Origin of the sequence: Arthrobacter sp. PAMC25284 (assembly GCF_019443425.1) — a bacterium.
Taxonomy (GTDB): Bacteria; Actinomycetota; Actinomycetes; order Actinomycetales; family Micrococcaceae; genus Arthrobacter; species Arthrobacter oryzae_A.
On the sequence record NZ_CP080382.1, the window covers coordinates 2,412,129 to 2,468,143 of the forward strand.

56 protein-coding genes and 3 pseudogenes (2 of these 59 cut by a window edge) are annotated in these 56,015 nt (G+C 64.7%); 22 read left to right on the plus strand and 37 right to left on the minus strand.

What is annotated here, in order from left to right:
• A protein-coding gene (locus KY499_RS11180; RefSeq protein ID WP_123253587.1) for an amidase crosses the window boundary here: on the plus strand, positions 1-498 show its 3' portion. The gene continues 951 nt to the left of window position 1, outside the view; the window shows 498 of its 1,449 coding nt (coding positions 952-1,449); the start codon falls outside the window, past its left edge; the stop codon is at positions 496-498.
• 40 nt (positions 499-538) lie between these two features.
• Here the strand turns inward: KY499_RS11180 and KY499_RS11185 are convergent, their stop codons facing one another.
• Positions 539-2,578, minus strand: a complete 2,040-nt coding sequence (locus KY499_RS11185) for a sialate O-acetylesterase (protein ID WP_219885408.1) — start codon at positions 2,576-2,578, stop codon at positions 539-541.
• A 112-nt stretch (positions 2,579-2,690) separates the two neighbouring features.
• Here KY499_RS11185 and KY499_RS11190 point away from each other — a divergent pair, with 112 nt between their 5' ends.
• Entirely contained in the window at positions 2,691-3,818 is a 1,128-nt protein-coding gene (locus KY499_RS11190; RefSeq protein ID WP_123253585.1) for an alcohol dehydrogenase catalytic domain-containing protein, read from the plus strand.
• A gap of 92 nt (positions 3,819-3,910) precedes the next feature.
• The gene (locus KY499_RS11195; protein ID WP_123253584.1) at positions 3,911-5,380 is read left to right on the plus strand and encodes a peptide MFS transporter; all 1,470 of its coding nucleotides are present in this window, start codon (positions 3,911-3,913) and stop codon (positions 5,378-5,380) included.
• Between the two features lie 82 nt (positions 5,381-5,462).
• Here KY499_RS11195 and KY499_RS11200 read toward each other — a convergent pair whose 3' ends face one another.
• Entirely contained in the window at positions 5,463-5,963 is a 501-nt protein-coding gene (locus tag KY499_RS11200; protein WP_219885409.1) for a DUF4190 domain-containing protein, read from the minus strand.
• Between the two features lie 131 nt (positions 5,964-6,094).
• Here KY499_RS11200 and pgm point away from each other — a divergent pair, with 131 nt between their 5' ends.
• Entirely contained in the window at positions 6,095-7,756 is a 1,662-nt protein-coding gene (pgm, locus tag KY499_RS11205) for a phosphoglucomutase (alpha-D-glucose-1,6-bisphosphate-dependent) (protein WP_219885410.1), read from the plus strand.
• A gap of 130 nt (positions 7,757-7,886) precedes the next feature.
• Here pgm and KY499_RS11210 read toward each other — a convergent pair whose 3' ends face one another.
• The 3 genes from KY499_RS11210 to KY499_RS11220 form a co-directional block, all read right to left on the minus strand.
• Complete coding sequence (locus KY499_RS11210; RefSeq protein ID WP_219885411.1) at positions 7,887-9,050, minus strand: GGDEF domain-containing protein; 1,164 nt, start codon at positions 9,048-9,050, stop codon at positions 7,887-7,889.
• A 155-nt stretch (positions 9,051-9,205) separates the two neighbouring features.
• On the minus strand, positions 9,206-9,673 hold the full coding sequence (locus KY499_RS11215) for a 2'-5' RNA ligase family protein (RefSeq protein ID WP_219885412.1): 468 nt from the start codon (positions 9,671-9,673) through the stop codon (positions 9,206-9,208).
• Between the two features lie 239 nt (positions 9,674-9,912).
• Positions 9,913-10,518 carry a malonic semialdehyde reductase gene (locus KY499_RS11220; protein ID WP_219885413.1) on the minus strand — a complete coding sequence of 202 codons (606 nt, stop codon included), beginning with the start codon at positions 10,516-10,518 and terminating at the stop codon, positions 9,913-9,915.
• 212 nt (positions 10,519-10,730) lie between these two features.
• Between KY499_RS11220 and KY499_RS11225 the strand changes: the two genes are divergently transcribed.
• Complete coding sequence (locus KY499_RS11225) at positions 10,731-12,083, plus strand: uracil-xanthine permease family protein (protein WP_123255899.1); 1,353 nt, start codon at positions 10,731-10,733, stop codon at positions 12,081-12,083.
• Positions 12,084-12,159: 76 nt separating this feature from the next.
• Here KY499_RS11225 and KY499_RS11230 read toward each other — a convergent pair whose 3' ends face one another.
• Positions 12,160-12,561: a hypothetical protein gene (locus KY499_RS11230; RefSeq protein WP_258190729.1), complete on the minus strand. Its 402-nt coding sequence runs from the start codon at positions 12,559-12,561 to the stop codon at positions 12,160-12,162.
• 79 nt (positions 12,562-12,640) lie between these two features.
• Positions 12,641-13,540 (minus strand): SDR family oxidoreductase, encoded by a 900-nt coding sequence (locus KY499_RS11235; protein ID WP_219885414.1) that lies wholly within the window; start codon positions 13,538-13,540, stop codon positions 12,641-12,643.
• A gap of 210 nt (positions 13,541-13,750) precedes the next feature.
• Here KY499_RS11235 and KY499_RS11240 point away from each other — a divergent pair, with 210 nt between their 5' ends.
• Entirely contained in the window at positions 13,751-14,314 is a 564-nt protein-coding gene (locus tag KY499_RS11240; RefSeq protein WP_123255897.1) for a DUF6328 family protein, read from the plus strand.
• Between the two features lie 48 nt (positions 14,315-14,362).
• Here KY499_RS11240 and KY499_RS11245 read toward each other — a convergent pair whose 3' ends face one another.
• The 4 genes from KY499_RS11245 to KY499_RS11260 form a co-directional block, all read right to left on the minus strand.
• Complete coding sequence (locus KY499_RS11245) at positions 14,363-15,487, minus strand: glycerate kinase (protein WP_123255896.1); 1,125 nt, start codon at positions 15,485-15,487, stop codon at positions 14,363-14,365.
• Positions 15,488-15,568: 81 nt separating this feature from the next.
• A complete protein-coding gene (locus KY499_RS11250) occupies positions 15,569-16,312 on the minus strand; it encodes a glycerophosphodiester phosphodiesterase (protein WP_123255895.1) in 744 nt (247 codons plus the stop codon).
• 140 nt (positions 16,313-16,452) lie between these two features.
• A complete protein-coding gene (locus KY499_RS11255; protein ID WP_123255910.1) occupies positions 16,453-16,737 on the minus strand; it encodes a hypothetical protein in 285 nt (94 codons plus the stop codon).
• Between the two features lie 160 nt (positions 16,738-16,897).
• Positions 16,898-17,716: an HAD family hydrolase gene (locus KY499_RS11260; RefSeq protein ID WP_123255894.1), complete on the minus strand. Its 819-nt coding sequence runs from the start codon at positions 17,714-17,716 to the stop codon at positions 16,898-16,900.
• A 444-nt stretch (positions 17,717-18,160) separates the two neighbouring features.
• Here KY499_RS11260 and KY499_RS11265 point away from each other — a divergent pair, with 444 nt between their 5' ends.
• Entirely contained in the window at positions 18,161-18,847 is a 687-nt protein-coding gene (locus KY499_RS11265) for a Pr6Pr family membrane protein (protein ID WP_183164554.1), read from the plus strand.
• Between the two features lie 114 nt (positions 18,848-18,961).
• Here KY499_RS11265 and KY499_RS11270 read toward each other — a convergent pair whose 3' ends face one another.
• The 4 genes from KY499_RS11270 to KY499_RS11285 all read right to left on the minus strand — a co-directional run bounded on the left by KY499_RS11270 (position 18,962) and on the right by KY499_RS11285 (position 21,873).
• Complete coding sequence (locus tag KY499_RS11270; RefSeq protein WP_123255893.1) at positions 18,962-20,071, minus strand: YihY/virulence factor BrkB family protein; 1,110 nt, start codon at positions 20,069-20,071, stop codon at positions 18,962-18,964.
• Between the two features lie 76 nt (positions 20,072-20,147).
• Entirely contained in the window at positions 20,148-20,744 is a 597-nt protein-coding gene (locus KY499_RS11275) for a DUF3618 domain-containing protein (protein WP_123255892.1), read from the minus strand.
• A 17-nt stretch (positions 20,745-20,761) separates the two neighbouring features.
• Complete coding sequence (locus tag KY499_RS11280) at positions 20,762-21,175, minus strand: phage holin family protein (protein ID WP_183164553.1); 414 nt, start codon at positions 21,173-21,175, stop codon at positions 20,762-20,764.
• The gene (locus KY499_RS11285; protein WP_258190730.1) at positions 21,172-21,873 is read right to left on the minus strand and encodes a hypothetical protein; all 702 of its coding nucleotides are present in this window, start codon (positions 21,871-21,873) and stop codon (positions 21,172-21,174) included. The genes KY499_RS11280 and KY499_RS11285 overlap by 4 nt, the downstream gene beginning before the upstream one ends.
• Positions 21,874-22,358: 485 nt before the next feature.
• Between KY499_RS11285 and KY499_RS11290 the strand changes: the two genes are divergently transcribed.
• Positions 22,359-22,859, plus strand: a complete 501-nt coding sequence (locus tag KY499_RS11290) for a MarR family winged helix-turn-helix transcriptional regulator (protein ID WP_123255890.1) — start codon at positions 22,359-22,361, stop codon at positions 22,857-22,859.
• A gap of 183 nt (positions 22,860-23,042) precedes the next feature.
• On the opposite strand, the gene KY499_RS11295 is transcribed toward KY499_RS11290, so the two are convergent.
• Positions 23,043-23,249, minus strand: coding sequence for a hypothetical protein (locus tag KY499_RS11295; protein WP_123255889.1), 207 nt, complete (start codon positions 23,247-23,249; stop codon positions 23,043-23,045).
• A gap of 357 nt (positions 23,250-23,606) precedes the next feature.
• Between KY499_RS11295 and KY499_RS11300 the strand changes: the two genes are divergently transcribed.
• The 3 genes from KY499_RS11300 (at position 23,607) to KY499_RS11310 (ending at position 25,821) form a co-directional block, all read left to right on the plus strand.
• Complete coding sequence (locus KY499_RS11300) at positions 23,607-23,984, plus strand: lipopolysaccharide assembly LapA domain-containing protein (RefSeq protein WP_123255888.1); 378 nt, start codon at positions 23,607-23,609, stop codon at positions 23,982-23,984.
• A gap of 120 nt (positions 23,985-24,104) precedes the next feature.
• Positions 24,105-24,932, plus strand: coding sequence for a phosphatase PAP2 family protein (locus tag KY499_RS11305; RefSeq protein ID WP_123255887.1), 828 nt, complete (start codon positions 24,105-24,107; stop codon positions 24,930-24,932).
• Between the two features lie 124 nt (positions 24,933-25,056).
• Positions 25,057-25,821, plus strand: a complete 765-nt coding sequence (locus tag KY499_RS11310; RefSeq protein ID WP_219885416.1) for an EAL domain-containing protein — start codon at positions 25,057-25,059, stop codon at positions 25,819-25,821.
• Between the two features lie 114 nt (positions 25,822-25,935).
• Here the strand turns inward: KY499_RS11310 and KY499_RS11315 are convergent, their stop codons facing one another.
• The 4 genes from KY499_RS11315 to KY499_RS11330 all read right to left on the minus strand — a co-directional run bounded on the left by KY499_RS11315 (position 25,936) and on the right by KY499_RS11330 (position 29,724).
• Entirely contained in the window at positions 25,936-26,925 is a 990-nt protein-coding gene (locus KY499_RS11315; protein WP_123255908.1) for a carbohydrate kinase, read from the minus strand.
• A gap of 113 nt (positions 26,926-27,038) precedes the next feature.
• Entirely contained in the window at positions 27,039-27,341 is a 303-nt protein-coding gene (locus KY499_RS11320) for a rhodanese-like domain-containing protein (protein WP_123255885.1), read from the minus strand.
• Positions 27,342-27,413: 72 nt separating this feature from the next.
• Entirely contained in the window at positions 27,414-28,787 is a 1,374-nt protein-coding gene (nhaA, locus tag KY499_RS11325; RefSeq protein WP_123255884.1) for a Na+/H+ antiporter NhaA, read from the minus strand.
• A gap of 139 nt (positions 28,788-28,926) precedes the next feature.
• Positions 28,927-29,724, minus strand: a complete 798-nt coding sequence (locus tag KY499_RS11330) for an alpha/beta hydrolase (protein ID WP_123255883.1) — start codon at positions 29,722-29,724, stop codon at positions 28,927-28,929.
• 146 nt (positions 29,725-29,870) lie between these two features.
• On the opposite strand from KY499_RS11330, the gene KY499_RS11335 reads away from it, so the two are divergent.
• On the plus strand, positions 29,871-30,977 hold the full coding sequence (locus KY499_RS11335; protein WP_219885417.1) for a GTP pyrophosphokinase family protein: 1,107 nt from the start codon (positions 29,871-29,873) through the stop codon (positions 30,975-30,977).
• Between the two features lie 110 nt (positions 30,978-31,087).
• Here KY499_RS11335 and KY499_RS11340 read toward each other — a convergent pair.
• Positions 31,088-32,612 (minus strand): annotated as a pseudogene (locus tag KY499_RS11340) (SulP family inorganic anion transporter).
• Positions 32,613-32,856: 244 nt separating this feature from the next.
• Between KY499_RS11340 and KY499_RS11345 the strand changes: the two are divergent.
• Positions 32,857-33,240: a MerR family transcriptional regulator gene (locus KY499_RS11345; protein WP_258190731.1), complete on the plus strand. Its 384-nt coding sequence runs from the start codon at positions 32,857-32,859 to the stop codon at positions 33,238-33,240.
• A 36-nt stretch (positions 33,241-33,276) separates the two neighbouring features.
• Here KY499_RS11345 and KY499_RS11350 read toward each other — a convergent pair whose 3' ends face one another.
• The 3 genes from KY499_RS11350 to KY499_RS11360 form a co-directional block, all read right to left on the minus strand.
• Complete coding sequence (locus KY499_RS11350; RefSeq protein WP_258190732.1) at positions 33,277-33,573, minus strand: antibiotic biosynthesis monooxygenase; 297 nt, start codon at positions 33,571-33,573, stop codon at positions 33,277-33,279.
• A gap of 165 nt (positions 33,574-33,738) precedes the next feature.
• Positions 33,739-34,068 (minus strand): peptidase dimerization domain-containing protein, encoded by a 330-nt coding sequence (locus tag KY499_RS11355; RefSeq protein WP_219885420.1) that lies wholly within the window; start codon positions 34,066-34,068, stop codon positions 33,739-33,741.
• Positions 34,069-34,273: 205 nt separating this feature from the next.
• Positions 34,274-34,945 carry a GntR family transcriptional regulator gene (locus tag KY499_RS11360; RefSeq protein WP_219885421.1) on the minus strand — a complete coding sequence of 224 codons (672 nt, stop codon included), beginning with the start codon at positions 34,943-34,945 and terminating at the stop codon, positions 34,274-34,276.
• A 185-nt stretch (positions 34,946-35,130) separates the two neighbouring features.
• On the opposite strand from KY499_RS11360, the gene KY499_RS11365 reads away from it, so the two are divergent.
• From KY499_RS11365 to KY499_RS11395, 7 genes and pseudogenes are all read left to right on the plus strand, one after another.
• A complete protein-coding gene (locus tag KY499_RS11365) occupies positions 35,131-36,192 on the plus strand; it encodes an aromatic ring-hydroxylating dioxygenase subunit alpha (protein WP_219885422.1) in 1,062 nt (353 codons plus the stop codon).
• Positions 36,193-36,423: 231 nt separating this feature from the next.
• On the plus strand, positions 36,424-36,645 hold the full coding sequence (locus KY499_RS18245; protein WP_258190733.1) for a hypothetical protein: 222 nt from the start codon (positions 36,424-36,426) through the stop codon (positions 36,643-36,645).
• Positions 36,646-36,709: 64 nt separating this feature from the next.
• Complete coding sequence (locus KY499_RS11375) at positions 36,710-37,645, plus strand: ABC transporter substrate-binding protein (RefSeq protein ID WP_123255874.1); 936 nt, start codon at positions 36,710-36,712, stop codon at positions 37,643-37,645.
• Between the two features lie 14 nt (positions 37,646-37,659).
• Positions 37,660-38,610 carry an amino acid ABC transporter permease gene (locus KY499_RS11380; protein ID WP_219885423.1) on the plus strand — a complete coding sequence of 317 codons (951 nt, stop codon included), beginning with the start codon at positions 37,660-37,662 and terminating at the stop codon, positions 38,608-38,610.
• Positions 38,607-39,392 (plus strand): amino acid ABC transporter ATP-binding protein, encoded by a 786-nt coding sequence (locus tag KY499_RS11385; RefSeq protein ID WP_308813036.1) that lies wholly within the window; start codon positions 38,607-38,609, stop codon positions 39,390-39,392. Before KY499_RS11380 ends, KY499_RS11385 begins: the two co-directional genes overlap by 4 nt.
• A gap of 12 nt (positions 39,393-39,404) precedes the next feature.
• Entirely contained in the window at positions 39,405-40,361 is a 957-nt protein-coding gene (locus KY499_RS11390; RefSeq protein WP_219885424.1) for a PDR/VanB family oxidoreductase, read from the plus strand.
• A gap of 34 nt (positions 40,362-40,395) precedes the next feature.
• A pseudogene (locus KY499_RS11395) lies at positions 40,396-40,683 on the plus strand (IclR family transcriptional regulator C-terminal domain-containing protein); the annotation flags it as partial.
• A 205-nt stretch (positions 40,684-40,888) separates the two neighbouring features.
• On the opposite strand, the gene KY499_RS11400 reads toward KY499_RS11395, so the two are convergent.
• From KY499_RS11400 to KY499_RS11415, 4 genes are all read right to left on the minus strand, one after another.
• Positions 40,889-42,094 carry an amidohydrolase family protein gene (locus KY499_RS11400; protein WP_219885425.1) on the minus strand — a complete coding sequence of 402 codons (1,206 nt, stop codon included), beginning with the start codon at positions 42,092-42,094 and terminating at the stop codon, positions 40,889-40,891.
• Positions 42,095-42,166: 72 nt separating this feature from the next.
• Positions 42,167-42,853: a GntR family transcriptional regulator gene (locus tag KY499_RS11405; RefSeq protein ID WP_219885426.1), complete on the minus strand. Its 687-nt coding sequence runs from the start codon at positions 42,851-42,853 to the stop codon at positions 42,167-42,169.
• A gap of 37 nt (positions 42,854-42,890) precedes the next feature.
• A complete protein-coding gene (locus tag KY499_RS11410) occupies positions 42,891-43,877 on the minus strand; it encodes an ornithine cyclodeaminase family protein (RefSeq protein WP_219885427.1) in 987 nt (328 codons plus the stop codon).
• Entirely contained in the window at positions 43,874-45,367 is a 1,494-nt protein-coding gene (locus KY499_RS11415; RefSeq protein ID WP_219885428.1) for a chlorohydrolase family protein, read from the minus strand. Before KY499_RS11415 ends, KY499_RS11410 begins: the two co-directional genes overlap by 4 nt.
• Positions 45,368-45,793: 426 nt before the next feature.
• Between KY499_RS11415 and KY499_RS11420 the strand changes: the two genes are divergently transcribed.
• A complete protein-coding gene (locus tag KY499_RS11420; RefSeq protein WP_219885429.1) occupies positions 45,794-47,014 on the plus strand; it encodes a DUF3100 domain-containing protein in 1,221 nt (406 codons plus the stop codon).
• Positions 47,015-47,183: 169 nt separating this feature from the next.
• On the opposite strand, the gene KY499_RS11425 is transcribed toward KY499_RS11420, so the two are convergent.
• The 6 genes and pseudogenes from KY499_RS11425 to KY499_RS18790 form a co-directional block, all read right to left on the minus strand.
• Complete coding sequence (locus tag KY499_RS11425) at positions 47,184-47,918, minus strand: aspartate/glutamate racemase family protein (RefSeq protein ID WP_123255868.1); 735 nt, start codon at positions 47,916-47,918, stop codon at positions 47,184-47,186.
• A gap of 8 nt (positions 47,919-47,926) precedes the next feature.
• Entirely contained in the window at positions 47,927-49,369 is a 1,443-nt protein-coding gene (locus KY499_RS11430) for an amidohydrolase family protein (protein ID WP_219885430.1), read from the minus strand.
• A gap of 24 nt (positions 49,370-49,393) precedes the next feature.
• Complete coding sequence (locus tag KY499_RS11435) at positions 49,394-50,200, minus strand: aspartate/glutamate racemase family protein (RefSeq protein WP_123255866.1); 807 nt, start codon at positions 50,198-50,200, stop codon at positions 49,394-49,396.
• Positions 50,197-50,880, minus strand: coding sequence for a GntR family transcriptional regulator (locus KY499_RS11440; RefSeq protein ID WP_219885431.1), 684 nt, complete (start codon positions 50,878-50,880; stop codon positions 50,197-50,199). The genes KY499_RS11435 and KY499_RS11440 overlap by 4 nt, the downstream gene beginning before the upstream one ends.
• Before the next feature lie 67 nt (positions 50,881-50,947).
• The gene (locus tag KY499_RS18250) at positions 50,948-51,871 is read right to left on the minus strand and encodes an MFS transporter (protein ID WP_375141087.1); all 924 of its coding nucleotides are present in this window, start codon (positions 51,869-51,871) and stop codon (positions 50,948-50,950) included.
• Positions 51,846-52,790, minus strand: a pseudogene (locus KY499_RS18790) (MFS transporter); the annotation flags it as partial. The gene KY499_RS18250 and the pseudogene KY499_RS18790, both read right to left, overlap by 26 nt.
• On the opposite strand from KY499_RS18790, the gene KY499_RS11450 reads away from it, so the two are divergent.
• Complete coding sequence (locus KY499_RS11450; RefSeq protein WP_219885432.1) at positions 52,741-53,553, plus strand: succinylglutamate desuccinylase/aspartoacylase family protein; 813 nt, start codon at positions 52,741-52,743, stop codon at positions 53,551-53,553. The pseudogene KY499_RS18790 and the gene KY499_RS11450 overlap by 50 nt on opposite strands.
• A gap of 49 nt (positions 53,554-53,602) precedes the next feature.
• Here the strand turns inward: KY499_RS11450 and KY499_RS11455 are convergent, their stop codons facing one another.
• The 3 genes in view from KY499_RS11455 to allB are tightly spaced (at most 48 nt apart) and all read right to left on the minus strand, a layout consistent with a single transcriptional unit that may run on beyond the window.
• On the minus strand, positions 53,603-54,097 hold the full coding sequence (locus tag KY499_RS11455) for a peroxiredoxin (RefSeq protein WP_123255863.1): 495 nt from the start codon (positions 54,095-54,097) through the stop codon (positions 53,603-53,605).
• A gap of 48 nt (positions 54,098-54,145) precedes the next feature.
• On the minus strand, positions 54,146-54,799 hold the full coding sequence (locus KY499_RS11460; RefSeq protein ID WP_219885433.1) for a winged helix-turn-helix domain-containing protein: 654 nt from the start codon (positions 54,797-54,799) through the stop codon (positions 54,146-54,148).
• Between the two features lie 11 nt (positions 54,800-54,810).
• On the minus strand, positions 54,811-56,015 hold the 3' portion of the coding sequence (allB, locus tag KY499_RS11465) for an allantoinase AllB (protein WP_219885434.1). 139 nt of this gene lie beyond the right edge of the window; 1,205 of the gene's 1,344 nt are visible here — the last part of the coding sequence; its start codon lies beyond the right edge, outside the window — the gene reads right to left on this strand; its stop codon occupies positions 54,811-54,813.

Here is a 56,015-nt window from a genome sequence, read left to right on the forward strand (position 1 = left end):
GCGTTCACGACGGCCTGGACTGCCGGCGTCGGGTCCGCCCGCATCGCACCCCAGCGCGAAGCACTCCTGACACCCCTGACACGCACCTTCCGGCGCCGCGCACAGCAGCGCAGCGCCTCGAAACTGAACGAGTCCCTCGCTTTCCTGCGGCAGTTCCAACGCGACACGGCCGCCCAGTACGCCGCGTGGGACCTCATGCTGATGCCGGCCCTGGCGCAGACCCCCCGGCCCGTCGGCTGGTTCACGGGGACTGGTCACGGCGACGGGTACTGGCCTGCCACCGAATGGGGCAAAGACGCCGACGGCGATTACCGGCGGCAGTGTGAGTTTGCGCCGTGGTCTTCCATGGTCAATGTGTGCGGGCTCCCTGCCGTGAGCATTCCGGTGCACTGGACCGGCGGCGCACCGGGTTCGGGCCTGCCGATGGGAATCCAGCTCATCGGGCCGATGGGATCTGAGGCGCTCTTACTGCAAGTGGCGGCGCAGCTGGGCTTCTGAACGACGGGCCGGGCCTGCCGCACCACCGGACCGGGCCTCACTACTTCATGATGTAGCCGGAGACGTCGGCGACAAGTTGCACGCTCCCGCCGGAGCTATTGGCGATCCGGATCCTGCCGTCCGGGCCGACCGGTACCACGGCCAGGTTGGGGACCGTCTGTCCGGGCGCGAAATTCACATTCGACGCATTCGGCCTGGCCGCCCCCGAGGCGAAGGCTGTCAGGAAGCCGGCGGACCTCGCCTCGGTGACGGTGAGGTTCACCACGACGGCGGACAGTGTGGCCGGCAGGCCGTTCACCCCTGCGACCTGGAGCGCCACCGAGCCACCGGCGGGGACCCGGCCGGAAGAAACCCGCGTATCCAGGAACCTCGTCGGCACCGCCAGCGCGTCCAGGGAGCCGGCCCGGGCCGGCTCCCCGGCGAGAAAATACCCTGACACGTCGGCAACGACCTGCGCGGAGCCCGACGAGGTGTTGGAGATCGTCACTTTCCCGCTGCGCCCGATCGGAACTACGACGAGATTCGGAATCGTCTGACCCGCCCCATAGTTCACGTTTGACGCGTTCGGCCTGCCCGTGCCGGTCGCATGCGCCGTCAGGAAGCCGGACGCTTTGGTCTCAGTCGCCGTGAGGTTCAGGACGACAGCGGCAGCGTTGGCTGGAACGCCCCGTGTGCCGGCCACAGTGAAAGACACTGCCCGGCCCCCGATCACTTTCCCGGACGACGTTCGCGTGTCCAGGAACCGGGTCGGGGCAATGGACTTAAACGCCCCGGGGACAGACGGTGTCCCAGCGCGAAAATACGCCGAGACGTCGGCGACCAGCTGGACGGAACCGGTCGAAGTATTGGAAAGAATCACCTTCCCGTCCGCACCCACGGGCACGACTGCCAGGTTGGGGACGGTCTGCCCGGCGGCGTAATTGACATTGGAGGCGTTGGGCTTTCCCGTTCCCGAGGCATGGGCCGTGATGAAGCCAAACGACGCCGCTTCCGTCACGGTCAGGTTGATAGCCACCGCGGCGATATCCACCGGCAGACCGTTCACTCCGGCGACTTTGAACGTGACCGACCCCCCGCCCGGAACCCGGCCGGATGACAATCTGGTATCCAGGATCCGGGTCGCCGGCACGGCCACCGTCTGTCCGGGATAGCCCGCTTGAGTGGAACCAGCACCAGCGTTACCAGTGGCTCGCCAGTAGCCGGAAAGATAGGTTTTGCCCAGATATTCGACGCCCGTCCGGGAAAAGTGTGTGATGTCGCCGGCATTCAGGCCGCCCCGCATAGCATCGGCGAATCCGGTATGGACGACCCGCGACGGGGTCTCGCGGTGGCTCCGGTCGACGTTTTTCCTGCCCGGGATGGCGTCGATTCCTTCTGGCGTCATGCCCCCCACCACAAACGGCAGCGCCGGCGCCTGCAGCCGGGACCGGAAGTGTCCGATGAGCTCATCCAGGTGCGCACTGTAGGCAGCTGTCGACATCCGAGCGTTGCCTTCGCCCTGGTGCCAGAGAATGCCTTCCAGGCTGACCGCGTAACCGGCCGCCCGGGCCGCCGCAATCCCCTCCAGGGTCTGCGCGATGGCCAGCTCCGGCAGGTCATACTCCGGAGCGGAAGCCTTTCCCACCGACCACGTCAGGGTGCCCGCGGCCGAGGCGAACACGGTGCCGCCGTGGGCGGCCGGGATGATGAGCACGCCGACGTTTTCGGGCTGGGCCTTAAGGTACTCGCGTGCAAAGGTCGTCGCAGGCGAAATGCCGCTCGGGCTGTCGTGCATGTCCAAATGGATTCTGCCCGGCCGGAGGGTGCGGTTCTTCGCGCCGAACTGGAAAATGCGCGGATCCACTTTGTCCTCGGGACCCCCGATTGGCAGGCCCCGTCCGGACATGTTCGACTGTCCCACCGCCAGGAACACGCGCAGCGCCGCGACCGGTTCCCGGGCCTGCGCTGGCATGACACCGGCGAGCAGCAGGGCGCAAACTGTCATGCTGGCCAGCAGGCCGCGCATGGCCACCCGGCGGAGCGCCTCCGCCGATCGCCGGCCCCTGCCGGGGGCGCGCCATGACCTTCCCGAACCAGCCATGTTCTCAAGTCTTAACCCGGGACCTAGGATTTTCCTTGGTGCAGCCGATTGGACCCCAATTTGGCGGGACGGCTATCGTCAGTCACAACCCAATGCTCGAAGAGAGGGATCAATGAAGATCACCGGCGCAGTTCTTGAGGAAATCGGCCGTCCGCGTCCGTTCGCGGAGTCCCGGCCCCTCAGCCTCTGCGAACTGGAGTTGGATAGTCCCGGGCCGACCGAAATCCTGGTCCGGTTGGAGGCCGCCGGAGTCTGTCATTCGGATTTGAGCGTTGTCGACGGCAACCGGCGTCGACCGGTGCCGATGCTGCTGGGCCATGAGGCGGCGGGACGCGTCGTCGAGGTCGGAGCCGAAGTTACGGATTTGCAGGCAGGGCAGCGCGTGGTCATGTCCTTCCTGCCTCGCTGTGAAGACTGCCCCAACTGTGCGGAGGACGGCCGGCTGCCCTGCACGGCCGGCACGAAGAGCAACGGGGACGGGACCTTGCTTCACGGGTCGATGCATTTGCGCCGGGACGGCGGGACGGTCTTCCACCATCTGGGAGTCTCCGGCTTTGCCACCCACGCCGTCGTGGACCGGGCCTCGGCCGTGCCGGTCGGGGACGACATTCCGGCGGACGTCGCTGCAGTGCTTGGCTGCGCCGTGCTCACCGGGGGCGGCGCCGTCCTGAACGCCGCCCGGCCCCGGCCCGAAGACAGCCTCATGGTCGTTGGCCTCGGCGGCGTCGGGATGGCGGCGCTCATCACCGCGGTCTCGCAAGGCTTGGTACGGATCATTGCGGTGGACACCGTGGCGGAAAAACTTGAGCATGCCCGCCGCTTGGGCGCCCATGAAACGTACACCCCGCAGCAACTCCTCGAGGAAGGCGTGAAGGCGAAATATGTGATCGAATGCGCCGGCAATCCCCGAGCTTTCGAAACGGCGTTCGCCGCCACCGCCGTCGGCGGCACCACCATCACGGCCGGTCTGCCGTCGCCTGATGCCCGGGCACAGATCTCACCGCTGACGATGACGGCGGAGGCCCGGACCGTCATCGGCAGCTATCTTGGCTCCGCCGTCCCCTCCCGCGACATCCCCAGGTACGCCCAGCTTTGGCGGGACGGCAAATTGCCAGTTGAGGAACTCATCACCGCGCGGATCGGGTTGGCAGACATTAACCAGGCGATGGACCATTTGGCTGACGGAAAAGCGGTCCGGCAAGTCATCATGTTCGACGACGGCGCCGGGCTGGCACCCTAACCCGGCCTGGCGGCACGGCGGGCATGCCACCGGGCCCCAACGGCGCCGCCGCCAATGTGACATTCTTTCGTCACACTGTCAGCATTAAGTAAATGAGCACAACTCATTTATCCGATCCCCCCGCGACAAAGCCGGGCGATACATCCTTTTTTGGCCACCCGAAGATGCTGGCCAGCCTGTTCTCCGTCGAGATGTGGGAACGCTTCTCGTTCTACGGAATGCAAGGCATCCTCCTGTACTACATGTACTTCTCGGCCACCAAGGGCGGTCTGGAGATCGAGCAGGGCCTCGCAGCCAGCCTCGTCGGCGCCTACGGCGGCGGCGTCTACCTCTCCACCATCCTCGGCGCCTGGCTCGCGGACCGGCTCCTCGGTTCGGAGCGGGTGCTGTTCGGCTCCGCAATCCTGATCATGGCGGGCCACATCGCACTGGCACTTGTACCCGGAGTCCCGGGCCTGATCGCCGGGCTCGTGCTGGTCGGCGTGGGCTCCGGCGGCCTCAAGGCCAACGCCACGGCCCTGGTCGGCAGTCTCTACGGCGAAAAGGACGAACGGCGCGACGCCGGATTCTCCATCTTCTATATGGGCATCAACGTCGGTGGCCTGATGGGGCCGCTGGTGACCGGCTGGCTGCAGGAGAGCCAGGGCTTCCACTGGGGCTTCGGCGCCGCCGCCGTCGGCATGGCGCTGGGCCTCGTCATCTACACGCTCGGCCGCAGGAAACTCCCCGTCGAAACCCTCCACGTTCCAAACCCGCTCCCGGCTACGGAGCGCAAGAAGTACGGCTTCATCTTCGCCGGCGTCGCCGCGGTCATCGCGCTGCTGCTCGCCACTGGAACGGTCAACGCCGGAAACCTCGCCATGGCCATGGCGTACACGGCGATCGGCGCGTCGGTCCTGTACTTCGTCCTCATTTTCAGGAGCAAGAAGGTCAACGCCACTGAGCGGGGCCGGGTCACCGCGTTCATCCCGCTTTACTTGGCCTCGGCCGCCTTCTGGGCGTTATTCCAGCAGCAGTTCACCTTCATTGCCGTCTACTCCGAAGAAAAGCTGGACCGAAACCTGTTCGGTTGGGAAATGCCGGCCGCTTGGGTCCAGTCCATCAACCCCGTCTTCATCATCATCTTCGCCGGAGTCATGGCCGCACTGTGGACCCGGCTCGGCCGCAAGCAGCCCGGCTCGGCACTGAAGTTCTCGATCGGACTTTTTGTCATGGGTCTGGCCTTCCTGGCCTTTATCCCGCTGGCCGGGGAAGGAAAGACACCGCTGCTGGCGATCGTCGGGATCCTGTTCCTGTTCACTCTCGCGGAACTGTTCCTCTCCCCCATCGGTTTGTCGGTGACCACCAAATTGGCCCCCAAGGCCTTCCACACGCAAATGGTGGCCCTGTTCTTCCTGTCCGTATCCCTGGGCACCACACTGGCAGGCATCCTCGCCGGTCTCTACAACCCTGCCGACGAACTGCCGTACTTCATCGGGATCGGCGGCACGGCGATGTTCCTGGCCGCGGGTCTGGCAGCCGCCTCACCGGCGATCAGCAAGCGCATGGGCGGCGTCCGCTAGCTGGCCTGCCCAAGGCTAACGAGCCGGGGCCGGTGCAGGCGGCAAGGCGCCGCCTGCACCGGCCCCGGCGGCGCGGAGAACCTTAGACCCTGTAGCCGCCGTATGATGCCGCAGTCATACCGAGCGCGACCAGAAGCCCGATGACCAGGACGGTGATCGCGATGCCGACGTACCCCAGTACCAGTCCGGCAATCGCCATGCCCCGTCCGGCAGGCTCCCGCCGGAGGGCCAGGTGGCCCAGGAAGACGGCGGCGAGTTGCGGGAGGATAAAGACACCGAAGCCGAGGTACACGGTGATCCCGCAGCACAGGCTGGCGATGCTCAGGCCCTTCGGCTCCGGCGGTAAAGGGTAGTAGACCGGCTGGCCATAAGCGTTGTAGGGGCTGCCCCGTTGCCCGTAGGGCGGCTGCCCGTAATCCGGCGCCCCGTAGGACTGCCCGGGTGCAGCCGGCGGCGTACCGTACGGCCACGGCGGCTGGCCGTAATCCGGCGCATCTGACTGCCGGTGCGGCGGTGGCTGGTAGGACGGCGGCTGCTGGCCCTTCGGCGCCCCGTCGTTGCCCGGCGTCGGTTGATCTGTCATGAAATCCCCTCTGGTGTCCCTGCCTCAAGACTACCGCCGGACGGATCCGCTGGTCAGGACTTTGTTACGCGCTGACGAGCGGATTCGACCAAAGCGTAGGGCGGTCTGTCGTCGTCTGGCATGCTGGAGCAATGGCTAGCCGCGCGGGCACAGTTGCCCAACCCCAAGACCTTGTTGACCTCACTGCGCTTCTGGACGCGTACTACGACGTTTCGCCCGATTTGGGTGACCCCGGCCAGAGGGTTGCCTTCGGCACCTCGGGCCACCGGGGCTCGAGCCTGAAGGCGTCCTTCAACGAACCCCATATCCTGGCTATCACGCAGGCGATCGTCGAATACCGTGCAGGCCAGGGCATCACCGGCCCCCTCTACCTCGCCAAGGATACCCACGCACTGAGCGAACCGGCGCAGAATTCCGCGCTCGAGGTCCTCGCAGCGAACGGCGTGCACGTGCTCATCGATGCCCGTCACGGTTACACGCCCACTCCGTCACTGAGCCACGCTATCCTCACCCACAACCGCAACGCACCGGCCGGGGCGCCGCAGGCCGACGGCATCGTGGTCACCCCAAGCCACAACCCCCCTGGCGACGGCGGCTTCAAGTACAACCCCCCGCACGGCGGCCCCGCCGATTCCGATGCCACCGGCTGGATCGCCAACCGCGCCAACGAACTGCTCGAAAACGGCATGCGTGGCGTCAAGCGGATCCCCCTGGCCGAGGCCAACAATGCTGCGACTACCGGGAAGTTCGATTTCCTGAGCAGCTACGTCGATGACCTGCCCTCGGTCCTGGATCTGAACGCCATCCGCGACGCCGGAGTCCGGATCGGGGCCGACCCCATGGGCGGGGCTTCCGTGGACTATTGGGGCGAGATTGGCGAACGCCACCATCTCGACCTCACCGTCGTGAACCCCACCGTCGACCCGCAGTGGGCATTCATGACCCTCGACTGGGACGAGAAGATCCGGATGGACTGCTCCTCGCCGTCGGCGATGGCATCCTTGATTAACCGGATGTCAGAGGGTGCCAGCTTCGATATAGCCACCGGAAACGACGCCGACGCCGACCGTCACGGCATCGTCACACCGTTTGTTGATGGACAGGGTGGCCTGATGAACCCGAACCACTACCTCGCCGTCGCGATCGACTATCTCTACCGGAACCGCACCGGCTGGAACCCGCAGTCCGTGATCGGCAAGACCCTCGTGTCCTCCTCGATCATTGACCGCGTGGCGGAGAGCCTCGGCCGCAAACTCGTGGAAGTTCCAGTCGGTTTCAAGTGGTTCGTTCCGGGTCTGCTGTCCGGCGACGGCGCCTTCGGCGGCGAGGAGTCCGCCGGCGCCTCCTTCAACAGGATGGACGGCAGCGTCTGGACCACCGACAAGGACGGCATCCTGCTGGCCCTGCTGGCTTCGGAGATCACCGCCGTGACCGGAAAGTCGCCGTCGCAGCTGTATAAGGGGCTCACAGACCAGTTCGGCGACCCGGTTTATGCCCGGATCGATGCCGCGGCCTCCCGCGAGCAGAAGGCCGCCCTGGGCAAGCTCTCGCCTGCGGACGTCACCGCGACCGAACTGGCCGGCGAAACCATCACGGCCAAGCTGACGGAGGCGCCCGGAAACGGCGCGTCCATCGGCGGCCTCAAGGTGGTCACGGAAAACGCCTGGTTTGCGGCCAGGCCGTCCGGAACCGAGGACGTCTACAAGATCTACGCCGAGTCCTTCAAGGGCGCGGAGCACCTCAAGCAGGTCCAGGCTGAGGCCAAAGCTCTCGTGGACGGCGTTATCTCCTAGCCGGCGGTCGACTGGACCCGGGCAGATCAGGGCGTACTACGTCCCCGCGTTCGCCCTGATCTGTCCGAACACCCGGACTCCCCCGGCACTTCCGGGTGATGGACCCACCGCTCAGGCTGTTCGTTTGCCGTCAGGCGGATTTGTCTTCCAGGCTCGTGGCCAGCACGGAGCGGTTCCGGCCTAGCGACTTGGCCCGGTAGAGGGCCTCATCGGCAGAGGTAACCAGCTCTTGCAGATCAACGCGCCCGGCTGGAACTGCCGCGATCCCGTAGCTCACTGTAGGCAGGCGGGGAATCACGCCGGATTTTTCCATCATCATCCGTCGGCTGATGTCTGCGGCGATGCCGCTGGCTGTTTCCGGGGTCACCCCGGGGAGCAGAATGATGAATTCCTCTCCGCCGTAGCGCCCCACAAGGTCGGTGGAGCGAACAACCGAAGTGCAGGCCGCCGCGAAGGCCTGCAGGGCCGTGTCACCGGCTGCGTGGCCAAATTCGTCGTTGATCGATTTGAAGTGGTCGAGGTCCGCGAGGATCAGGGAGGAACTGGTTCGGGTCCACTTCAGACGGCGAAGTTCATCCTCGGCGAGGCTCACGAATGCGGTGCGGTTCAGCAGTCCCGTCAGTCCGTCGACGGTGGCGCGGGCGCGGAGGTCCTGGGTTTGCTGTTCATGGCTCAAGTCCGTCATGGCGAAGGAGGCCATGACCAGCAGAAGGGTGGACAGGAGGGTTGTGGGCACCGAGCCAAAGACGGCCAGGAACACCGGACCTTCGGGGCCGTCAGCGAGGAAGGCGATGACCCGTCCAATGTAGAAGAGTGACAGCACTCCCGCTGACAGTGCCAATACGCGGTGCACACGCGAGTAATCCCGGTCCAGCACGAGCAGTTCCCGGCAGCCCAGACCGATCAGCGCCCCCATGAAAAACAGGTAGGCGGGACCGCCGGACCAGATATTGGTGGCCGGATTATCCAGCACCGACGCTACGGCCGTAATGGCCGGGCCCACAGCCAGTTGCCAGGCCTTCGGCACGGGGGCCCGTAGCGACCGCGCACCGGCCCAGACGCTGGCTGCCCCGCCCACGAGGGCGACATTTCCGAAGGGGTTCGCCCACACTTGGTAAACGGTGCCGTCCAGAAGATACGCTGCGTTTCCGACGAAGAACAGCAGCAGCGCGCTGCTCCACCAGCCGCTGTAAGCGGACCGGGTCCGCCGGTAAGTGATGAAGTAGAACAGCAGCAGCAGAGTCACGTCGACGACGGCCAACGCGACCCGCAGTGTCAAAGTGTCCAACAGCATGAGCTGGCTCCCGGTCCTCGATCAGGGGCTCACATGGATCGACCCGGATTCGTATTCCCAAGTATCACACCCGCCCCACGAAAAGATGATCAGCGCTGTGGATATGTCGGTCTGGGATCCGTCCGCTGCGTGGGGTGCTGCTGTCTTCGGGCGGGTCAGGCAGTCCAGAGACGGAGGATCCGCCGCGTGGCGTGGGTGCCGCCGGGCGCCATGTCCACCAGGGCGATCCGGTCCAGCGCAACGACGTCACCCTGCCGGGGCCGCTTCCCGCCGTGGTGTGAAATGTGCGGGCGGTATCCGGCCAGGGTGTATCCGGGGGTGGAAATTCTTCCCGGCAGCTCCGTCACGATCCGGACCAGGTCGTTGTGCAGGGCCTGCAGCTGCGGGTTACGGTCAATCAGGCTGACCAGAATGGACCCGGCCCTGCCGAAGCGGGCATCGCCGCCAACGGTAACCCGGACGCCCAGCGCAGCCGCAACCGGTTCCGCCATCAGCCCCGCGACGTTGTCGGCGGCGGCGACGTCGAATTTCACCACGGTGATATGCAGCGGCCAGTTCTCACGCGGGAACTCAAGCCCCTCGGCGACGGGCTCGACGAACACCACCACAATCAGGTTCCGCATGCGCCCAGTCTGGCACGGACCGGCTGGCACGGACTGGCGCCAATGGCCAACGGCCCTGTCTCAACAGTGCGGGTGCGGACTAAAATGGGAAGTGGCCCCGGATGCAGGCCATGCGCTGAACCGCAGAAATGCGTCCCGCGTGCCTCCGGCCTGTCCCCCATGGTGCTGGAGGCACCTCCGCGTCATTTCGCCGGAGAACGCGGCCAACGACGGCATGGTCGATCAAACGGCGCTGCCGGTCAGATCGTACGGACGACGTCCTCGTAGGCGAACTTCGGCTTGGTCTCGCCCCAGGCATCCGGCCCGGGCTGTCCAATGTTGACTACGAGGAAGCTCTTCTGGCTGCCGTCGGGGAAGAACGCGGCGTCAATGGCGGAGAAATCCGCGCCCGTCATGGGCCCTGCGGCGAACCCGAGGGACCGCACCGCGAGGATAAAGTAACCGGCCTGCAAGTGCGCGTTGTTATTTCCGGTGCTCGCGGCAAGGTCCGGCGCAGCGTCATACATGGCCTTAGGCGCGTTGTAGCCCGGAAGGAACCGATCCCACTGCTCCTGCCAGGAGGTGTCGTAGCTGAGGACGGCAACCAGCGGGGCCGATTCCGTCTTCGCACGGTTTCCGGCCGCGAGGGCGCCCACCAGCGTGGTCCGGGCTTCCTCGGAGCGCACGTAGGTCACGCGCAGGGGCTGTGAGTTGAACGCGGTGGGACCAAACTTCGTCAGCTCGTAAATGGCGCGGGCCTGGTCGTCCGTGACCTCGCCGGTGAAGGCGTTGGCGGTCCGGGCCTCGGCAAAAATGGCGTCGACGGCTGCGGCGTCGATTACTGCTTCGTCGTGGGCGATAGTCATGGGAGTCCCTTTCGCTGGGCCTGCCGGCGGCGGGCCTTCTGGTCTGTCTATAGTTGCAACTTCAACTTGTGGCGCCTGCTTCCCGTTTCGCCCCGTGACGTTTGGCACAGGCCGCCCGGGCGACCGGAGTGGCAGCAAATCCCGCACGGTAAAGTTGCTCCGGAAGATTCCTTCCGCGCCCCGCCCCCACATTCTCTGAAAGGCTCCCGGCAATGAGCATGCTCGGCACCAAATGGAAGCTCCACGGCAACGGCAAGTCCATCCGCCCCGGCGAGGTCGTCCGGCCGGACGAGCGGCTCACCTGGCCCCTGACTATCGGGGTCGGAATGCAGCACGTGGTCGCCATGTTTGGCGCCACCTTCCTGGTCCCGATTATCACGGGCATGCCGCCGGCCACCACACTGTTCTTTTCGGGGATCGGAACGCTGCTCTTCCTGGTGATCACCCGGGGCAAGGTGCCGAGCTACCTTGGCTCGAGTTTCGCCTTTATCGCGCCCATCATGGCGTCCCAGCAGCAGTACGGGGTCGCGGGGGCACTCGGAGGCGTGGTGCTGGCCGGCGTCGCACTGGCGCTCATCGGCGCCGTCGTGCAGAAATTCGGGGCAGGCTGGATCAACCGGTTGATGCCGCCAATCGTCACCGGGGCGATCGTCGCGCTGATTGGCCTGAACCTGGCGCCGGCGGCCAAGAATAACTTCGATGCGGCCCCCATCACCGCCCTGGCCACCCTCGTGACGATCATCCTCGTGAGCGTGTTTTTCCGCGGTATCCTGGGCCGCCTCAGCATCCTGGTCGGCGTGGTGGTTGGCTATTTCGTGGCGACGGTCCGCGGCGAGGTTGACTTCGCCAAGATGGACAGCGCCGCCTGGATCGGCCTTCCGCACTTCCAGGCCCCCGAATTCCACTTCGGCGTTGTGGGTTTGTTCGTTCCGGTCGTACTCGTGCTGGTTGCCGAGAACATTGGCCACGTGAAGTCGGTGGCCGCCATGACAGGGCAAAACCTCGACGGCGTGTCCGGGCGTGCGTTGATGGCCGACGGCGCCGCGACGGCCCTGGCCGGCCTCGGCGGCGGCTCCGGCACCACGACGTACGCGGAAAACATCGGCGTTATGGCCGCGACCAAAGTGTATTCCACGGCGGCTTATTGGGTTGCGGGCATCTTTGCCGTGGTCCTGAGCTTCTCACCGAAGTTTGGCGAACTCATCGCCACCGTCCCTGCCGGAGTGTTGGGCGGAGCGGCCACTATGCTCTACGGCATGATCGGCATTCTGGGCGTAAAGATCTGGGTCCAGAACAAGGTGAACTTCTCCAACCCGATCAACCTGACCACCGCGGCCGTCGCACTTATCATCGGCATCGCCGACTACACCTGGACCATCGGCGACCTAAAATTCACCGGCATCGCACTGGGATCGGCCGCGGCGCTGTTGATCTATCACGGCATGAAAGCCCTCGCGACGGCGCGCGGCACCGTCGCGGAACCGGAAACCGAGCTTGTCGGAACGCCAGCGCCCGCGGCCAAGGCTTCGGGCGGCACGAAGCGGACCTCCAAGAAGCGGCGTTAGGGTACGCCGCGCTAGGGTACGCCGTCCGGCCTCGCCCGCGTTTTGGCCGCGGGCGGGGCCGGACGCACGGCCCGGCTCAGCCGGCGTCGGGGTCTTTCGTGTTGAACTCATCCATCTCAGCGTCCGCGGAGGGCACGGCCACGTCGGATTCGCCGTCATCGACGCCGTCGAACCCCGGCTCTGAGATGGCGTTCTCTGTGTTCAGCTGTTCTTCGGTGCCGCCGAAGCGGCCCGCGCCCGGCTCCCCCGCACTGTCCTGGTCCTCGGACCCGAACTGGCTCAGGTCCGGCGCGCCCGCCGGGTACGTTTCACCGTCCGGACTGTCCTGGCTGAGTCCTGCGGCGTCAAAGGCCTCTTCCTCCCGGGGCTGGGCCGACTGCCGGCCGTCGCCGCCCGGCATTTCCTGCTCAACCGTCGGCGTTCCGTAGCCTCCGGCCTCTTCTTCGACGGGGTTTCCCTGCTGGTTTTCCTGGGCCATTTCATTCCTCCTGCATTGTGGGATTAATTGCCATTGGTGGGTCTTCAGGTCTGTGTTGGTGCCGGGATGAGGCTGGGCCTCAGAGTCCCCGCCCGCCGGTCACCGGCAGCACCGCGCCGGAAATGTACGAGCCATGGTCGGACGCAAGCAGCACGTAGGCGGACGCCAGCTCGGCGGGCTGGCCGGCACGCTGCAGCGGCGTGTCCTGTCCGAACGATGGCAGCTTGTCCGGCCAGGCGGTCGCTGGAATCAGGGGCGTCCAGATGGGGCCCGGAGCCACGGCGTTGACACGGATCCCCTTGGGGCCGAGTTCCTGCGCGAGGGCCTTGGTGAAGGCGACCTGGGCAGCTTTGGTCATGGCGTAGTCGATGAGTGCCGGCGACGGGTCAAACGCCTGAATTGAGGCTGTGGTGATGATTGATGCGCCCGCCTTCAAATGGGGAACGGCCGCCCGCGCTGTCCAGAGCAGCGAGTAAAGATTTGTCTGGAAGACCCGGTCGAATTCCTCCGTAGGGAGCGACTCGAAGCTGTCGCGGTTCTTCTGGTAGGCCGCGTTGAGCACTAGGACGTCCAAGCGCCCGAAGGCGGCAAGGGTGTCCTCAATAACGCCTGTCGCGAAGTTCTCGCTGCGTCCGTCACCGGGCAGGAGCAGCACCTCGCGGCCTGCTTTCCGGATCCACGCGGCGGTGTCCTGGGCGTCCGCTTCCTCTTCCGGAAGATAAGAGATTGCGACGTCGGCCCCCTCCCGGGCGAAGGCAATGGCCACGGCCTTGCCGATGCCTGAGTCCCCGCCCGTGATCAGGGCCGCCTTGCCGGTGAGCGCCCCACTCCCCCGGTAGCTCTCCTCGCCGTGGTCCGGGGCCGGATCCATAGGCGCGGTAAGACCCGGCTGTTCCTGCACCTGTTCCGGGAATGACCCTGAGAAATAGCCGCCTCGGGGGTCCGTCGGCTGGTCCTTCGCCCTGTTTGCATCGCTCATAGTCCACCTACCCAATGTGTCGGTTTTCCAAGGATTGACTACAGCCGCAGGCTCTCGGCCCGCGGTTTCGGCAACCCCTCCGAAGTAACATTTCCACCCTATACGAAAATACTCAGCACGCTTAGTACTTACTTGAAATTGCGTCTTCCCGGGCCTAAGTTGAGTGTGCGCTGCAACCGCAGCCAGCCAGCAGACTCCTCAGGAGCGCCGATGCCAGGCCTTCAACATCCCCTCGGCGACGGACGGAATGAAACCGTCGAAGAGCAAATGGACCGCAACTGGGGAGAGTTGCTGCAGGAATTGCGGGTCCTCCAGACGGGCGTGCAGATTCTCGCTGGATTTCTGCTGACACTGCCGTTCCAGTCAAGGTTTGAAACGTTGGACGAATTCCAGATCGGCCTCTACCTCACCAACGTGGCGCTGGCGGCACTGACGACGGCGACAATTCTGCTTCCGGTGAGCGTGCACCGCAGGCTCTTCCGGAAGCGGTTGAAAGCCACCTTAGTGGCAAGCGCCAGCAGCATCGCTAAGGTCTCACTGGCCGGCATCGGGCTTCTCAGCGTGGGATCGACAGCCCTGATCTTCGACGTCACGGCCGGACGGACGGCAGGACTCCTGGCCGGCGCCACGTTGCTCGTCGTCCTGCTGGTCCTGCTGGTTTTCGTCCCGGCACGACTGCTTCGCCGCGCCGGATCGTCAATGCAGCCCCCATCAACACCCAGCACCGGGACGCAGCCCCCAGTTTCTGGACCGGATCCAAAAACCGGCGTCTGATTTACGGGGTATGGGCCTGGACCGCCTTATGGTGTGGCCAGAGCCAGCTCAGGCTCCTTCGAGGACCTGGCTGGTTGCCCAGGCGAGGTATTTCGCGGCGTTGGCGACGGCGTCCTCCGGGCTTCCGGCTACATCCAGCAGTTGGGCAGCCGCCACCACACCATGGCGGGCGAGGTCCTCCGGGGTGACAAGGATTCGGCCGGCAACCGCGATCACCGGGATTCCGAGCGCCTGGGCTGCGTCAGCCAGCGCAATCGGCGCCTTGCCGCTGAGGGACTGGGCATCCAGTGACCCTTCGCCGGTGATAACAAGGTCCGACGCGGCCAGCTTTCCGGCCAGGCCCGTGAGTCCTGCAACGAGCTCGAATCCGCTCTCCAGGCCCGCGTTGCCAAAGGCCAGGAAGGACGCGGGGAACCCGCCGGCTGCTCCGGCGCCGGGAACGTTGACGTCCCTGCCCGTGGCCCCGCGGAGGACCGAGGACCAGTTGCGCAGTCCGGCGTCGAGCAGTTCGACGGCGTCCTCGTCGGCGCCTTTCTGCGGACCGAACACGTGGGCCGCACCGTCGCTGCCGTACAGCGGGTTCTGCACGTCCACGGCGATCCGGAACTTCACCGCTGACAGCCTCGGGTCGAGTCCGCTGGCGTCGACAGACACGACGTCGGCCAGCGCGCCGCCGCCGAGTGGCACCACATTACCGGCCGCATCCAGCGGCTTGAGACCCAGGGCGCGGAGCGCGCCGCTGCCGCCGTCGCTCATCGCCGAGCCCCCGAGTCCGAGCACGATTTCGGTTGCTCCGGCCTCCAGCGCGGCGGCGATCAGCTGGCCACAGCCGTAGCTGTGGGCCCGCAATGCGTTCGCCGGCGTCGGTTCCATGTGCGCCAGTCCGGACGCCTGCGCGGTCTCGATCACGGCTGTTGCGCCGCCGAACGCGTCTTTACGGATCGCCCAGGCTGCTCCGATCGGGGCCAGAATGGGCCCGACGACGGCATTCAGCCGTTCCTCGAACCCGGCCGCCACCGCAGCTTCCAAGGTGCCTTCGCCGCCGTCGGCCACCGGGAACTGAATGGTCTCCGCGTCCGGATAGACGCGCAGGGCGCCTTCGGCGATGGCGGCGGCGGCTTCGGCCGCAGTCAGGGAACCTTTGAACTTGTCCGGGGCGATGAGGATGCGCATGGTCCCATCCTGCCAGCAGGAGCGGACAGCGGAATCAGACAGCGGGACTGATCGCGGCAGCCGGACGGAAGCGCCCCCGCGTCAGCGGGTCCAGCGGCCGCGGTCCTGCAGGACCGCTTTGAGCGTATCGGCCCGGTCCGTGACGATGCCGTCTACGCCGAGGTCCAGCAGCCGGTGCATCTCAGCGGCTTCATTGATGGTCCAGACGTGCACCTGGAGACCGTTCCGATGGGCGCGCCGGATGAACCCGGACGTCACAACGGTCACAGCACCGTAGCGGGCCGGGACCTGGAGCGCGTGGACGCCGCGGAGCATCCGCGCGGCGGCAAGACGCAGCAGCACCGCCGGGAGCACAGGACCCAGCAGGACGAACAAGGCAACGGAGGCCATGCCGGCGGAGCCGGCTGCGGGCCGGCTCAGCTGTTTCAGGACCGCGCGGCGGCGGCGGTCGGAGAAACTGGCGATCAGGACCCGGTCATGTAAACCGTGCCGTTCGATGGCGGCGGCCAGGGTGGCCACGGAGTTCCAGTCCTTGACGTCGAGATTGAGCCGGACGTCGGGGAACTCCCTGACGAGGTCCTCAAACAGCGGGATCGGCTCCGTGCCGCCGATGCGCGCCCGCGCCACCGCCTCGGCGGACAGCCGCGAGATCCGGCCGCGGCCGTCAGTGACCCGGTCCAGGCTCTCATCGTGGAAGAGCAGCAGCACCCCGTCGGCCGTGGTGTGGACGTCCGTCTCCAGAAAGGTAAATCCCAGGTCGACGGCATCCCGGAATGCGGCCATGGAGTTTTCCAACCCGCCGAGGGAGAACCCCCGGTGCGCCATAGCTACGACCTCCCTCGGGGGCGACTCCCCCGGGGAGGCGCCGCTGGTGCTGTCGGGGGCGTCGTCGTGAAACCCGCGCCGGCCCGTGCCTGGCCCGTCGCCATGATCGCCCGCCGGGTCGAAAAACGGGTGGGAATTCCTCACACCTGAAGCGTACCGGAGCCCGGCGCCGGCTGGCCGTGGACCGGGCGTATCTCCACGCCGTCGCTGCAGTGCAGCAGCGTACGGCCCCGGCCGCCGTCGAGGTCCACCCAGATCGCTGTGTGATCCTCTGTCACGGCGTCCACCAGACCGCCGGTTTCATAGCCCGGCGCCAGCCCGACACTCACGCGGTCGCCGCGGCGCAGGCTTCGCCATTGCGGTCCTGGATCCACGCGGAAGACGGGAAGCTCGGAAACGTCGTTAATGCTGCGGTACTTGGCCATGTTGCCCACCCTCACTCACATTGTCGGTGAGACTTCATCGTGCGGGACGAACATGAACGCCAGTTGACCGCCGGCTGGGAGTCCGGTGACAGGGCGGCGTGCAACGGGCCGGCCACGCGGTGGCTTTCAGTGGTCCGGGACAGCCGGCCCTGGCCCCGTGTCAGGGCAGACGGACCCCCAAGGCGGCGAGCCTGGACTCCAGGATCTGAGCCACGCCGTCGTCGTCGAAGTGCGGCGCCTGCTGGCCTGCGGCGCGGATCGCGTCAGGGTGGCCGCTGGCCATGGCGAAGCCGTTGCCCGCCCAGCGGAGCATTTCGATGTCGTTGGGCATGTCCCCGAACGCCACCACGCCGTTGGGCCCAATACCGAGCGAGGCCGCATATTCAGCGAGGGTGACTGCCTTGTTGACCCCGGGCAGGGACATTTCCAAGAGTGCCATGTGCGGCGCCGAATGTGTGGTCGCGGCCAGGTGGGCGACGGCGGGGGCCACTTCGGCAAGGAACTCGTCGGCGCTTCCCCGCCGGACAATTGCCATGAACTTCACCACAGGGTCGGCTGCGGTGAGCGTCGTGTGCAGAGGTGCCGGCGTAAACTCGGCGAGCAGTTCGGTGGAACCATGCTCGATGAATCCCGGCTCCAGGTGGAATCCGGCCAGGGTCTCGGCGGCAAACACGGCCGAGGGCTGCAGCTGCTGGATGATGTGACGGGCTTCGAAGACGGCATCGAGCCCCATGGCTTTGGCTGAAACGATCCGGTCCGCCTCGAGATCCCAGACAACGGCGCCGTTGGAGCAAATAACGGTCCCCGTGTGGTTCAGCTGATCCCGCAGGGGGTGCAGCCAGCGCGGCGGCCGGCCGGTGACAAAAACAACCTCGATGCCGGCATCCCGGCAGGCTTGGAAGGCGCGGATAGTCCGACCGCTGATCTTGCCGTCATGGCCCAGGATCGTTCCGTCAATATCGCTTGCTACCAGCCGCATGTTGCCAGTCTACGTTGAGGGGATGTTGGCCCGACGACGCCGGAGCGGTGGGTGATGACGGGCCTGCCGCAGCGTGTGGCGATGCTGCGCGTTGCTTGAAAGAAGTTGAGGGACTGCTCGCCGGCGCTCCAGTGGTGACGCTCCGGCCGGGACCGGCTCCCACACTCTGCCCTGGGGGTACCGGCGCCACGGGCGTCCCACTTTCTGGCTCCCCTCGGAATGAGGGACTTTTTGGGTTCCGCCGGGCTGAAGTTCTCTTGTCACCGGGCTGCCAACTTTTGCGACGGCCATCTGGCACCATGGGATCATGGCCTGCCGGGACCGGCGAAGCCATCGAGGCCCGAGCACCGGTCACAGAAAGCAGCCATTACCCATCGTCCCCGCAGTCACAATGCTGAAAACGGACTGCACACGCGACCGGGCTCCACTACCGAGGAAGACACTATGAACATCCCCAATCGCGGACTTGCCCTCTTCAGGTTCTGGTTCGCCGCCCTCGGACTCCTGGCCGTGGCATTTCAGCTCAGCCACCTGCTCAGGTTCGTTCCCGGAGCCTCTGCGGCGAACTACTTCAGCTACTTCACCATCGAATCCAATGTCATTGCTTTTACCACTCTGGCAGTCGCCGGTACCTTCGCGTGGAAGGGTCAAAACCCGCGGTGGCTCGACCTCCTGCGCGGGGCCGCGACGATTTACATGACCATCACCGGGATCGTTTACAACCTGCTCCTGAGCGACATTGACGTCAACACCCCAATCCCATGGATCAATGTCGTCCTGCACTACACAATCCCCACAATCATGGTGATCGACTGGCTCGTTGACCTCCCCAAGACCCGGATCGCCCTGCGGACTTCCCTGATTTGGCTGGGCTTTCCCCTGCTTTACCTTGTCTATAGCCTCCTCCGGGGCCCCATCGTGGGCTGGTATCCCTACCCCTTCCTCGACCCGCGGATCAGCGGCTACGGAACCGTGGCAGCAGTCTCCCTGGCTATCGCTCTCGGTGCTTGCGTCTTTGCCGCGATCGCAGCGCTGTCCACCAGACTCCACATCCCCACCACCGTGTCCAATCCTGCAGTCCCGCGCCCTGACGTACTCGTCAGCTCCCCCGGGGAGGCCGGCGCGCCATAGCGCCGTAGCGCAGACCGCACGCAGCAGTCCCCCGATCCTGTGCAGGCGGGTGGCGGGCACGACGTCGTGAAGCCCATGCCGCTGGCACTGGCGGGAGCGGTTCACTCGATGCCGTCAGGAGTCACGAGCCCGGGCGCTGTCGTCCTGTTTTTCGGTGTCATTGCTGTACTGCTCCCGCAATTCGCGGCCGCGGCGGATGTCTTCTTCCTCGCGGGCCTGGAGCTTCTCGCTCTGCTTGGTGTCGCGCGGCGGCAGCTGGATGGTTTCCTCGGCCTTGATACCGGCCTGGAGCTGGCGCCCCCGCTCGGCTTCGGCGTCGAATTCGGCGCCGAAGAGCAGGGACATATTCAGGATCCACAACCAGAGCAGCGCGACGATCACACCGCCGATCGCGCCGTAGGTCTTGTTGTAGCTGCTGAAGTTGGCCACGTAAAGGCCGAACGCCAGGGATGCCAGCAGGAACACCACCAGGGCGATCGCCGAGCCCATGCTCATCCAGCGGAATTTGGGCTGCTCAACGTTGGGAGTGGCGTAGTAGAGAACGGCAATTGCCACAATGACCAGCACCAGCATGACCGGCCATTTGGCGATGTTCCACACAGCCAGGAACGCCCCGCCGAGTCCGATAATGTCGCCGACGGACTCAGCCACCGGCCCGCTGAGCACGAGCATCGCGGCCAGCACCACGACAATCAGCAGATTCACGACGGTGACCCCAAGCATGGTGCCGCGGAGCTTGAGGAAGGGCCTGCCCTCATCGACCTCATACACCCGGTTCAGGGCCCGGCCGAAGGCACCCACGTAGCCGGAAGCGGACCAGAGGGCGGTGAGAAGGCCCAGGACCAGGGTGAGGCCGGCGCTCGAGGAACCGGCGAGCTCCTCGACGACCGGGCGGATGGTGTCCACGGTCTGGCCCGGCGCGATGCCCTGGACGATGTCAATCAGGGCGGAGGTGGTCTTCTGGGCGTCCCCGAAGATGCCCAGCAGGGACACAAGAGCCAGCAGCGCCGGAAAAATTGAGAGGACCGAGTAGTAGGTCAGTGCAGCGGCGAGGTCCGGGCATTGGTCCTTGGTGAACTCCCGCAGCGTCTTCTTCGCGATGTACTTCCAGGACGGTTTGGTCACGTCCGTGGGGCTGTCCGGTTTGCGCGCATCGTCAGGGGCAGGGGCCGTGCGCGCCTTGGCGGTGCTGCTCTCGTCCGTTTCAGGGTCGTTCTGTGCCATGGGGTTCATCCTTCGGGGTTAAGAACAGTAGCCGGCCGTCCCGCGGCGCTGCGGGGCGGCCGGCTGGCTGCGGTGTTCAGGCCTGTTGGACGTTCTCCTGCGCGTCGGAGGCCCGGTCCTTGACGTCGGCGACAGCGCCCTGGCCTTCAGCCTTGACGTGTTCGGTGGCGTCGGACGCCGTTGCCTTCACGTTGTCCATGGCTTCCTGGGCTGGTTCCTTAAGCCCTTCGGCCACGTGCTTGGCGGCCTCGGTCAGTTCCGTGGTGAGCGGTTCGGCCGCGGTCTTGAGGGCATCGGCGGCTTCGCGTTCCTTTTGGCTGGCCGGGATCAGTGAAGACACGAGGAGCCCTGCGCCGAAGGCGATCAATCCGGCGGCAAGGGGATTTCCCTGCGTTTTGGTCTTGACCTGGGATGGTGCATCCCCGATCGCAGAACCCGCGTCACTCAAGTGCCCGCCGGCGTGGCCGGTGGCGGAGTGCAGGTTCCCGGCGGTGTGGTCAGCTGCGCCCATGACTTTATCCTTCACTCCGAAAACGGCGTCTTTGACTTTGTCGGTCTGCCTTTGCACGATGTGCGACGGGGTAACTTTGTCCGCGACGGCGTCGACATTAGTGCTGAGGCGCGCGCGGGTTGCTTCGATATCTGCTCTGATGGCATCCGGATTTTCACTCATCGTGGTTCCTCGCTGATCTAAGAGTTGGGCTTGAAGGTGGGCGGAATCTCCTGCAGGGTTTCGCTGGTTTGCGGCAATCCCTTGATGGCCTTCAGTTCCTTCCGGCCCATGGCGGCCAGGACAGCGGCAACGAGTCCCCAGACCACCGCGACGACGACGCCGGACCAGCCCAGTCCCAGCAGGGTTCCGAGGGCCCACCAGAGGGCCAGGGACAGGAACAAGAGTACGAAGTGGCCAGCCACACCGGCCCCGGCGAGCATTCCAGTTCCCTTACCGGCCCGGGCGGCCGAGTCCTTGAGTTCGACCTTGGCCAGTTCGACTTCCTGGCGCATCAGGGTGGACATGTCCCGGGTGACCTCTCCCAGGAGATCACCAAGGGAGACGGACTCCGCTTTGGCGTGGGCGGTGGTGGGCGGCATTTCGCTGCTCATCGACGACCACCCTCAAAGGGATCATGCCGCAGCGGATCAACGGGCTGCAGCGGATCGGTCACGACCGGCTCGGAGTCCCAACGGTCCTGGCCGCCGGTGCCTGTCTGCGCCTCGGTCCCGTGTGGGTTAGGCGGGTACGTGCTCCCGGCGCTGGCCATCGTCATTTCCGGCGCCGGAAGTTCTACCGGCGGCGGCGGGACCGCCATTCCGGTATCAGGAACCCTCGTCACCGGTGCCGCCGTGCCGACCGCTGGCGCCGCGTTTCTTGCAGGGTCGGGGGCGCCGGCACTGAGGCTGCGGCTTAGCCTGCCGGCCAGAATTCCTGCCCCGGCCGCGAGCAAAAGGAACGTGCCGGGCTTTTGCCGGGCAAAGGACGTCACTTCGGTCAGCAGCGACCCGGGATCCCGGCCGTCCAGCCACGACGCCACGGCCGAGGACCGCTCGGCGGCCTGACGCACGAGGTCGGTGGCCACCCCGGGCTGATCAGAGGCAGAGACCATAGAATGCAGTTCGGTCGAGACCGAACGCAATCCCTCGGCGACCTTTTGCTGCTGGGTTCCGGCCTGGTCGGTGAGGTCTGACTTCGCCTGCGCCATCAGGTCACGGGCACTGGTTTTTACCTCGGCCGCGACGTTGGCTGCCTCGGATTTAGCCGTGTCCGTAACATTTTGGACGGCGTCAGTGGCCTGACGGGCCACATCCGCGGCTTCGTCCTTCGCCGCATCCGACCTGGAACCCGCGTGAGGGTGAGGTGTTGCCGGCGCCCCTGCATTTTGAGCCGGCGGGAACGTCGAGGGCTGCCGGCTGGGGACCTGCTGGGCAGTTGCCGGGGTTTCGAGGCTCCCGTCCTGGGGCCATGAGTTCTGTGTCATCGTCGCTCGCTTTCAGGAAGGGTTCACTGGAAATCTTCAGGAAGGGTCCACTGGAAATCATGGATCACGGACCGAATGAAAATAGTAAGCATGGTTAGCATCTAAATGATAAGCATACTTATCGGTGGCTCCGCAAGACCTGTCGGTTAGGGTCGGGCGGCCGGGTCCGGGTCCGGGTCCGGGTCCGGGAATACAGTAAGCTTGCTTGCCAAAAGGTGGCAGGGCCTGCTTATGGTGGAGGCCCTGCAGTTGCATCGCCTTGGCTGACTGCCTGCACAGTTCCGTACACCGCTCTCAGAAAGGCCCGTTTTATGGTCCCCGCTCCCGAGCCCCACGCCCGGGACGGCTCCCGCCTGCTCTTCTCAGCCGCCCGCCTTGTCCAGCGTCTTCAGGACGATGCGCTGGCGCCGCTCGGCCTGACACGCGCCGCCGTCATCGCCCTCGAGGCAGTGGCACCGCGCCCAATGAATCAGGAACAGCTCGCGGCGAAAGTGCATGTCCGAAGCCAGTCGCTCGGGCGTGTTCTGGGCCGGCTGGAGGAAGAGGGCCTTGTCACGAGAACCCGCAACCCGGCCGACCGGCGCCAGTTTCAGGTCCAGATAACGGCAGCCGGGAACGCGGCCCTGGAAACAGCCTCCCACGCCCGGAGTGCTGCCGTGCCGACGGACTTCGAGGGGTGGGACAGCCTGCTCGAACAACTGGCCCGGTTTCTGGAGTTCTTCGAGACCTCTCAGGGACAAACGGCACGCGCCAGCGAAGCCCCCCAGCACCTGAAATCCTTCAATCCGGACGTCAACCCACCAGCAGCGTAATCACCCTGCCGCTCCGGCTCTGGTCCCAGAAAGGCCAGTTCGACCGGACAAACCGCGAGGACCATGACCCCAGGGACGTCCTGCTCTGACCAGACCTGCCCCAGTGAACAACTACTTCAAAGGTGAGGACCTGGCCGCCCTTCGCAGTTTTTAAGGACCGGGCATCGAAACCTGAGTGCACGGCTACCGCGGGTCGCGGTCCCCGAACTCCTCGTCCAGCTCCCCGTGACGGAACTCCGTCTCGGGGTTCGGTTCGCCGTCGGCCACGATCTCGTGATCGAGCTGGCGCTGCACCTGGCTGTCCAGGACCTGCAGTGTCCGGTCGTTGACTTCCGCCAAGTCTTCCGGGAATGGATCCTCCGGTGTGAGATGCAGCTTCTCCGATGCCACGGTCTCTCCGATCCGCTTGGTTTAGGCCCCTCAAGGCCTCAATTCTACCGCCGCTACGGCCGCAGAGCCCGGATGGTCGGTGCATCCTTGAAACACTGCGCGCAGCCTCTGCGCGGACGAAGGGTTCCGGCAGTCGTCCGGGCCGGCCCTGCTTGCGCAAAAATACCCCTCAGGGTATTGTGGGTTAAGGAAAACCCCGGAGACATACCCCCAAGTGCCTGCGGGGTTTTCCCATGCCGGCATACTGGCATTATCAGTGAGCGGGAAGATCCCAAGGATGCTTACTATAGGGTGGATCCACACGGCAGACGGCATTGATTTCCGTCTCGCCCGGAATCAACCGAAGGGACGACCGCCATGACGCAGGAGCCTACCAACCACGGTCCACGAACGGAGCCTGATGCCCAGCCGGCCGCGCCCGACGAGGCCGGCAGCAGCCGGGCGCCGACCGTGGATCCGGCCGAGCGGTCCAAGGCGACCCGGGCCGGGATGGTCTGGACGGCCGTCGTCGCGGCCCTGGCGGTTTTGGTGTTCCTGATCGTGTTTTTCCTGCAGAACCAGGACACCGTCCGGGTGCAGTTTCTGGGCCTGAACGGTCTGGTTCCCCTGGGTCTGGCACTCGTGATCGCCGCCGTCGCCGGTGGCATTCTCGTCGCCATCGCCGGAGCGGTCCGGATTATCCAGCTCCGCGCCGCAGCCCACCGCCAGCGCATGCACGGAACCCGGACCCGCTAGGCCGGCAGCCGTATCCTCACCGCGCCGGCCCTTCCGCCCGCACGGACACCGGAACCACAGCCGGCAAGGGCACACCCCGACACGGATACCCCAGCGGCACACAGGGCAGCGAAGGATCAAATGGCAACCGACAATCACAGCACGCAGGCAGGGGTCCAGGGAGAACTGCGCCAGGACCGGTACCTCGGCGGCCAGGACCTCACCCGCTGGAACAATCCTCTGGGCCGGCTGCTGGCCCGGACCGCCGAAAAACTCAGCACCCTCCTGGGACCTCACGGAACACTGATTCTGACCCTGGCGGTGGGAGCCATCATAGCCATCGCCCTGACGGCAGTGTTCGCCCAGGTGTATGAAGCAGTCGTCCAGGCCGACGGCGTCGCCGGACTGGACCACCCCGTGCTGGACACCGCCAAGACCCTTCGCTCACCGGCAGCGGACCTTATTGTCACCGCGTTTACGGACGTCGGCGGCACCATCGGCATGCCCCTTCTTGCGTCCGCCACCACCGTTTCACTCTCGCTCAAACGGCGGTCCTGGACCCCGGCCATCCTGATTGTCACCGCCGCCGCCGGGTCCCTCCTGATGACCATCGCGGGCAAACAGCTCATCGGCCGCACGCGTCCGCCACTGACGGACGCCGTGCCGCCCTTTGAATCATCGGCATCGTTCCCCAGCGGTCACTCGCTGAATTCCGTCGTCATTGCCGGCGTCGTCGCGTACCTGATAATCCTCCGGCTAAAGTCCCTTCGAAGCAGAGTGCTGACTGCCGCCGCCGCCGCAGTCTTCGCCGCCGCCATAGGCCTGAGCAGGGTCTACCTCGGACACCACTGGCTCACCGACGTCCTGGCAGCCTGGGCGCTCGGCGCGGCTTGGCTCACCCTCGTCATCACTGCCCACCGGATGTATCTGACCACCCGCAAAAAACACCATCACGGCGCACTCCCATAAGCAGCAGCCACTCCCCCATCGGATCTTGACGAATCTCAACACATCCGTAAAGGGGGCAGCATCACCGGAAAATCTTCCCCGGACCCCCCGTTGTGTCAGGATGATCAATCAAAAGGAACAGCCCATGCCGATGGATCCGCCCTCCACACCCCCGGCGGCAACGCCAGCCCTGAAGATCGGGGAAATCCCGACGGGAGGGATGCTGCTGACAGCTTTCCAGCCCATCGTCGACCTGACCACGGGAGCCACTACCGGCGTGGAAGCCTTCACGCGGTTTGCCGGCGACGGAACCGAGGACGCGGATCATTGGTTCGCCGCAGCCGCCGTTGCCAGTCTGGGGCGTGAGCTGGAATTCGCGGCGCTGGAATCGGCTCTCGGCGCCGCCGTGCACCTGCCGCCGCAACTGTACGTGGCGCTGAAAGTCTCTCCCGCCGTCTGCCTGGACCCGCTGCTGCCGGGGCTGCTCCAAGGGTCGGCACTGACTCCTGGCCGCACGGTGCTTCAACTCACCGAGGCGCTGACAGACGCCCAGCTCACAGCCATCGCCACCGTCCTGGCCCCGCTCCGCCGGCAAGGAGTCCTTCTCGGGGTTGACCATGCGGGTTCGTACGTCGACTCGATCCGCCACATCCGGCAACTGCGTCCCGACATCATCAAGATCGACCGCGGTCTGATCGCCGGTATCGACACGGACTACCTCCGCCATGCCTTCGGCGACGCCATGGCCGGGTTCGCCGGCAAACTCGGGGCCACGCTCGTCGCAGAAGGCATCGAAACTGGGGCAGAACTCGCAGCCGTCCGATCGCTCGGCATTACGGCGGGGCAGGGCTACCTTCTCGGCCGGCCCACCACCAGCCCCGAGGACTGGGCCCACTGGCACGAACTTTAATCCCGGGCATGTCCCGGCGGGATCCCACTCCTCTGACAAGGTGGAACGACGAAACATCGCGATGTGTTCCGGCTGGGCTTGATCGGCGACCGGAACCGGGAGCCTGACCGGATCCTACTCTGCCGCGCTGGTTCCCTCGGAGCGGCCCGCCACCGCGGACGCCTGGTCCCAGGGATCCACACCGGCGAACTCGCTGCGGGTGGGGGGATTGGCCCCGGCGCGCGACACCGTCACCGCGGCAGCCCGTGCGGCGTGTTCCAGGAGGTCCCGCAGTGAGCCTGCGGAGAGTTGGCGGAGGCCCTGCCGGTTCTGCGCGCCGTCGAGCCCCAGGTCCACAACACCGGAGAGCAGCGCGGCCATAAACGAATCCCCGGCCCCGACCGTATCCGCTACGGCTACCTTGGGGGCCGCAATCTGCGCTGCTCCGGCGGCGTTGACGCCCCATGGCCCTTCGCCCCCGCGCGTCACCACGACCATCGCGGGACCTTCAGAGCCGCCCAAAGACAGCCAACGCCGCGCGGATTCCATCGGATCCACCCCGGGGTACAGCCATTCGAGGTCCTCATCAGACGCCTTGACGACGTCGGCCAAAGTGACAAACTTTTCCGCCTGCCGCCGGGCAAAGTCCACATCCGTGATGATGCTGGGACGGCAATTCGGATCGAAGCTGATGGTTGCGGAGGGGTGGGCGTATTCGACGGCGGCCAGCACCGCGGCGGCCCCCGGTTCAAGCATCGTGGCAATCGAGCCGGTGTGCACCAACGTTGTGCCCTGCAGCATAAACGGCAGACGGTCCGCGAGACCGGGCAGCTCCCACGCGAGGTCGAACGTGTAGGTGGCGGCGCCGTCGTCGTCGATCACGGCGGCCGCGACACTCGTTGGCAGATCATCCGGGCCTTGCGGGAGCAGGACGGAACTGGACTTCAGGTGCGCCGCCACCGATTCGCCATACGCGTCTCGGCCATAGCGGCCGATGAACTGCACGGGATGGTCCAACCTGGCCAGTCCGACGGCGACGTTGAGGGGACTGCCTCCGACGTGGGCCTGGACGCCGGAGGAACGCTTGACAACATCAACCAGGCCTTCGCCGATTACTGTGAGCATGCTCATACTCTGCCAGAGAATGCGCCCCATTTCCCCCTGTTGCGGCGCCCGGCCGTGGGTCACGGCGCCCCCTACGGACCTCTCAGGCAGCTGAGGACCCCGCCCTGATCGACTCAGCCGCGATTAACCGGGTGGCCGCCACGGTGCCACTCGGTGATGCCGCCGGTGACATTAACGGCGTCGTATCCGTGCTCTTCGAGGTAGGCGGTGGCTTGGGAGCTGCGTCCGCCGGCGGCGCACATCACGTAGATTGTTCCGCTGGCCGGGACCTCCGCGAGGGACTGCACAAAGCGCGAGAGCGGTATGCTCTGGGCGCCCGGAACCCGGATCTCGGCGAACTCGGCGTCCTCACGGACATCCACGATGGGGGCGACATCTCCGAGGGCGGCGAGATCGTTGACGGAAATGCTCTTCATGCTGGTCCTTTCGACATGACCGGGAACGTCCCGGGCTCCCCCAACCGCCATGATTTTACCCCCGGGAACGCCTCAGGACTGGCGGCCCGCGGCGTCCTCCTGCTCGTAGACGTCCGGGATACCGTCGTGGTCGGAGTCGATGGTTTCTTCTTCCTCCGCCTGGCGGTACTGAACGTTTCGGGTCCTCAGCACGATCGTGGCCAAAATGGCCGCCAGCAGGGACGCGGCGAGGATGCCCACCTTGGCATGGTCATCGGCCTCGGTGCCGTGACCAAAGCTCAATTCGGCCACCAAGAGGGAGACCGTGAACCCAATTCCGGCCAGCAGCGCGACGCCGAAGACGTCAATCCACTTGAAGGAATCGTCCAGCCGCGCCTTTGTGGTCTTGGTCAGCAGCCATGTGGTGCCCAGGATGCCTATCGGTTTGCCCAACACGAGGGCCGTGATGATGCCAACCGCCACGGGGTCCGTCAGCGCGGAGCCCAGCCCCTCCCAGCCGCCCACAGCAACACCGGCGGAGAAGAAGGCGAAGATCGGCACGGCCACGCCCGCGGAAATGGGCCGGAACCTGTGCTCGAAAATTTCCGCCAGCCCGGGGCCGGCGTCCGGACCGCCGCTGGCCTGGGAACGGATCACCGGAACGGCGAATCCAAGCAACACGCCGGCCACGGTGGCATGGATCCCGGAAGCGTGCACCAAGGCCCAAGTGATCATTCCGAGGGGCAACAGGATGGCCCAGGCGGCCATGGCGTGAAGACCGAAAAAGCGCCGGAACTTCTGGGCCAGAAAAGCGTAGAGGCCCAGCGGCAGCAGCGCGAACATCAGCGGGACGGGGTTGAGTTCGCTCGTGTAGAAAACAGCGATGATGGTGATCGCGAGGAGGTCATCAACAACGGCCAGCGTCAGCAGGAAGATCCGCAGGGCGCTGGGAAGATGCGAGCCGATGATCGCAAGCACCGCGACCGCGAAGGCGATATCGGTAGCAGTCGGAATGGCCCAACCACGCAGGGTATCCGGGCTCCCGAGGTTGACCGCCGCGTAGATGAGCGCGGGAATCGCCACGCCGCCAACGGCAGCGGTGATGGGAACGATGGATTTGTTAAGTTGCCGCAGGTCACCAGCCACGAATTCGCGTTTGAGCTCGAGTCCAACCAGGAAGAAGAAGATGGCCAGCAGGCCGTCCGCAGCCCAGGCACCGAGACTCAATTTGAGGTGCCACGGCTCGTAGCCGAACTCGACGTCGCGGAGCGCGAAGTAGCTCTCTGAAGCCGGTGAATTGGCCCAGATGATCGCGACCACAGCCGCCGCAACAAGGAGTGCGCCGCCGACCGTTTCCTTGCGGAGGATGCCGGCGATGCGCTTGGCTTCCGTGTAACTGCCGCGGCCCAGGATGGTGAGGAAGGGACGGCCGTTCGGCGGGATGGGGGTGGGAGGCGTCTCGCTCATGGGGTCCTTAAAATTGGGGTCTACAGAACTATTGCCGACCAGACTTCCCGGCGCACCTGCACCCCAGTCTATTCGAAACCACGCGGGATTCGGCGTGCCGTCCGCAACCGGCGCCTAAACCGCCGGTCGCCGTAAAGGTTCAGGCCAGCAGTCCGCGCACCAGCTCACGGCACTTCCGGTACGCGACGGCTTTGGGATCAATCAAGTCAAAGTGGTCGCCGGGGACCTTCAGGAACTGCACCGCGGCGCCGGTCAACTGGGCTGCTCCGGAGTACGCCTCGGACTGGCTTGAGGGGACCGTATCGTCGTCAGTCCCGTGGACGGCATATATCGGAACCTTGAGCGGGACGGCACTCATGGGATCGGCATACTTATGCCTCTTAGGGTATCTTTCCGGTGTTCCGCCCAGCAGGTTGATGACCGCACCGTTACTGAGGTTCAGCCTTTCGGCGGCTGCCAGGTCCAGGAGTCCGGACTGGCTTACGACGCCAGTGATCTGCACGGCACCATCGTCGTCTCCCCTGCGGAACAGCTGCCGGTCAGCATCCGGGGTGCCGAGTTGCGCGAGCCTGTTGCGGCCGGCAGCCCAGACGGCAAGGTGCCCGCCCGCGGAATGGCCCAGCGCGACGACCCGGTCCAGTTCCAGCGCATGTTCGCCGGCAATGTCGCCCAGCTTGTCGATGCCGGCCAGCACATCCTCGAACGTATGCGGCCAGCCGCCGCCGTTGCCTGCCCGCCGGTACTCGAGGTTCCAGGCCACCATGCCATGTGCGGCGAGGTCCTTGGCAATCGGCTCGCCGAGCTCTGCTCCGTACTGGGAGCGCCAGTAGCCGCCGTGAATAACCACCACAACTCCCCTGCGCGGTGCACTGTCAGGCAGGAAAAGTTCGCCCCACTGGCTGGGATGGTCACCGTAGTGGTATTTGTGCCGTTTCACGTCGTCCTCCTTGGGGCCCGGGGAACACCCGGCGGAGACTGCCCCCAATATCCCCGCCGCTGCGGCCGCGACCAGATCGCGACGCCGCAGACCAGACATGGGTTGAGCCTACCGTGACAGTCGGACCTGCGTCGTAAGCTGGACGCATGGCGAGCAACTGGGACGGTCTGGACTCTGACCTGCGCAAATCCGTGCAGGAAAGCGTGGAACTTTACGAGCGGATCCGCCCGGCGCTGAAACTGGTCACCCGGGAGGTTTTGCTCACCCTGCGGACCATGCTCAAGGGCACGGAGGTCACGCCCCTGTTCGTCACCGGACGCACTAAGACAGTGGAATCGTTCCGGGAGAAAATATCCCGGACGGAGGAGCCCCTGGAACCGGGCGGGCCGCGGATCCTGAAGTTCCCGGACCCGTTCCGCACGCTCAATGACATGGTGGGAATCCGCGTCATCACGAAGCTGCCGGCGGAAAACGCAGCTGTGGCCAACCTCATCAAGCGCCAGCGCCAGCTCTTCGACTGCCGCGGCGACCGTGAGAAGGACATTGGGTCAATCGAGTCCGGAACCTATGGCTATTCGAGCCGGCATCTGATTTTGCGGACGATCCAGAACGGCGCGGTCAAGGAATATCAGCAGTCCTTCAACCCGGAGGTGCCGGCGAACGGCTCCTACTTCTTCGAGTGCCAGATCCGCACGGTGTTTGCCCATGCCTGGAGCGAGATCGAGCACGATATCCGTTTCAAGGCCGAGGATCCACGCGCCTGGACCCCGCACTTCGACCGCCAGTTCACCGCCACCGCAGCCATGTTGGAAACGGTGGAGAGCGCCTTCTCGGACCTTCACGACCGGTACGAGGAGGTCCGCAGTTTCTGGGACATGGACGGCGAGGGCGCCGCGCCGCTGACGCCCAACCGGATCCGGGACGTCTGGCGGGCGCTGCTCCCCCATGTGGACCGCAAGGTGGACGATGACTGGGGCTGGGCGGCCGAACTCATGGCCGCCCACGGGCTTAACCAGACAGTCCAGCTTGCCGGGCTGCTGGGCGCAACCCGGATCACCGAGGTCCGGAAGGCCCTGGACCACCGCTACTCCCCCGGTCCGGACCGGTTGCTCGATGATTTGCTGCTTTGGCAGTACGGCACCACCCACATCGACCTCACCGCAGAGCCGGCCGAGACTGTCCCGCACCCCCGCCGGGACAGCCTTCAGCGCCGGCTCAAGCAGATCGAGCGGTACCGGCTGACACAGGGCTGACGGCCGGCACGCGTATTCCGCCCGCCCACAACGCGCAAATTCCCTGCCGCGGCCGGTATTCCGGCGGCGGCAGGGCATTTGCACAGCATGGGGCAGCTTGTGCCTCGCGGTCAGTGTCCGGCGCCGAGCTTTCCGGCAAGGCGCTGGTGCATGAGGACGCTGGCGTCGTTCAGGCCGATGATCTCCACGCTCTTGCCGTGGTGCTTGTACTTCTCGGTGATGGCATCCAGGGTCGCAATGGTTGAGGCGTCCCAGAGGTGGGAGGCGTGCATGTCGATCACGATGTGCTCCGGGTCCAAAGCGTATTCAAACTGCGTGTAGAGGTCGTTCGAGGAGGCGAAGAACAGTTCGCCGTCGACGACATAAGTCGCCTTCTGCCCGCCCTCGGGCCCGGTCACGGTACGGTCCACCGTGACGAAGTGCGCCACACGGCGGGCGAACATGATCATCGCGACCAGGACACCGACGCCGACGCCGATTGCCAGGTTGTGGGTGGCGACGGTAACGATCACGGTGGCCACCATAACCATGGTCTCGCTCTTGGGCATGGCCTTCAGCGTGGAGGGCCGGATGCTGTGCCAATCGAAGGTGGCCACGGCCACGAAGATCATCACGGCCACCAGCGCTGCCATCGGAATCAGGGACACGATGCCGCCGAGCGCCACGACGAGGATGAGCAGGAACACTCCGGCGAGGAAAGTGGAGATCCGGGTGCGGGCCCCCGGAGGCTTTGACGTTGATCATGGTCTGCCCGATCATCGCGCAGCCGCCCATGCCGCCGAAGAAACCGGTGACGACGTTGGCCACGCCCTGGCCCCAGGCCTCGCGGGTCTTGGGCGAGCGGGTGTCCGTGATGTCGTCCACGAGCTTCGCCGTCATCAGTGATTCGAGAAGCCCGACGAACGCCATGGCAAGGGCGAACGGGAAGATGACCTGCAGCGTTTCGAGTGTGAACGGCACGTTCGGGATGAAGAACGCCGGAAGCGAATCCGGCAGTTGGCCCTTGTCACCTACATTGGGGATCGCGACGGCGGCCACCACGGCGATGACGGTCAGGACGACGATGGCCACGAGCGGCGCAGGCACGGCTTTGGTGAGCTTGGGCAGGCCGAAGACGATCAGCAAACCGACGGCAGCAAACGGATAGACCAGCCATGGGACACCGATCAGCTCCGGGACCTGGGACATGAAGATCAGGATGGCCAGTGCATTAACGAAACCCACCATGACCGAGCGCGGAATGAAGCGCATCAGCTTCGCCACCCCGGACAGGCCCAGGACAATCTGGAAGATGCCGCCGAGGATCACCGCGGCGATGAGGTAGTCGAGCCCGTGGGACTTCACGAGCGGTGCGATGACCAGGGCGATCGCACCCGTGGCTGCGGAAATCATGGCGGGACGGCCGCCGACAAATGCGATGGTCACGGCCATGGTGAAGGACGCAAAGAGCCCGATCCGCGGGTCCACGCCGGCGATGATCGAGAAGGCGATGGCCTCTGGAATGAGCGCCAGCGCGACGACGAGGCCCGCGAGGACCTCGGTCTTGAGCCGGCGCGGGGACATCAGGGTGCCCCGGACGGATTGCAGCTGCTCCGGCGTGAGCGCCGGTTCAGCTTCTGCGGTCTTGGTGGCCATTACTGGCTCCATTCAGGCTCGGGAAGACGCGCGTCGGCGGCCTCGGTGTTCGGTGGCCACTGAGTGTTCTGCGGCTCAAAGAGTTAGGGGGGCGCGACGATGCGCCGGGGAGAAAATCAGGCGGCAGGGGCATGGGCCGGAGACGGCCACAACTCACCCTGCGCCTTTAACCCTACCCTAACGTGATGGTAGGGTTTAAATCGCCGTCGACGATCTCGTGGCCGAACAGACAGGAGGCAGTACCTTGCATATTGGCGAACTCGCTGACAAGACCGGGCTGTCCCTGCGGACCATCCGTCACTACGACGACGTCGGGCTGCTCCCGGCGACTTCCCGGACGGAAGGTGGCTTCCGGCTCTACTCGGACGCCGACGTCGAAAGTCTGCTGCTGATCAAGCAGATGAAACCCCTGGGATTCTCCTTGGAGGAGATGGCTGAGATCCTGGCGCTGATAGCCGCCGAAGCCGGACGTGAAGGCGTAGGCGCCGACGCATCACCGAATTCGGCCCGACTCGGTGACTTCCTGGAGCAGGCGGTACAGCAACGGGCAAAAATGGCCCGGAATCTTGCCCAAGCCGACGATTTCATCGACATGCTGGGCGTGCGGGCGCGCGGGACGGCCGCCTGACGGGAGTCCGGCCACGCCCGAATGCGGTGTTGAACCTCAGTCGATCCGGGCGGCCTCATCCAGCGTGTGCGGCTCGAAGTGTTCGAGCAGTTCCTTGATCGCCTCCATGTGCTGCCGGACGCCCTCCGTGGCCCGCCACTGTTCGACCTCTTCAATCGACTGCCACGGACCGGTGCTGATGAACCGGTTGGGGACATCCCTGTCGTGCATCAGGACGCCCTTCGCATTGGGGAAATCCTCCTGGGTTTTTCGCGCCATATCCCGCCACGCCTGCGCAAAATCGTTCTCGCGGCCGGGGTGAACCGTCCAGATTCCGAGCGTATAAACCGACACGTCGACCGCCTCCAATTTTTGCACGGGTTTGATACACCCGATTATCTGCCTCTCCGATGGCGGGCGGTAGGGCCAAGGAGCCCGCAGGTCCCCCGGCAACATCGGCGGCGAAAGCCTTGGTAAGGACGTCCGCGGCGTAGCGGTGTTCCCTCGGGTCATTGACTGTCACGGGATAGTCCGGGGCCTGGGAGAGCCCACTGTCAGCCCATGGGCGTCCGCGACGCCCCGCAGGAACCGCCGGACGTCGGATACAAGCTTGTCCCGGCTCTCCGGGGAAAAAATCCGAAGCGTCAGGTCGAAGCTTGCCGTGTCCGGGATGATGTTACCCAGGGTGCCGCCCTCGATCCGTCCGACCGTAGCCTCAACCGGGTCGAAAACATCGAAGCCGCGGGTGACCAGGGCCTGAAGGCCAACTACCATCTCGCACGCTACAGGAACAGGGTCCTTGGCCAGATGGGGTTGGGAGCCATGACCGCCCTCGCCTCGAACAGTCACGAAAAACTCCTCGCAACCAGCCATCAAAGTGCCCGGTCGGGAGTGGAACACGCCGTTTTCGAACTTGCCGGAGAACACGTGAAGCCCCAAAAGCGGCATCGACCCGCCGTCCCGCAGCATCCAGGACCCCGTCCCATAGTCGTATACGCAGTATTCGGGACTCCGTCGTGAGGCAAGGCCTCTTTGGGGCGGGACCCTACGCGGTTCAGTCGCGGGCTGGCTCGGACGGCGGATCGGCTCGGTTCGGATCGCTGACGTCGTGGCAATGACGCAGGAACTCGACGGCCCGGTCCGGGTCATTGTCCTTGAGTGCCGTCAGAATGCCCCGATGATCGTGAACAACCTTCGACTGGTAGTCCGCGCCGTGGCGGTAGGTCATGGTGATCCGTTTCTGGATGGGATGGTTCCAGATGGAGGTCAGGACGCCGAGCAGGAAATTGTTGCCGGCCGGCTCCACGAGGGCCAGGTGGAAGTCCTGTCCAAGCCGGAAGAGTTCCAGGCCGTCCGCCGGATCGATGATGGCGGTCTCCTCATTGAGGCCGTTCATCCGGATCAACTGTTGCGGCGTGTAGCGACCGCACGCCTGCCGCACAGCCAAGGCTTCAAGGGCGTAGCGGACGTCATAGACGTCGGCAATTTCACGTTCATCCAGTTCGTTGACGATGTAGCCCCGGCCCGGAACAAGAGTGGTCAATCCTTCAATGTTCAAACGGGTCAAGGCATCGCGGACCGGAGTCCGGGATACCCCGTACTGGGCAGCCACCTGCTCCTGGACGAGTGCAGTGCCCGCGGAGATCGCACCCGAGACGACGTCGGCGCTGATGAGTTCATAAACACGCTCGGCCAGCGGCCGGAGGTCGTTTGAATGTGCGGCCATGGCAGCCCCCCGCTTTCTGTAGTGCTCAATTCTGTCATTAAGTCCCATGCCCCGCCGCCGCGCCGGCACCTGCCCGCGCAGATGCGGCCGGACTGGATGCGGGCAGCCCGCCTACGGAAATAATCCAGAAACCATTGACCCCTAACATGATTCTGAATACATTGTATACAGTCGATCGAGGAGAGATGAAGATGTACGTTTTGAATACTTGGTATGTGGCCGGGTGGTCCACCGATGTCACCCGCAAACCCGTGCGCCGGATCATCTGTGAGCAGCCGATCGTGCTGTTCCGCACCCAGGACAACCAGGCAGTTGCACTGGCAGACCGCTGCGCGCATAGGGCGTTCCCGCTCTCGGAGGGCCGGACCATCGGAGACTCGATCGAGTGCGGTTATCACGGCTTCACCTACGGCGCCGACGGCGTTTGCACCCGGGTGCCGGCACAATCCTCAATTCCGGAGCGGGCCCGGGTACGGAAATATCCCGTCGTGGAGAAGGACGGCTGGATTTGGGTCTGGACCGGAGACGCTGACCTGGCGGATCCCGCCGATGTGCCGGACACGCATTGGATGGTCGATCCGGAGTGGGCAACCGTGACCCACTCCTACCACTTCCAGTGCCGGGCCGATCTGATCCACGACAACCTGCTGGACTTGACCCATGAATCATTCCTCCACAAGACCACTGTGGGCGATGACTACATCTACGAACACGGAATTACCGTTGAAGTTGATGGAAATGTCGTGAGCGTGGACCGGCTCATGCCGTCTGTTGAAGCGCCGCCGCTATACGCGGAGACCATGGACGCCCGCGGCTTGTTCGACCGCTTCCATTGCACCGAGTTCTTCGTCCCGAACCTGCACGTGCTGCACTCCGGGATCACAGGCGAAGGACGTCCACGGGAAGAAGGCTTCCTGATCAAGGTCCTCAACGGCATCACGCCGATTGACGAGCACAATTCCTGGTATTACTACGCCTTTAGCCGGAATTTCGCCGTCGACAATGCCCAGGCCACGGAAGAGCTCCGGATCGGTCTGGCCACGGTGCTTGATGAAGACGCCGCCGCGCTCGAAGCCCAGGAAGTGGGCATGCGCACCCGTCCCGAAGGCGAACACGACGTACTTATCGCCCAGGACGGCGGAGTGGCCAAAGCCCGGCGCATCCTGGCCTCGCTGCTCAGGAAAGAGCAGCAGGCCGCTGCGGCCGCTGTCCCGAGCCGCGAGCCGGCCGCCTCACGAAGGGCCTGACCATGTGGATGTTAATCAGGGCCAACGCCCTGGGCACTGAAACCTCCGCCAGGTCCGGCGCCCGCATCCTGGCCGCCTGCCCGGATTCAGCCGACCGCGGGGACCCGTGGCGCTGGACCATCGAGCTGGATGAGACCACAGAGGAGCCGTTTGTGGCCGTCGAAGCCGACGACAGTTACATCGCTTCGAGCATCCGCCGTTACGACAACGGCTATACCGGAGTCCTCCAGCGTGGTGCCGGCGAGCAACTGGTGGTCGCAGGCCCTCTCGGGCGAAGCCCTGGTGGCCGCCGACAACGGACCCTGGCAACGCTGGCTCCGGCCCGGCGACACCTTCATCGTCGAAGGTGAAGATCCCGAAGCCATCCGGTTATCCCTGACCGCCGGCGGATCCGTGGTGCAGGTCATCACGTTGGCACCCCGGCAGGCCAAGGTGCTGCGGTGGGTTCCCTAACCGCACCCCGCCCCACCACCGTCAGTTACCTCACCTCCCGAATAACCGTTGAAAGGTACTAACTATGCGCCCCTCCCCCAAGCATGCCCTCCTGACCGGTTCGATCCTCCTTGCTCTCTCCCTCACTGCCTGCAGCACCGTTTCAGAACCCGCATCCAAGGGTTCCGGAACGGTGGAGAGCGCGGATGCTGCCGGCTCCCTGAGCGAAATCAAGCTCAATCAGAAGGCCCGGGATCTGCTCCCGGAGAGCATCCGCGCAGCCGGTGTGCTGCGTGTCGCGTCGGACCCGACGTATGCCCCGTTCGAGTATTTCGACACCGACAACAAAACGATGATCGGCTGGGATATTGACTTCTCCGACGCCGTCGCCGCTGCACTGGGGCTCAAGGCCGATCACGTCGCAGGTACCTTCGATACAATCCTGCCCGGCCTGGCCTCGGGAAAATATGATCTGGCTTTCTCGTCCTTCACCATCACGGAGGAACGCGCAAAGATCGTCGACTTCATCCAGTACATGAACGCCGGTTCCGGCATCGCCATCTCGCCCGGAAACCCACAAAACATCACCATGGATGCCCTGTCTATGTGCGGGAAGAAAATTGCCGGCCAGAAGGGGTCCGTCCAGTCCATGGAACTGATCCCGTCCTTCTCCACGCAGTGCACGGAGGCCGGACAGCCGGCCATTGATATTCAGCATTTTCCGGCCCAGTCGGATGCCAACCTCGCCCTGACGTCAGGGCGCGTCGATGGCGTCGTCGCGGACAGCGTGTCGTTGTCGTACCAAGGCCAGCTGGCCAACAAGAAATTCGAACTGGCCGCCGGCGCCGACTATGAGCCGTCCCCCTTAGGCCTGGCCCTCGGCAAGGAGTCCGGTTTGAAGGCAGCAGTCACGGAGGCCGTCCGCGACGTGCTCGACAGCAAGTACTACCACGACATCAGCGCCAAGTGGGGCGTCCCCGAGAGTACCCTGGTGACCTCCGCCGTGCTGACGACGAAGTAGTACCGGAACATTCCATGACCACTACTACACCTTCTCTGCTGACGCGGACTCCGGGGGCCCAGTACACCGTGGTGAAGGCCAGGCATCCTGGCCGCTGGGTCTCCGCCGCCGTCATCCTGACCTTCGGCGGGCTGATACTCAACTCGGTCCTGACCAACCCCAACTTCGGCTGGGACGTCGTCGTGCGGTATCTGACCGAGGTTTCCATCGGTCAGGGCATCCTGGTGACCCTGGGACTGACCGCAATCAGCATGATCATCGGTACTGTGCTGGGCGTCATCTTCGCCGTGATGCGCCTGTCGAAGAATCCGGTGGTGCGTACCGCGGCCTTTGCCTATATCAATTTCTTCCGCGGCACTCCGGTTCTCGTGCAGCTGCTGTTCTGGTTCAACCTTGCGGCGCTGTACCCGGTAATCACGCTGGGAATTCCCGGGATTAATCTGGATGCCAACCAGTTGATCACCCCACTGACGGCTGCCATCCTGGGGCTGGGCCTGAACCAGGGCGCCTACATGTCCGAGATTGTCCGGGCCGGTATCCTCTCCGTGGACAACGGGCAGGTCGAGGCCGCCGAAGCACTCGGTATTACCCGGATGCAGACCATGCGCCGGATTGTGTTGCCCCAGGCCATGAGGGTCATCATTCCGCCAACCGGCAATGAGACGATCGGCATGCTCAAGTCAACGTCACTGGTCAGCGTCATTGCCGTCCCCGAGCTCCTGTACTCGTCCCAGGTTATCTATGCCCGAACCTTCGAGACGGTCCCTATGCTCATCGTCGCCAGCCTGTGGTACCTGCTCATCACGTCCATCCTGACCATCGGGCAGTACTACCTGGAACGGCGCTTTGCCCGTGGAACGCAGCGAAACCTGCCGCCCACGCCGTTGCAGCAGCTGAAGAAATTCTTCAGCACCCATGACGCCCTGTCCCTCAAGAGTCTCTCTCCGAAAGGCGGACCGCGATGACGGAACATGCAACCCTGGAGCCCATGGTCAGCGCGGAATCGGTCTGCAAGAACTACGGGCCCAACCAGGTCCTCAAAGGAATCGACCTCACAGTTGCTCCGGGCGAAGTGGTCTGCCTGATCGGACCCTCCGGCTCCGGGAAGAGCACCTTCCTGCGCTGCATCAACCATCTGGAGACGGTGGACGGCGGCCTGATGTGGGTTGACGGGAAGATCGTCGGCTATGACCTCAAGGGCCAGAAGCTCCATGAACAAAGCCACCGGGATGTCTGCCGGCAACGCACGGATACCGGCATGGTTTTCCAGCATTTCAACCTCTTCCCGCACATGACGGTCCTGGAAAATCTGATCGAGGCTCCCCGGCTGGTCCGCAAGGAAAAGAAGTCCACCGCCACCGCCCGTGCCCTGCAGCTCCTGGACAAAGTAGGGCTCAACGACAAAGCCGATGCCTACCCGCGCCAGCTCTCCGGCGGGCAGCAGCAAAGGGTGGCCATCGCCCGGGCGCTGTGCATGGAACCGAAACTGATGTTGTTCGACGAACCAACGTCCGCCCTGGACCCCGAACTGGTGGGCGAAGTCCTCAAGGTCATGAAGGACCTCGCCCAATCCGGCATGACCATGATCGTGGTCACCCATGAAATGAACTTCGCCCGCGATGTGGCGGACCGGGTCGTTTTTATGGATGGCGGCCGCGTCGTCGAGCAGGGCCCGGCACATGCGGTGATCAACAGTCCCCAGAACGAGCGCACCAGGTCCTTCCTGGCCTCCGTGCTCTCCGAATAGAGCGATGAGTACATGAGTAACGAATTTTTTGATGTCGAGGTCCGTGCCATGAGGACTGAATCCGACTGCGTGGTCTCCGTCCATCTTGAGCACCCGCTCGGTGAGGACCTGCCGGATTGGGATCCGGGGTCGCACATCGACGTGCTGCTCCCCAACGGAATCCTGCGGCAGTATTCGCTGTGTTCAGGGCCGGACGAAGCCCGCAATTGGCGTCTGGGCGTCCTCCGCGAACCCCAGGGGCGCGGCGGATCGGCCTTCGTCCATAGCGAACTGGTGCCGGGCACAAAGCTTCAGGTCCGCGGACCGCGGAACAACTTCCCGCTTTTGTCCGCGGAAAAGTACCTGTTCATCGCCGGCGGCATCGGGATCACGGCGATCCTTCCGATGGTCCGCGACGCCGCCCGCAAGGGAATCCCGTGGCGACTCCTCTATTTGGGACGCAGCCGCAGTTCCATGGCCTTCCTTGAGGAAGTCCAAGCCCTGGGCGGGAATGCGACGGTCCATGCCCACGATGAGTCCGGTCTATACCCGCTGGCCGGATTGGTTGCCCGGCCGGAATCCGGGACCCGGGTCTACGCCTGTGGTCCGCAGGGACTCCTGGACATGATCGAGCAGGCCTCGGAAGACTGGAGCGATCCGTCCGCCTACCACTTCGAACGGTTCGTCGCCGCAGTTGACGCCGAACCCGTGGACAAATCAGGGGGCTCATCCTTCGTCGTCGAGCTTGCCGACGGAACTGAAGTCGAGGTGGGCTCCGAGGTTTCGATCCTGCGGGCGCTGGAAGATGCCGGCATCAACCAGTTGAATTCCTGCCGCGAAGGTATCTGTGGCACCTGCGAAACCGGTGTGATCAGCGGGGACATTGATCACCGCGACAGTCTTCTGTCGGCGGAGGAGCGGGCGGCGGGAGACACCATGATGATCTGCGTTTCGCGCTGCAAAGGCCTCCGCCTGATCCTGGATCTCTGACCTGCGCATTCTTTGGTGACGCGGTACGTCCGGCGTCGGCGTCCGGCTGCCCAGCCACCTCACCGCCAGCGGCCGGGCAATCCTCGCCGCGCTGCCGAAGTCCCAGGTCCGGGCGCTGTACCCGAACACCGCCGCCTTCACCGCCCGGCACGAGACCGAACCGCCGATCATGAAGTACTCGGTGCTCTCCTCACACCTGGACCGGGTCCGGCAGCGCGAGGACAAGCTGCCCGCAGATCAATGGCCGGCCCTGGCCGCACGGGTCCAAAAGGCCGCCGACGAACTCTCGCTCCGGATCCACGGCGGACCGGGATTGCGGTAGCCGTGTTCCGATGTGCTGCACCCTGAAGCCAAGAATCCTGTCAACTGAAGGAAATCATGATGCAACTATCTGCCCGCGGCACCTTGCCCGCCCTATCTGCTCCGGCCTTCCCCACCGAGGAAGATGGCCCCACAAGTTGGTCCAAAGCACCTGTTCAATTCGAGTGCGCCCCCGACTGCCATTACTGCACCGGCGCCGAAACGGACTAGATCAGCTCCAGCTGGTCTGCGACGACGCGGCCCCGGTGGATCACGGTCCGGTCCGGCGAACGGTCCATGACCGTCGACGCGACAGTTTCACCATCGACCAGCAGCAGGTCAGCGACGTGGCCGGCAGCCACTCCGGGGCGATCTGCCACCCCTTTCAGGCGAACGTCACCGTTCAAGATTGACGCACCTCCAATGCTGGCCAGGGCCATGCAATGTTCGATGAGTTCATCGGCCCTGAATCCGTTCGTGAACGCCAGCTGCCACGTGCGGTCGAGCATGTCGGCGTTGCCGTAAGGGGACCAATAGTCACGCTGCCCGTCTTCCCCGAGTCCAACCCGCACACCCGCCTCCGCCAGGGCAGTAAGCGGCAACGTCGTGGTGATGGCTGGCGCCACCGTGGCCATCGAGATATCCAGTTCAGCAAAAGCCTCAACCAGCCGCCGGGTCGTGGCTTCCGAGACGCTCCCCAGGGAGTACCCGTGCGAGATGGTCACGTTGCCCTGCATGCCCAGCGACCGGACGCGCTCAAGGATGAGGTCCACGCTGAAGACGCCGAGCTCACCGGGCTCATGAAGGTGGATGTCGACGGGAACCTGGTACTTTTCGGCCAAGCCGAAGACGATGTCGAGGTGGCGGACAGGGTCACGGTCCAACTGGCAGGGGTCAATTCCCCCGATAACGCCGGCGCCCTGCCGCAGCGACTCCTCCAGCAGCGGGACCACTCCGTTTTCGAGCAGCAGACCGGCCTGCGGGAAGGCTATGACCTCAAGGTCGCACCTGTCGCGGTGGGCCGCTCCTGCCGCCATGACTGCCTCGAACCGCTCAAGCCCGCAATCGACGTCGATCTGGGCATAGCTGCGGACACGCGTGGTCCCGCGCGCAATCATCATCCCCAGTGTGTGGGTCGCCCGTTCCTCCACTGTGCGCTCGGCATCGCGCCAGTTGCGACGGTCGTTCATGACCATCGGCCAGACGCCGGGGCTTCCGGTATGGGGCCGGAAAGGCAATCCCAGCCTCGTTGAATCCAGGTGCACGTGGACATCTGAAAACGACGGCAGCAGGAGCCGGCCGCGTCCCTGGATTACTGTGCCGGCAGGGACCCGGTCCGGATCATGTCTGTCAACGGCGATGATCCTGTCCCCACTCAGTGTGACGTCGCTCAGTGGACCGCCCCATGGCCGCACCGCTTGCAGAAGTGTCATTGCGTTTTTCACTTTCTCTGTGGACCGAAGAAGCTGAGGGATACTGCCTGCACGGTCTCCTGATTCTGCGGCTCAGGCGTCGGGAAGTATCCCGGCCAGGCTTTTCAAGGAGGGCTCGCGCCCGAGTTCGACGTGGGCATACGCCAGGGACCCGGCCAGGTCCGGCTTACCGTCATAAATTGCTTTACACAGTCCCATGTGTTCGACGCACTGCCCGTGCGGGTCTCTGGAATCGGTCAAGGTGAAGAGCCACTGCATCCGGCCCAGCAGCGGTTTCATGGATGCTTCCAGCAGGGAATTGCCGGTCATGGCCACAATTTCCGCGTGGAGGGCCGTGTTCAGGACCGGAATCGTGTCGTGTTCGCGGCGGGCCGTAGCATCTTCCGCGGCGTCCATAAGCTCCTGCAAACCTGAAGAACCGTTCCCCGCGGCCACCACCTGCGCGGCCAACCGCGCGGCCAGAACTTCCAGACTCAGCCTCACGTCAAAGAGTTCATTAACATCCTTCAAGGTGATTTGTTTGACTGCGGCGCCCCGCCGCGGGGAGGTGACAACGAAGCCCTCACCTTCCAACTGTTGAAGGGCTTCGCGAACCGGGACGCGCGAGACGCCCAGTTCGGCTGAAAGCTCCCGTTCCCTGAGCCGGACGCCGGGCGCGTAGTGCCCGGCGATGATGAGCTCCCGGATTCTGGAATGGGCGTTTTCGGCTATGGACGCCTCGACGTCGCCATCGCCGGCATGAGGTACGTGGGCAGTCATGTGTCTCTCCGTCATGTAGGCGGGCGCGGTTCGTGAGTCAGCCGTTCATATCCAGATGGGTGCCCAACCCCTGCCGGAGCGCCTCGTCGTAGAGGAGACGGCCAATGGCCAGGTCCTGGATGCCGATGCCCACTGAATTGAACAAGGTTATGTCATTGGCATCCTTTCGACCGGGGATGATGCCGGCGGCGACATCGCCAATCTCGCCAACAACATCATCGAAGGACATGGCGCCTTCACTGACGGGGATGACCAGGTCACCTGACTTTTCCTTCGCGGTGGCCATGCTGTCCACAAAGACCCTGGCCCGGGCCATTCCGTCCGAGTCAATTTCCCGGTGCTCCGGCCGCGGCCTGGATCCCACGGCGTTGACGTGCAGCCCGGGAGTGAACCATTGGCCCTGGATCAGTGGCTCCACCGCCGGGGTCAGGGTGCAAAGCACATCTACGGACTGGACGACCTCCTGGACCGTGACTGCCCGGGTGACGTTCAGACCATGGTGCTCGATCTGGCGGCAGAAACTGGACAAGGTTTCCTGTGTGCGGGACCAGACCACAACGTTTTTGAACGGCAGAACCGAAAGCATGGCTTCGACATGTGCCACAGCGAGAGCACCTGCGCCCACGAGTCCGAGCGTTGTGGTGTCAGGGCGGGCCAGCAGCTTTGTCGCGACTGCGCTTGCCGCGGCCGTCCGCACCCGCGTCGGGACCCGACCGTCGAGGATGGCGAGGGTTTCCCCCGTAACCTGGGAAACCAGCATGATGGTGGACCGTTGGGTGGGAAGCCCGGCGTCCCTGTTGCCGGGAATATCCGACAGCAGTTTCACGGATGCCAGCTGCCCGGAATCAGACAGAGCACTCATGGGCAGGAATCGGGAGTCTGACGAGGCCAGATGCAGCGAGGTGGGAGCCGGCTGGCAGGCTGTGCCACGGCTGACATCGCCGAAGGCCCGCTCGACGGCGGCAATGGTCCCCGGCATGTCGGCCAAGGCATCGAGCTCGGAGGCTGTCAGGATAAGTGTCATTTTCCGGTCTTCGCTGATGGGAGGCGCTGAGCGCCTGGAGTTGGAAAGCTGGACGGAAATAGCTCGTCTGCAGAACGGCCTTGGACGTCCCGCTCCGAATAGGCTTCGCGCATCCGGGCGAACAAGTGCTGCGCCTCGGCGCGCAGTTGCTGCAGGTCAACGCCCGGGATCATTCCGTCACGCATAATCATGCGCCCGGCAACTACCGAGTGTGTGGCCTGCCGGGCCGTTCCGTTGAGCAGGAGGGTGCGGATCGGATCGTCCAGGACGCCGTCCCTTATGTCGTCCAGGGAGAAGGCGACCAGGTCAGCCTGGGCCCCGGCTTCCAGCCGTCCAAGATCGGTGCGGCCCAGTGCGCGCGCTCCGCCCAAAGTTGCGGCCTCGAAGTAGTGCTCCGCCGGGGCGGCGTCCGGCGTGCCGGCCAGCTTTGCCAAGTGAACCCCGGTATCCATGCCCCGAATGAGATCCGGTGGAAACGAATCCGTACCCAGGCAGAGATTGATGCCGGCTTCACGGAACGCGGCGAATGAATCCAGGACCATGCCGTATCTGAATGTGGTGAGCGGGCAGTGGATGATCGATACGTTGGCGGTTGCCAAGGACTGCAGATCTCCCAGGTCCGCCCCTGCCACCTGCCGGTTGCGGTCCACGAAGATTCCGTGCGGGATGAGGAGACGCCGCTCCAGCAGTCCGGTCCGTTTCAGCAGCTGCAAAGGCGTGGCTCCGTACCAGCGCTCCAGCAGCTCCCGCTCAAGGAGCCCCTGGAGGCAATGGAGGCGGATAAGTGCGTCCCGCTCGCGCGAGACCTCGGCCGTCGCCCGAAGGATTTCTTCGGTCACGGTTTCGATGCGGCACGGCAGGAGAACCCCGGTAACGAGCGGGTCGGAAAGCTCCTCAGCGTAGTCCAGGAATCGAACGGCGTCGGCGAGTCCCGCCCGCCCCAGTTCCTCGTCGAACTCAACATCCCGTTCCCCACCCGCCCTGGTCACGTTGACGCCGGAACGATAGGCGGGACCGAGATACCCACGGAGCCCAAGGTTGCGAGAGGTTTCGGCCATGCCGACGAGCTCATCAAATGATTCGGCCCAGGCGGAATGGATTTCTGATGCGATCGGCATGTACGTGGTGATGCCGTGCAGCGCGAGCTGCACCAGTGCGTATTTTCGAATGAGCTGCCGCTCGTCCGGCGTGAACACGTTGCGGCGTCGGGAATGGAAGTACTCCTCGGACCACTGCATTCCCGCGGAACGCTCCGCCGGGGACCAGGAATCAATAATGAGGTGGTCGATATCCGTGAGCGCATCGAGGTCGATCAGCCCCGGTGTAATGATCGCCTGGCCCAGGTCGAATGACTCATCGACCGTGCCGGCGTAGTTGTGGCCGACAAAAATGATGCGGTCGTTCTCGTAGACCACGTCTCCGTCGCGGATCAGAACGTGCCCGCCGCCGTCGTAACCCAATATGTACTCAGCGCTAAACCTGGTGCGCAAAATGCCTCCCGGTAGAAAGGTGGCGGCCGGGAACGGGTGTTGAACCGGCGGCCACAGAAGAACCATAACCCAATCTGGTATGCCAAGTCCAAGGTCCGCGGCCGCATCCGGGTTGTTTTTCTTCAAAAAAGTCATACTTTGTCAAGTGATTTACATCTCACGCCATGCGCCCTAATATCTTTTGGTATACAAAAAGCGCATTCAGGTGCGCCTACCAGGGAGCCGGCAGACCCGGTTCTGGTTTCCGCGACAGAAGGACCGTGATAGTCATGACGCAAGACGCCCTATTTACCAAGGAAGCCCCGCCCGGGCCCAAGCCCATCTCCAAGGGACACTGGGGAACAGTGGTCCTGCTCTCCCTGATCATTTCAGTGGTTGCCGTTCTGATCGGAACACACAAAATCCAGGTCGGGGCCCGCCGCCATCGTGCTCTTTCCGATCATCTGGGCGGTTGTGATCGGCGGTCTCATAGGCACGCAGCGGATCCGACCCATCTCCGGGGCCAGCCGCACCGTCGCCACTCTTCTGCTTGAGATCGGAATCATCGTTTTCCTGGCCAGGCTGGGAACTCAGATCGGCCCGTCGCTGACAAAATTCACCGAGCTTGGTCCGGCAATCCTGCTGCAGGAAGTCGGCCATGTCTTCGGCACCGTCATCATTGCCCTGCCGGTCGCGGTCGCTCTGGGGCTCGGCCGGGTGGCCATCGGCGCGACCTGGTCCATTGATCGCGAGTCGTTCCTCGCCTACGCGATCCAGCGCTTCGGTGTCCGCTCCGGTGAATACCGGGGCGTCTTTTCCGTCTGGCTGCTTGGCAGCCTTTTTGGCGCCGTCTTCATCTCCCTCCTCGCGGGTTTTCTGGGTGGACTGGGCATCTTCGATCCACGCGCACTTGCCTTGGGTCTCGGCCTGGGATCTGCTTCCATGATGCTCGGCGGGGTCGGGGCATTGTCGCTGCTGTATCCCGAGCAGGCGGGAGAAATTATGGCCCTGGCGGCGTTGTCCAACCTGATCACCAATATCGTCGGGTTCTACGCCGGCGTCTTCCTATCGCTTCCTCTGTGCAGGGCCCTTTATAAATTCTGGAGCCGCCTCTTCGGACGCGACGACGACGGCGAGCTGATCACTGCGCGGCACGGCACGAAGGCCGGAATCACCCCCGCAGCCCCGGCTGAGAGCAATCTTCAGCTCAGCGTTGAAACCGACCCACCGCTAAAAGTCACACCACGGGTCATCTTCGCGGCGTATGCGATCGTCGGGGTGTCCGCTGTGATCATGAACTCCGTTGGTACCAGGAGTTTTGTTGGCTCGGACGCACTCGGGATACTTGTTCTCCTGCTGCTCACGGGCCTGTCCTTCCGGTTGGCCCGGCTGGTGCCGTCAATCCCCTCGAGTGTGTGGGTCCTGGCCATCACTACGATACTTTCGGCCCCGTTCCTGCCCACTTCAGCCTGGATTGCCGGTCTCACCCAACACCTCGACGTCATCCTGATCGGATTGCCAGCCCTGACGCTGATCGGATTGACCGTCGGCCGTGACGTGTCGGCCCTCAAATCCTTGAGCTGGAAGATCATCCTTGTCGCGTTCCTGCCCTACAGCGCGTCGTTTATCGCAGCGGCGGCAATTGGACAGTTCACCTTGCACCTATAACAACCGCTCCCGTCCGAAAACCGGGCAAACGATCCATCGCCGTGTCCAACCGGCGACCGCGTGTGAATCGCGTGGGCATAAGGCAGGGACCGAGGCGCCGCTGGCGACTTCGGTCCCTGCCGGCGTAACCGGGCAAACAGCTCTTCGGTGGAAGAAGGCGCGCGACCCGTCAGGAGGCGTTGCCCAGCAGCCTCCCCCACCGGGGTGCGAGCAAGGGGGAGCCGGAGATTTTCAAGCAGTGCCAGAGGGTGACGGCCACGGAATCCAGGACCGGGACGCCGGTGCCTGCCTCCACTTCAGCTGCCATGTTGGCGCCGTAGAGGTTGGTGCACAAGTAGATCACGGCGTCCGGCGCGGCTGCAGCGAGTTCATGCGACCCCGGCCGCATTTCATCATCCGTGACGCGGGCGAAGGATTCGTTGTCGCTCAGGCCCAGCGCCCGGTGCCCGATGGTCTTGATTCCTTCCCGCTCGTAGGCGGCCATGATCGCGAGGTTGACGTCCTCGGTGTACGGCGTGAAGAGACCTATCCGCTCCGTGCCGAAGGACTTGAACGCCTCCAGGTAGGCCAGCGTCGACGTAGTGGCCGGGATGCCCGTGGCGTCTTTGATTTCCGCTGCGAGCTGGCGGTCATGGTCGGCGCCGAGCCAGGATCCTGAGGTTCCGTTCCACGCAATGACGTCCACGTCGGCGGTGGCGAGGAGCTCCGCGGCGGAGCCCATCACGGCGGCGTCGAATTGCTTGTCCGAGGATTTATCCAAGGCGATCCGGGTGACCGGGATCCGGGCGAAGTGGATGGTGACGTCGTCCCGTTCGCCGAGGATCCGGTAGCTCTGCGGTTCAAGGCAGGTGTTCGAAGACGGCACGATCATGCCGATGCGGGTGGGGCGGGTTGCCGAAGGCATGGAGGCTCCTAGCGGGTGGTCTGGGCGGCGGGAATCTGGACGGAAGCGATGTCGGCCTGATGCTCGTGGAAGCCAAGCCGGGGCACGAAGCGGCCGACGGAGCCGGGGTCGTGGAACCCGTTGCTGTCCAGCACCACGCGACCGGCGGAAACGACGACGGCGGGCCAGCCCGTGAGTGTCCGGCCGTCGAACGGGGAGAAGTCGGTGCCCATGTGCAGGGCATCGCCGTCGACGGTGCGTTGCTCGGCAGGGTCGAAGATAACCAAATCGGCGTCGAACCCTGCGGCGATGGTTCCCTTCCTGGGAAGGGCGTTGATCCGGGCCGGGCCGGCGGCGAAGATTTCGACGAAGTCCTCCACGCGTGCCTCGCCGCCGGCTGCTTCCAGCATGGCGGTGAAGGTGACGGGCATCCGGGTTTCCACTCCTGGAAGTCCATGTGGCATTTCGCGGATGTCGTCAGTGCGTTCCCGCTTTTGCGTGAGGTCGTAGCAGGAGTGGTCGGAGGCGACAGTGTGGATGGCGCCGTCGGCCAGCCGTTTCCGCAGCGCCGCGACCGTCTCCGGGCTGCGCATGGGTGGACAGCAGGCATACCATTCCGGCATCACCGAACCGTAGACGCTCTCGTCGAGGGTGAGGTAGTGCGGGCAGGTCTCGGAGTAGGCCTCCTGGCCGTGGCTGCGGGCTTCAGTGACCAGATCCACGGCTCCCGGCGTCGACTGGTGCACAAAATAGACGGGGGCTCCCGTGTATTCGGCCATGGCCAGGGTCTCCTTGACCGAGACCTCTTCGGCCAGTTCCGGACGGGTGCGGTGCAGGTGCTCGATGCCGATCCTGCCATCCTCCGCATGCTGCGCCGTGCAGTCCGCGATGATGGCATCGTGCTCGGCGTGAATGTAGGTCAGCCCGTCCAGGCGGACCATCTCACGCATAACCTTGAGGATGGTGTCACCGTTAGCCATAGTGCTACCGCGGTTGGTGGTGTACATCTTCACGGATCGGACACCCTCAGCGGCGAGTTGCTCCAACTGCCAGGGCACCGTTTCGTCCCAGCTGACCACGGAGCCGTGCAGGGCGACGTCGCAGCGGGACTCGCGGGCCAGTGCTTTTTTGGAAAGCACGGCGTCCAGCGGGGTCTCCCGGGCATCGCGGGGGATGCCGAAGTCGATGATGGTTGTGGTGCCGCCCCACAGTGCGGCGGTCGATGTGGTCCGGTAGTCATCGAGTGTGCGGAACCGCCCCGTTATCTGGGCAACGTGGCAGTGTCCGTCGACGCCGCCGGGGATGACGAGCCGACCGGCGGCATCGATGATGCGCGTGCCGGCGGGGATGGGCTCGGTTGCGTCCACGAGCCGGTCAATGCGGCCTTCCCGGACCACAACGTGGGCCTGTTGGCGGCCGAAACTGTTGACCACAGTGCCATTTGCGATGACGAGTTCTGGGGTGTCGGACATGGGGGTCCTCCTAAGTCGAAGTAGCTAGTTGGCCGGTACGGGCGTGACCGGCTGCAGGCTGCCGCTGCGTGCGGCGTTCTGCGCGGTGGTGAGGGCTGCGTCCAGGGCCTTGGTGAGGCCGCGGCGGTCCTTCGCGGGCGGCGGCGCGAAGGCGCCGGCGCGGTGCGGGCCGGAATCCAGGGCGACGACGGCTTCCGCCATGCGGATGCCTGCGGCGATACCGTCCACCACGGGAACCCCAATCTGCCCGCGGAGTTCGCGGGCCAGGCCGGCGAGCGGCGCCCCGGCGAGGATGACGACGTCGGCCCCGTCCTCGGCGACAGCCTGGCGGCTGAGTGCCAGCAGCGTCTCCTTGAAGTCCTGCTGCACTGAACCAATGCCGTTCAGGGACTCGTTGATGGAGCGGATCGACGCCAGCCGGCCGCCCAGACCGAAGCGTTCCACGCAGTCCAGGTACCAGGGCCGGATCCGGTCCGAGATGGCGATGATGGAGAAGCGGTGACCCTGCAGGGCGGCTGCGCAGAGGGCCGCCTCGGTGATCCCAATAATGGGGACATCGGCGAGTTCTTTCAGCGCCGGCATGCCCGGATCGCCGAAGGCAGCCACGACGACGCCGTCGATCAGGCCCGGGACCTGGGTATATTCGGCAATGATTTCGGCCACGGCGCCGGCTGCGATCAGGGATTCAAATCGGGTTTCGATGTACTCCACGCCATGGCCGGCGGTACGGACCACGAGTTCGGTTCCTGCGGAGGCGGAGCGTGAGGCTTCCGACTCGATCAGCGCGGTGACGTCGTCGCTGATGTTCGGGTTGATGACAAGAAGTTTCATAGGTTCTTCCGATGAAGGGTGGGTTCTGTCCGGCTGAAATCCTCCGGGAACTGGTCACGATATTTGCCGATGTGCGACGCCGATTGAATGGCTGCGCGGTCCGGGTCCCCGCTGGCGACGGCGGCATAGAGGGATCGGTGCTCTTCAATGAGTTCAGGCAGGTCACTGACATGGCGGAAAAGCCAATGCATCCGGCCCTGGAGCGGTTCGAGCGCGGATTTGAGGAAGCCGTTGTCCGCGATCCGGGTGATGGCATCGTGGAATTCGCTGTTTGCCCGGTGGGCCTCCATGATCGCCCCCTTGGCGAGGCAGCGGTCGGCCTCGTCCAGCAAGTCTTTGAGCCCGCCGAGGTCTTCGGCGGTGGCGCGGGCCGCGGCCAGGCGGCAGGCCAGCACCTCCAGTGACTGCCGGACGTCGAAGAGGTCCTCTACGTCCTTACGGCTCAGCGTACTGACTTCGACTCCCCGGGCGCCCCGGTCACTGATGAGGCCTTCCTGGCGCAGCATTCGCAGTGCTTCCCGGATGGGAAGGCGCGAGACGTTGAATTCGGCGGCAAGGTCGCGCTCCACCAGCCTGGTGCCGGGAACGTAATGCCCTTCAAAGATCCTGGTACGGAGAGTATCCCGGACGGCCTCGCGGAGGGGTCGTTCTTTGTCCTGGGATTCTTCTGCGGCAAGCATGGTGCTCCATTCGGGTTCTTTTGTGGCAGTGCGTTCCCGGCATCAGGAACAGGTGCATGTCGTTAGCTTAGACAGGCAGGCGCTTGTTGTAGTTCAGCGTCAGCACCGAGGCGCCCATGATGATCGCGGATCCCACGAAGTACAGGAGTGCCCAGGTGTAGGAACCGGTGGCGCCCACGATCAGGCCCACTGCTATCGGGGTGACGAAGCCGGCAATGTTGCCGCTGAAATTCATGGCGCCACCCAGGACGCCGGCGTTCGTCCGGCCGCCGAGGATGGAGGGGATACTCCAGAACAGGCCTACCCAGCGGAGGAAGAACATCACGACGGACAGCAGGATCACGGCGGTCGTCGAGTCGGCAACAACGGTAACTCCGATGAGGCCACCGATCACCACGACGCTGGAGATGCCAAGGAGTGTCCGCATCACGAGGTTGGCCGAGGCTCCGGAGTTGCGCCACTTATCCGCGATGGTGCCGCCGAGGATCTCTCCGACGAAGCCGGCCCCGAAGATGAGGAAGGTGGACCAGCCGATGGTCTTGAGGTCAAACCCCTTGGCCTGGGCCAGGTACAGCGGCCCCCAGGTCAGCAAGCCGTAAAAAACGCCGTTGAAGCCCAGCCAGCCGAAGCACATGGCCCAGAAAGACCGGAACCGCAGGTAAGGCAGAAGCGCGCGCTTGCCCTTGCTGCCGCCCAGTTCGGCCTCAGCATCCTCCGCGGCGTGGGAAGCCTCGAGATATTCAGCTTCGGCGTCGTTGACCCCGGGGTGCTGACGGGGGTTGTCGCGGACGTACCACCAGACGGCGATGCCCATCAGCACGGTGGCTGCGCCGGCGATGATGAACGCGCTCCGCCAGCTGCCCGTGGCGGCGATCAGTCCGGCGATGAGGATGCCGCCCAGGGCCGGCACCCAGGGGCGCGCCGGCGTCGAGGATGGTGGCACCGCGGCCACGCTCGGATTTGTGCATCCAGATGGCGTTGAGCTTGCCACCGGCGGGCATAACGCCAGCTTCCGTGACGCCGATACCCATCCGGGCAATGAACATGCTCAGGAATCCCCCGGCGAAACCGGAGGCGGCCGTGGCGGCGCCCCAGCCGACGCACGATGCCGTCATGACCTTGCGCGGACCAAATTTGTCGATCAGGAGCCCTACCGGGACCTGCATCAGTGCGTAGGTCCAGAAGAAGGCCGAGAGCAGGAGCCCGACCAGTTCGGGGGCGAGGTTGAATTCCTTCTGGATGATCGGGAGGGCCACCGAGATGGAGCCCCTGTCGATGTAGTTGACGGCGACTAGGACCAGCAGGAGCAGGAACATTTTCCAGCGGACGTTGGTGCGTCGCTGCACCCCATCCTTGCCGGTCTTGTCGTCGGGAAGCGGAACTGCTGTTTCAGTATTTTGAAGAGACACAACTTCTCCTTTACAGAGAGAAAAATTGCCAACGGGTGGGTAGTTCTGTTTGTTTGAAGGACACGGGGCGGGCTTGAAAGCGGCCCAAGTTCTTGGATGAAGCTGCCCGGCAGAAGTCTGGAAGAGAGGGCCGGAATCATCTTTGGGATCCCATTTCGGGATCCCAAAGTTCACAGTAGGAGTGATCCCTGCCACTGTCAAGGATTTTTCGCAGATTCTTTCACCGTGGCCGGGCGGTCCATTTGTGACCGCCCTGCGCGGGGTCCCGGCATCCCGCCGGACCGAGCGACCATTGCGTGACATCCGAAATCGACATACGTTGTATACCTTGTATAGGAACACGGTTGGGACAGTGGGTGTCGCGGTGATCTGCTCTGGCGCCGGCCCGACGGCTTTGCTCGTCGCAGGAACGCACGGGGATGAATATGAGGGGCAGCTCATTCTCCGGTAATTGATCCGGTCCACTTCCCCGGACCAGCTCACGGGAACCCTAATCGTCATTCCGTCTGCCAACTACCCCGCCGTCGCGGCGGGGACCCGCGTCTCCCCCATCGATAATGGCAACCTGAACAGGAGCTATCCGGGAGAAGCCGACGCCGAACCCACGCGTCAAGCGGCCCATTTCATTTCCCGCAGCCTTCTGCCGAGAGCCGACCTCGTCCTTGACCTGCATTCCGGCGGGAGTAATTCCACCTATGTTCCCAGCATGTTTCTCTACCGCGGACCCAGCCAGGCGCTTTGGCGGCGGAAGGTGGCGGCAGCCCGCGCGATGGCCCTGCCCTATGCGGTCGTGGTTCCGCCCCGGCTCGAACCGGGATCGCTCAGCAGCGCCGGTGACGACGCCGGAATCCTGACGTTGTCCACCGAGCCGGGCGGCGGCGGGACCGTGGACCGGGCGGTGTTGACCCAGGCACAGAACGGTCTCACCGCACTGCTCGTCAGTGAGGGCGTCCTGCGCCCGGGGCACTCCCCTGCCGATCCCGGCCCGGAAAGACCCGGGACGATCTGGATCGAGCTGGTGGCCGACTCAGCCGTCACGACAACCGTGGGTGGCTTGTTCGAGCCGCTGGTTGATCCGGGCGAGTTCGTGCGGGCGGGGACTCCCGTGGGCCGGGTCCACTTCCTCGATGAGCTGGAGCGTCCCGCGGCAGTGTTCCAGGCAGCCGTCGACGGTATCGTCGCGATCATCCGCCACCCCACCTTCGTGCGGCCAGGCTGCCATCTGGTGCACGTGGCTCCCCTGCTGGGGGAACCGCAGGACTAAACATGCCAATGGACCCGGGGTATCCGTGGATTCGCAGGGGCGGCGCTGGCTAGAGGCCCAGGGCCGCCTTCAGCTCTGCCACGTGTCCCTTGGCGATGACCTGGTACTGAGCGAGGGCGACGTTGCCCTGGGGATCCACGACGACTGTGGACCGGACAAGGCCTTCAGTAACCTCGCCGTTAAGCAGTTTCTCGCCCCACGCGCCGTAGGCAAGGGCCACGGCGTAATCCTCGTCGGCCAGAAGCGGGAAAGTGAGCCCTTGGTCACCGGTGAAGTCGGCGAGGTCCGCCGGGGAATCCGGGGAGATGCCCAGGACTTCATAACCGGAACTTTTCAGCGAGGCGAGGCTATCGCGGAAATCGCACGCCTCGGTCGTGCAGCCCGGGCTCGCGGCCTTCGGGTAGAAGTACACGATGACGTTCCGGCCCCGAAAGTCCGCCAGCGAAACCGGCTGGCCGAGGGAGTTGATCAGGGTGAAGTCCGGCGCAGGCGTGCCCGGCATGAGCTTCACGGAGGTGTTCTGGGGGGTGGGATTGGGGTTCATGATCTTCCTTAGCAGGTCGCGGGAATCGGATCTCCCGGGATGGACGACTTAGATGGAGTATTCGGCGGGTCCGCGCACTTTGGCGTAGGGGCCCGGGATGAACTGGTAGCCGCCGCCGCGAATCGTGGCGATCGTGTACCTGGCCCCGCCCAGCTTCCGGCGCACTCGGGCCACATACACGTCAATGGACCGCGGGGCGCACCCCGGGAAATCCAGCGACTCCAGGAACTCCTGGAGTTCGCTGCGGGCTATCGGCCGTGAGCAGTTTTCCACCAGGTAGCGCAGGAGCCTGAATTCGACGCCGGTCAGCGTCACAGGCCACTCATCAACGTGGACTGTTCCGGTGGCGAGGTCGACGGACACCGTGCGGGGGCCGGAGCCGGACCGGGGCGGCAGGTCGGTGTCCTCGGCCCCCGTGCTCTCGTCATCGATCCCGGCCCCGGCTCCGGCTCCGGGCGAGGAATCGGGTTGGGCTGTTCCGGAGGCAGGCCAATGATGGACTTCCGCCTCCGGAACAAATCTCAGTACGCGCGCCAGCAGAACCTCGGCCGCGTGAACCATGGCTGCTTCATCTGCGCAGGACGATTCAACCCAGATCGCCAGACCCCTGGGCGAGTGTTTCCTGCCCGGCCGGTGCAGCAATGCGCCGGGGCGCCGGTCCGAGGCTGCCGCCGGACTGGGGGCATGGGCTTGGACAGCCATGGCGGTGCGGGTTAGATGCCGCCGCGGCGCAGGAGGGTGCCGTGGGGGGTCTGGTTGTTGATTTGCTGGCCGCGGAGGTAGGTTTTGCGTACGACGCCGGAGAGTGCTTTGCCGTCGTAGGGGGTGATGGGGTTTTTGTGCTGGAGTTTGGTCACGTCCACGACGTAGGCGTCGTCGGGGGCGAAGATGGAGAAGTCCGCGTCGTAGCCGAGGGCGAGCTGGCCTTTGGTGGCGAGGCGGGCGAGTGCGGCGGGTTTGGCGGCCATCCAGGAGATCACTTGTTCCAGGGGGATCCCGCGGTGCCGGGCTTCGGTCCAGATCAGGGACAGGCCGAGCTGGAGGGAGGACACCCCGCCCCAGGCGACGGCGAAGTCGCCGTTTTCGAGGTCTTTCAGGTCCAGGGTCGAGGGTGAGTGGTCCGAGACGATGCAGTCGATGGTCCCGTCCTGCAGGCCTTTCCAGAGCAGTTCCCGGTTCGAGGCCTCCCGGATCGGCGGGCAGCATTTGTACGCGGTCGCACCGTCCGGGATTTCCTCGGCCATCAGGGTCAAATAGTGCGGGCAGGTCTCCACGGTCAGGTGCACGCCGTCGCGTTTGGCCGAAGCGATCATCGGCAGCGCGTCCGAGGAGGACAGGTGCAGGATGTGCGCCCTGGCCCCGGTCCAGCGGGCGCGTTCGATGACTTCGGCGATGGCCTTGTTCTCGGCCCCGCGCGGGCGGGAGGAGAGGAAGGTCGCGTAGTGGTCCCCGCCCGGGTGCGGGGCCCGGTCGATCGCGTGGGAATCCTCGGCGTGGACGATCATGAGCGAGTCGAAGGACTTCAACTCGGCCATGTCCGTTTCCATTTCATCGGCCTCCAGGTGCGGGAACTCATCGACCCCGGAGTGGAGCAGGAAGCACTTGAACCCGAACACCCCCTCGTCATGGAGGGGCCGGAGATCCGCCAGGTTCCCCGGGATCGCCCCGCCCCAGAACCCGACGTCCACGAACGCCTGATCCGCGGCGACCTCGCGTTTGAGTTTGAGGTTCTCGACCGTGGTGGTCGGCGGGACCGAGTTCAACGGCATATCGATGATCGTCGTCACGCCACCGGCCGCGGCGGCCCGGGTCGCGGACGCGAACCCTTCCCACTCCGTCCGGCCCGGTTCGTTGACATGGACATGGGTATCCACCAGACCCGGGATCATCGTCTCGTCATCGGCCAAATCAATGACCT

Coding starts and splice junctions, on each gene's coding strand:
- KY499_RS11185 (WP_219885408.1), bottom strand. CDS start 2,578: ATGGCTGGTTCGGGAAGGTCATGGCGCGCCCCCGGCAGGGGCCGGCGA.
- KY499_RS11190 (WP_123253585.1), top strand. CDS start 2,691: ATGAAGATCACCGGCGCAGTTCTTGAGGAAATCGGCCGTCCGCGTCCG.
- KY499_RS11195 (WP_123253584.1), top strand. CDS start 3,911: ATGAGCACAACTCATTTATCCGATCCCCCCGCGACAAAGCCGGGCGAT.
- KY499_RS11200 (WP_219885409.1), bottom strand. CDS start 5,963: ATGACAGATCAACCGACGCCGGGCAACGACGGGGCGCCGAAGGGCCAG.
- pgm (WP_219885410.1), top strand. CDS start 6,095: ATGGCTAGCCGCGCGGGCACAGTTGCCCAACCCCAAGACCTTGTTGAC.
- KY499_RS11210 (WP_219885411.1), bottom strand. CDS start 9,050: ATGCTGTTGGACACTTTGACACTGCGGGTCGCGTTGGCCGTCGTCGAC.
- KY499_RS11215 (WP_219885412.1), bottom strand. CDS start 9,673: ATGCGGAACCTGATTGTGGTGGTGTTCGTCGAGCCCGTCGCCGAGGGG.
- KY499_RS11220 (WP_219885413.1), bottom strand. CDS start 10,518: ATGACTATCGCCCACGACGAAGCAGTAATCGACGCCGCAGCCGTCGAC.
- KY499_RS11225 (WP_123255899.1), top strand. CDS start 10,731: ATGAGCATGCTCGGCACCAAATGGAAGCTCCACGGCAACGGCAAGTCC.
- KY499_RS11230 (WP_258190729.1), bottom strand. CDS start 12,561: ATGGCCCAGGAAAACCAGCAGGGAAACCCCGTCGAAGAAGAGGCCGGA.
- KY499_RS11235 (WP_219885414.1), bottom strand. CDS start 13,540: ATGAGCGATGCAAACAGGGCGAAGGACCAGCCGACGGACCCCCGAGGC.
- KY499_RS11240 (WP_123255897.1), top strand. CDS start 13,751: ATGCCAGGCCTTCAACATCCCCTCGGCGACGGACGGAATGAAACCGTC.
- KY499_RS11245 (WP_123255896.1), bottom strand. CDS start 15,487: ATGCGCATCCTCATCGCCCCGGACAAGTTCAAAGGTTCCCTGACTGCG.
- KY499_RS11250 (WP_123255895.1), bottom strand. CDS start 16,312: ATGGCGCACCGGGGGTTCTCCCTCGGCGGGTTGGAAAACTCCATGGCC.
- KY499_RS11255 (WP_123255910.1), bottom strand. CDS start 16,737: ATGGCCAAGTACCGCAGCATTAACGACGTTTCCGAGCTTCCCGTCTTC.
- KY499_RS11260 (WP_123255894.1), bottom strand. CDS start 17,716: ATGCGGCTGGTAGCAAGCGATATTGACGGAACGATCCTGGGCCATGAC.
- KY499_RS11265 (WP_183164554.1), top strand. CDS start 18,161: ATGAACATCCCCAATCGCGGACTTGCCCTCTTCAGGTTCTGGTTCGCC.
- KY499_RS11270 (WP_123255893.1), bottom strand. CDS start 20,071: ATGGCACAGAACGACCCTGAAACGGACGAGAGCAGCACCGCCAAGGCG.
- KY499_RS11275 (WP_123255892.1), bottom strand. CDS start 20,744: ATGAGTGAAAATCCGGATGCCATCAGAGCAGATATCGAAGCAACCCGC.
- KY499_RS11280 (WP_183164553.1), bottom strand. CDS start 21,175: ATGAGCAGCGAAATGCCGCCCACCACCGCCCACGCCAAAGCGGAGTCC.
- KY499_RS11290 (WP_123255890.1), top strand. CDS start 22,359: ATGGTCCCCGCTCCCGAGCCCCACGCCCGGGACGGCTCCCGCCTGCTC.
- KY499_RS11300 (WP_123255888.1), top strand. CDS start 23,607: ATGACGCAGGAGCCTACCAACCACGGTCCACGAACGGAGCCTGATGCC.
- KY499_RS11305 (WP_123255887.1), top strand. CDS start 24,105: ATGGCAACCGACAATCACAGCACGCAGGCAGGGGTCCAGGGAGAACTG.
- KY499_RS11310 (WP_219885416.1), top strand. CDS start 25,057: ATGCCGATGGATCCGCCCTCCACACCCCCGGCGGCAACGCCAGCCCTG.
- KY499_RS11315 (WP_123255908.1), bottom strand. CDS start 26,925: ATGCTCACAGTAATCGGCGAAGGCCTGGTTGATGTTGTCAAGCGTTCC.
- KY499_RS11320 (WP_123255885.1), bottom strand. CDS start 27,341: ATGAAGAGCATTTCCGTCAACGATCTCGCCGCCCTCGGAGATGTCGCC.
- nhaA (WP_123255884.1), bottom strand. CDS start 28,787: ATGAGCGAGACGCCTCCCACCCCCATCCCGCCGAACGGCCGTCCCTTC.
- KY499_RS11335 (WP_219885417.1), top strand. CDS start 29,871: ATGGCGAGCAACTGGGACGGTCTGGACTCTGACCTGCGCAAATCCGTG.
- KY499_RS11360 (WP_219885421.1), bottom strand. CDS start 34,945: ATGGCCGCACATTCAAACGACCTCCGGCCGCTGGCCGAGCGTGTTTAT.
- KY499_RS11365 (WP_219885422.1), top strand. CDS start 35,131: ATGAAGATGTACGTTTTGAATACTTGGTATGTGGCCGGGTGGTCCACC.
- KY499_RS11375 (WP_123255874.1), top strand. CDS start 36,710: ATGCGCCCCTCCCCCAAGCATGCCCTCCTGACCGGTTCGATCCTCCTT.
- KY499_RS11380 (WP_219885423.1), top strand. CDS start 37,660: ATGACCACTACTACACCTTCTCTGCTGACGCGGACTCCGGGGGCCCAG.
- KY499_RS11385 (WP_308813036.1), top strand. CDS start 38,607: ATGACGGAACATGCAACCCTGGAGCCCATGGTCAGCGCGGAATCGGTC.
- KY499_RS11390 (WP_219885424.1), top strand. CDS start 39,405: ATGAGTAACGAATTTTTTGATGTCGAGGTCCGTGCCATGAGGACTGAA.
- KY499_RS11400 (WP_219885425.1), bottom strand. CDS start 42,094: ATGACACTTCTGCAAGCGGTGCGGCCATGGGGCGGTCCACTGAGCGAC.
- KY499_RS11405 (WP_219885426.1), bottom strand. CDS start 42,853: ATGACTGCCCACGTACCTCATGCCGGCGATGGCGACGTCGAGGCGTCC.
- KY499_RS11410 (WP_219885427.1), bottom strand. CDS start 43,877: ATGACACTTATCCTGACAGCCTCCGAGCTCGATGCCTTGGCCGACATG.
- KY499_RS11425 (WP_123255868.1), bottom strand. CDS start 47,918: ATGCCTTCGGCAACCCGCCCCACCCGCATCGGCATGATCGTGCCGTCT.
- KY499_RS11430 (WP_219885430.1), bottom strand. CDS start 49,369: ATGTCCGACACCCCAGAACTCGTCATCGCAAATGGCACTGTGGTCAAC.
- KY499_RS11435 (WP_123255866.1), bottom strand. CDS start 50,200: ATGAAACTTCTTGTCATCAACCCGAACATCAGCGACGACGTCACCGCG.
- KY499_RS11440 (WP_219885431.1), bottom strand. CDS start 50,880: ATGCTTGCCGCAGAAGAATCCCAGGACAAAGAACGACCCCTCCGCGAG.
- KY499_RS11455 (WP_123255863.1), bottom strand. CDS start 54,097: ATGAACCCCAATCCCACCCCCCAGAACACCTCCGTGAAGCTCATGCCG.
- KY499_RS11460 (WP_219885433.1), bottom strand. CDS start 54,799: ATGGCTGTCCAAGCCCATGCCCCCAGTCCGGCGGCAGCCTCGGACCGG.